Here is a 42192-nt window from a genome sequence, read left to right as displayed (position 1 = left end):
AACGACCCATTGGGTCGTTTTTATCCCGTTGCGATTGTGCGACACCGATACAAATACTTTGTATAGCAATCACTTACGAGAACTGTTAAAAATGCTAAAGGAGAAAAACGAGCGATGCGCCGGTAGAAAAACGACCCAATCGCGCACTATTAAATTGTTATACGGTTTGATTAAGATGGATAAAATCATCCAGTTCGTAAAATTGCTAAAGGCCTACCAAAATAAGCAAATAGGCTTAGAAGAGGTTGTTCCAAAATTTAAGGAGCTGGATAATTTTCATGACTTTTGGCACTACATCTCAGACGATGATATCCGAGCCAAAGATCAAGATTACGCAGCAATGCAAAATAAAGAGCTAGATAAATTCATTGCAGCTATTGAGTCTGGTAATTATGAGCAAGCAAATAAAATTACATTCCTTGGCAGCACCGTATAACAAGGCGTGGTTGTCGCCTTCGGCTGGGACTCGCCACTGCGTGGCTCGCCCCAACACTTGGCGTTAGCCACCAAAAGGGAGTCTAGTGAAAAATTTAGCTATATTGCTCATTGTGTGCTTAATGATGTCCTGTACCTCAATTTATGAAATTAAGGTCAAATCACTTGAAAGAGTAAATGAAACAAGGTTTATCTATCCAATAGCATTTAATGAAATTTCAAAAAAATCAGACATGCTTTTTTCATATAAAGCTCAAAAAGAAAATAAAATAAGGTTGTCTGGTTCAGAAAATACTGAATTACTTTACTCAAAAGTGAAGTACTCTTCAGATGACAGAATTGAAATACAACTGGGTGATGTAGCTCGGAGCTTTTGGGATTCAGACTTTTATAGAGTCAATGGGATACCGGCTCAGACAACGGGTGTTTTTACCGTTAAATTCGAACCAACCGACGGTAATCAAACGCTTGTATCTGTTGAAGTAGATAAATTAGAAGTTATCAACGGTACAGATTGTTGTGGTCCCCATGGGCGTTATTCTAGATATACCAGGGTTGCATCAACGACTATCGAGGAATACGCAATTTTGTTTTATCTCGGTGAACAGCTTGGTGTAAATATGCATAAACCTTACAGGCCCGATGGTGGCTAACAAGTTAAAGCAGCGGAAAACCATTCGCTGCACTCGCGTTTTCCGCTGTTTAAAGCGTTAGGTGCCAATGTGATTGAAGCGTTTAAACACATGCCATTACTTTTGAAACTCATAACAGGGCACGCTGCGATTTGTATTTTATTTCTTCTAAAGGCGACAATTCCTGGTTTTATGGGCGATTTTTCGTACCGAGGGCAAGTGATGGGCTACCAAGAAATTTGGGGAAATGATCTTGGTGTTTGGTTGATTCTCATTGGGGCGTTTTTCCCAATTGCTGGGCTCCTATTAGTTTTACGTTGGAAATATTCTAGGCAATATTATTCCCTCGTGCTGTTATGTGTTTTCATAATCCCAACAACGAGCAAAGGTGACTTCGTTTATTTGCCTTTGGCGTTGTTTGTCCCAAGTTTAATAATTGCTTACCTTTTCAAAAGTAAAAAAGTGCGGGAGTATTATGGCACCTAACAAAGCAACTCAATTCGGACCAAAACTCGCTGTCACATTTTTTGCAAACGGCGCAACAAATGCGCCATTAACTTTTGGTCTTTGGTTACGACGTTATGTCCCATGGAGTGGCGCGTGAACATCTGCCTTACCCTGACCGAAATTAACTGGGCGCTGACCAAAGATGTCTTTTCCATAATAGGCACCGTCGGAGCGCTTATCTTTGCTGGCTTTGGCCTTAGCACTTGGAAACGGCAACTCAGGGGTACAAGCGAGTATGAGCTGGCAAAGAAATCCATACTCCTAACCTATGAAGTGCAACAGTTAATCCAAGGGGTTAGAAACCCTATGCTTTACCTGCGCAAAGAAGAAGTTGAAGCAGGCAGAAAAATAGAAGAAGAGCAAAGAATTTACGACGAACGCATGAAAGCTCTTTATCTAAAATGGGCCGAACTACAAACAGTCCGCCTTGAATCAAAGGTAATTTGGTCAACTAATGCTCACGACTGCTTTAACGATATTCAGAAAATAATCGGAGAGCTCAGAGGCGCTATCTGGCTGCATTTTTGGATGAAGGGTGCATACGCAGGGCCGGGCGCTAAAGTTGACAACAACCCAGACAGAGTAATCGAAAATGGGAAAATAGTTTATTTTGAATCCGATGAAGATGAATTCTCATTGAAAATAAAATCATCTGTCGAAAAAGTCGAAAATTTCTTTAAAGATAAAGTCAGATCAAGATGAAACATAACAATGCGCTTAACACCGTTCGCTTCTCTCACTGGACTCGCAAAAGCTGCGCTTTTGCTCGCCCATTAGCAAAGCGTTAAGTTTCAACAGAGAATTAAGCTATGGAATACGCTTCAGGGCTAATCAAGTTAAAGCCCGGAACAGAAGATAAAGTTGAGGAGTGGCGTAGCACGATAGCTTCTCGTTTAAATGAAGCAGCAGCCACTCTGAGAGATGAAGATGTTCAGGTTGAATCTTGGTTTAAGGTGGAACTAAACGGTGAAAAATATCTTCTCTGGTATCTGCGAGCCAAATCAATCAAACGAGTATTTGAGGTTTCAATGCAACTGAAACACCCCATTGACAAGTTTCACTATGATCTTATGGCCGAGATTACATCCAAAAACGGGAACATTTTGGCGGAACCCCTAATTGATATTCCACGCAATGAAACATAACAAGTTACTGTTGTCGCGCACCCGCTGGGGCGGCCTACGCTGCGCTTCTGACGCCCCATAGCTTTGCGATAGACAACCAAGGGAAGCTTAATGAAAAACGTACTTACGATATTGTTTTTTTATTTCATCTCATCTTCTGTCCACGCAGCCAGTCCGCTTTCTGAGTCAGATTTAAGAAAACTAACTCAGCAGTTTATTGAAGCAAAAAACCAGCGTCAGCAACCTGACTCCAATGAAGAAGACATTGATTACTTTCTTTCGTTTTTAGCTGACGAATTTAAGGATGAACATGTTAAATTTAATGTGACAATAACGAGTAAAGATGAGTTGCGGTATGGAATGATCGCAAAACTAGAAGATAAAATATACTTTAGCAACGTAGAGATTTTAGAAATAATGATTGGTAGTAATGTTGCTTTCGTTAAGTTTAAAGAACACGCAAAGGGTCAACCCAGTCACATGGACAAACCTTTCGAATATACCGCGATCAATATTATGTCATTAGAATTTAATGACCTCGGCAAAATAAAACATATAAGACGCCACCATGGTTTGTAATTGGTCAAAAAATACGCATAAACACTCGCTTCACTCGGTATTTTAGCCTACCTATATTAGCCAATTATACCGACGTTTTTTGTCACGATGAAATTAGCCAATAGAATTCCTTTCTCTATCTTTGTGGGCATTGCTGCTGCGGTCATTGGTCTCATCACATTTCTGATCCACTGGTTTTTCTGGGAGGTTAGAGGTGGTCCACTAGCTGGCTACAACTTACTGTTAGGCCCGGGCAACCTTACGCTTACATATATCTGGCACCCTCTTTTCACAGAGGAGTTATCACTCGCACCTAAAGTTGCGCTTATGCTGTTTGGGCAATTTGCTTTAGTATCCGGTATTGTGGAAATTGGTCATCGATTTATTAATCGAATCTTTAAGTCCCGAGCCATATAACAAACGCAAAAACCACTTGCTTCGCTCATTGCAGACACAAGCGCGCGGGCCAATTAAAATTATAGCCCGCGGTTCGTATCGGTTATCCGGAGTTTAAATTGCAAAGGAATGCAGACAATCTTGGTCATTTTAAGCGCTTCACTTCAATTGTTTTATTTGCTGGCGTTATTCCACATCGGACTCGGTGCATTCAACGCAATGGATTTAGTGGCAAGTGGAGACCCTAAACTGATTGCAGGGACGTTATCAGCAAGTATTGTCAAATCGCTACTTGCCGCAGCGCCATCAGTTTTTGGACTTCTGCTGAGCGCACACTTAACCCGTACCGTAGGTGCGCTGCCAAAGTGGTTTAAGAGTTACAGCCGTTTTATGTCTTACTTGTGGCTATTATTTGTTCCAGTCGGCTCTTTTATTGGTTACTTACAACTTAAGCGGCTACGCAATGCTAGCTAAGCCAATATTGTTCAGCCAACTAGCTCGTATAGAACGTTCGCACAACTCACCCGGTTAAACCCCCACTCACCCCTATTGCCATTCTCAAACTTGCCGGTTTCACCGACACTGGATGTCGATAGCTACAGCGCGAGTCCAGTAGCGGCTCGGCCACAAAAGGATGTTGTTATGAAAACCCTATACCGTGTACTTATCTTAATCGCGCTGCTGGTTGCGGCGATTGCTTCCTACAGTGTTGGCAGCCAAACCGGCATGTTCGCTTTCATCATTCTCGGTTTTTTACTGGAAGGCGCGTTCTGGCTGGGTTTATTCCCCGCGAAAAAACGCTGACCCCACAACATTAGCCACTAATCGCCCATGCCATAGCCTAAATGCCCAAGCTATGGCACACTCCGCAGCGGACACAAAATAAGCATAAAAACGGAGTAACACATGTCTGCGCAATCTACCTGGGTAACCCGCGCGCTCGATAAAGTCGAGAAAGTGGGGAACAAGTTGCCGGATCCGGCAATGATTTTCTTCTTTTCACTGGTCTTGGTTTGGGTACTCTCAGCCATCCTTTCCAATTTCAGCTTTGATGCCATCGACCCGCGCAACGGCGAAGCGGTGGTGGTCAATAACCTGTTAACCGGTGCATCCATGGCGGACTTTTTGTCGCGCATGGTGGTCACTTTCACCAGCTTTGCGCCACTTGGCGTGGTACTGGTGGCCATGTTAGGTGTGGGTGTTGCTGAACACTCGGGCTTTATCAGCGCCGGTTTGAAACGCATTCTGGATTTTACCCCTAAAGCCCTGTTAACCCCGGTAGTGGTGTTAGTCGGCATTATCAGCCATACCGCTACAGACGCGGGTTACGTGTTGGTGATCCCGCTGGCCGGCGTGATTTTCTACGCAATGGGTCGCCATCCCCTGGCAGGTATCGCGGCAGCGTTTGCTGGTGTATCTGGCGGTTTTGCCGCGAACTTTATCCCGTCTGCGATTGATCCGTTACTGCAAAGCTTCACCCAGACTGCGGCACAAATTATTGAGCCGGGTATGCAGGTTAACCCACTGAACAACTGGTTTTTTAACTCTGCATCCAGCCTGTTGATTATCGGTCTGGCCTGGTTCCTGACCGATAAAGTGATTGAGCCACGTTTAAAAGACACCCCTATCGACGGTGATCCAGCCGAAATTCCACGCTTTGATGAGCTGGACGAAAAGCAAACCAAAGCGCTGCGCTGGGCATCCCTGACGCTGCTGGGCGGCATTATCGCGCTGGTTGCTATTTTGATCCCGGAAAGCTCACCGATGCGTGCGCCTGACGGCCAGCTGGCATCGTTTGCCGCACCGGTAATGCGTTCAATTGTACCGCTGATCTTCCTGCTGTTTATCCTGCCGGGTGTGGTGTATGGCTATATGTCCGGTGCGTTTAGCAGCTCCAAAGACATGATCGCCTGCATGACCAAGGCGATGAACGGCATGAGCTATTACATCGTGATGGCATTTTTCTGTGCGCTGTTTATCGATGCATTTGCCAAGTCTAATCTGGGCACCTTGCTGGCAGTAGAGGGCGCCAGTGGCCTGCAGGCGATGAACCTGCCGCCGATGGTGACGATTGTAGGCATTATCCTGCTGACCGCTTTTGTGAACCTGTTTGTGGGCTCATCATCAGCTAAGTGGGCGTTGCTGGGGCCGATTTTTGTGCCAATGCTGATGCAATTGAATATCTCACCGGACCTGACCCAAATGGCCTATCGCGTGGGTGACAGCTCATCGAATATCATTACCCCATTGATGCCGTATTTCCCACTGGTGGTGGTGTATTGCCAGCGTTATGTGAAGAGCACCGGGATCGGTACGCTGCTGTCGCTGATGATTCCGTTTACCTTTACCATCCTGATTGCCTGGACCCTGTTCCTGCTCGGTTACTGGGCACTGGGCTTACCGCTGGGCATTCAGTCCAGTTACGTATACCCTGCAGTAGGGTAACTAATCATAAAGCGCCCATCCGGGCGCTTTTTTGTTTATGCATAATGTGAAATTCGACAGTGCAATTTTAGATATTCTGCTTGCTCACCCGCAGGGGATTAGCGAGTACGAACTCATACGGCTATTGCAACAGCCGCCCTATCAGCTGATCAAGGCTGATGCCCTGGCCGATAATCACGTGATGTTTCAAACCCACTTTATTTTGTTCAACAGCCTTTACCGCTTGCGCCATCGTTTACTCACAGAGCAGCGCGGCAATCTGCTGATCAGTGCCAGCAGCATTAAGCGCTTACCCTTCAGCCCGGGTGAAGATGCGCTGCAGCAAAGCGACAAACTGCAGGCGTATTATCTGGACTGGCGCAACCTGCACGACACCAGTGAAGACGATGTGGATGACATGCTGGAACGATTTTGGCTGCGCATGGCTGGGATATCTGAAGCATTGGATCCGGACACAGTGCAACAGGCTTTTACCACGTTAGAGTTGCACCCCAACGCAACATTACTGGAAGCCAAACAACAATACCGTCGCCTGCTACATCAGGCGCATCCGGATAAAGGGGGCGACAGCGAACGCACTGTTGCACTCAAACAGGCCTTTGATATCGCCAGTGCCCACCTAAAACATCAATAAGGCGTATCAATACTAAATGGCAGGGTTACCGGGCTGCTGGGGCGCTGTGGGTTGCCAATCATTTCATCGTAAGGCGTGTCATGTTGCATACAGGACTCGCGTACCGCAAAACCACTGAATGCTTCGCGAATAGACATCGCATTGAAAAACCGCATCGGGCGATCGTCTTCGGCATACAGAATCCCTTCTTCGCCATTTATGCTGAGTTTGACCAGATACAAGCTCATTTCATGGGCTAGCACCGTAAGCTGGTCAATCGGTTGGGTCGGACTCAGTTGGCTCAGATAGTATTTCATCGGCATTCTCCTGTTGTTGTTTTTTTGTACGCCACTTTGCAATGAGCCGATCTCCTGTTGTGTAAATTTTCCGTAAAAGCTGACCTGGATCGCTATTTTGCATCCGCATTTGCAGTACACTGCCAATAAATTCAATACGTTGGAAACCCTATGCAAACTCAGAAATTTTCCCCACTGGTGATGTTTTTTCACTGGTTTACGTTTTTAGCCTTAATTGGCGTTTATGTGGCGGTTGAAGGCCACGAATGGTTTGAACGCGGTACCGATATGCGTAAATATTTTATGATTGCGCACTTCTGGCTGGGCCTGAGCGTGCTGTTGCTGACTGTGCCGCGCATCATTACCCGTTTCTTCAGCGCTTATCCGCCAATTACCCCGACACCACCGGTATGGCAGGATAAAATCGCCAAACTCACCCTGTTAGCCATGTATGTGTGGATGCTGGCCATGCCTTTACTGGGTTGGGCAATGCAAAGTGCCGAAGGGCGCGAGGTGACGTTCTGGGGTATGCAATTACCGGCCTTGCTGGACCTTAATAAAGAGTTGGGGCATGACCTGGAAGAAGTCCATGAAGCGTTGGGCACATTTGGTTATCTGTTAATAGGCGTTCATATTCTGGCCGCCATCTGGCATCAGCATGTGATGAAAGACGACACTCTGCAGCGTATGCGTCCGGGCAGGTAGCTCCCGGCGGGTAACTCGGGGCGAGTCCGTCTCGGCTAAAACACTGTACGGTTAAATAATGCTCCCCACAGCGGTGCAGCCTGCACCGCTTTAATTCACAACGCATCGCCCCTTCCACACACAAAAACACTAACCCACTGTTTTATATAGATTTTTAAAATTGGCACACACTCTGCTAAATGAAAACGTCTGTTTCGCAAGCCTAAAAAAGACAACAATGACCGTGCGCTTAGTTGATTAACAACACCAGGGATCGCTAAGTCGAAACAGTATGGATTGCGCCCCCACCGTGTCCGGGGGGCGCAAACTTTTCAACCAGGGATGGTTGTTCCTTTATGTTAGCGGAGCGCTAATAATCTTTAACAATTCTGTTCAGCCTTGTTAAAAACGCGTCCACCATGCACTACACACTGTTTTTAGTGCATTCATCCTTACCGTTTAGTCGCTGTCCACAATCAGGTATAACACTGGCTGTTTTCTTGTCAGGCAGCACTATGGCGACCATCAAAATCACCCGTGCCATCGGCTTAAATAAGCAGGATGCAATTCACTATTTTCAGACCCAGGCCAGTACACTGAATCCTGAGTTGGATTTAGATTGGCAATGGCAGGGTAATCAGGCCAAAGTTACCGGCCGCGGGGTGAAAGGGTTATTTACTATCGAAGAGCATCAGGTGGAGATCGAAGTTCGCCTGGGTTTATTGCTGTCTGCTTTTGCCTGCAAAGTGGAACGGGAAATTAACGGCTTTTTGGATCAACTAGCCTGATTAGATTGTTTTGGTCTTCACACAGCAGTTAGGATAATTGCTGTCAAAAACAATGAAATGGAACTTCGATGCGAAACACACTCTGCACAACACTGCTTTGCGGCCTCATTAGTTTTCCTACAAGCGCCAGTGATTCCTTTAATTTTCAAGTTGCCACCGGATTCCCGTTTGTTTCCAGCGTCGAGGCCTCGGTGCCACTGCAAGAACGTAACGGCCGAGCTTATTTGAATGCCCGGCTATCCATCGATGCGGGTGCAGCCCTTGGCTACGAGTACGCGCTCGACCCACAACAGCAACATGCCTTAGGCGCTGTAATTGGCTCGATTGGGATCCGCGGCAGAGACTGCAACCAAGAAGATGGCTTTGAACAAGTCGGCTGTGCGTTGACCAGCCTGTTTCGCTCTCGGGTTGATGGTGTAGGCGTAACCTATAGTTTTAACAATAGCGGTTTGAATCAACGCGGATTTCGTGCGCGTGTAGAGGCTGGTCGTGGTAAGCACCTTTCCAGCGGCACCCAACAATGGGTAGCGAACCTGGTAATAGGCTATCAGTTTTAATCACCAAACAGGTCGCCCTGCTCGGGCGGCGGTTGTGCCGGTTTGTTTTTATTGGCCATCTCCGCACGACGTTTACGCATCGCACAGACTTTAATAACCTGACGCTTCACATCCGGCGTCAGTTGAATCCAATACAATCGTTCATCCCGGCTGCGGTAACACCCCAGACAATAGCCCTTGGGGCCTGACTGGCAGACCCCAATGCACGGGCTGGGAATGTCGAAAAACTCAAGCTGTTCCAATCTGACTTACCGCAATTTACGTCGTTCTGACCAATAAAATACCACCGGAATCACAAACAGCGAAATCAAAGGCGCAAACAACATACCGCCCAGCATCGGCGCTGCAATCCGAGCCATCACTTCATGCCCGGCGCCTTGGCTAAACAACAGCGGCAACAAGCTGGCGATAATGGTCAACACCGTCATTGCCTTAGGGCGAATACGCTGCACAGCGCCCTGCAGCACCGCTGCGCGCAGACCCGCTTCCGACCGTTCCGCACACTGTTGCCATGCCTGATTAAGATACAAATACATAACCACACCAAATTCGGCCGCAACACCGGCCAATGCAATCATGCCGACGGCTACGGCTACCGACAGGTTGAATTCCAGTAGCCACAACAGCCACAGGCTGGCGGCCAATGCCAAAGGCAACGTGAACATCACAGTGATAGCCTGCGACCAACGCTGCAAGCTGGCATACAGCAATACCAAACACAACAGCAATGTCATCGGTACGATTTGCAGCAGGCGTTCACTGACCCGTTGCATCGCTTCGTACTGCCCGGACCAACTCAGGGTATAACGTGCCGGTAATGGCATATCCGCCAGCGCCTGTTTGGCGGCAGCGATATACTCACCCGCTGAATTGGCTTGATGCTCGATAAATACCCAGCCGTTTAATCGGGCATTTTCAGACTTGAGCATGGCCGGACCGTCTTTAATTGACAGCGTTGCCACAGCAGACAACGGGATATACACCCCGTTTGCCCCACTTACCGGCAAGTCGCGTAAGTCCTGTAACGTGTCTCGCCAATGGCGCGGCAGACGCAGGTTAATCGGGTAACGTTCGGTACCGGCTACCAAAGTACTGATTTGCTGCCCACCAATGGCGTAGCGCACCACCTCGTGTAGATCATCCACACTCAGTCCATAGCGCGCCAACGCATTCAAATCGGGTTGAATATCCAGATAACGCCCAGCCGCGGTACGCTCGGCAAAAACACTACGGGTCAGGCTCAGGGCTGATAATCGTTGTTCGATTTGCTGGCCAATTTGCTCGATCACCGCCACATCGTCGCCGGCAATTTTTAGCCCCAGCGGCGTCTTGATCCCTGTTGAAAGCATATCGATACGGGTTTTGATGGGCTGCACCCAGGCGTTGGTTAAGCCCGGCAAACGCACCGTGCTATCCAGCTCTGCGATCACGTCATCTAATGTCTTACCTGACCGCCATTGCTCACGCGGTTTAAGCAGGATGGTGGTTTCCAGCATGGTCAGCGGTGCAGGATCGGTGGCAGTTTCGGCGCGTCCGACTTTACCAAACACCTGCGCGACTTCAGGCACCGTTTTAATCAGGCGGTCAGTTTGCTGCAGAATCTGCGCAGCCTTGCCAGCACTGACTGACGGCAAGGTTGTCGGCATATACAACAAGGTGCCTTCATCAATGGTCGGCATAAATTCACTGCCCAAGCGCATCAGCGGATAGGCACTGCTGGCCGCCAGCAATATCGCCACCAATAGCGTTAATACCGGGACTTTCAGCACCCCACGTAGCAGCGGGCGGTACGCCGCAATTAACACGCGTGAAAGCGGATTGCGTGATTCACTGATTATCTTGCCGCGCACTCCATAGCCCATTAGCACAGGCACCAGCGTAATCGCCAGCAATGCGGCAGCCGCCATGGCCAGTGACTTAGTAAGCGCTAACGGGCCGAACAAACGCCCTTCCTGACCACTGAGAGCAAACACCGGGAAGAAGCTTACCGTGATTAGCATCAATGACCAGAACAGTGCCGGGCCCACTTCCGAGCAACTCTCAATCACCAATTGCCAGCGCTGGCGAGTGTCCGGCTGATGTCCATGCTGCTGCTCAAAGGCCTCCAGATGCTTGTGTTGATTTTCCAGCATAACGATAGCGGCATCCACCAGTGCACCAATAGCTATGGCGATACCGCCCAGGCTCATAATATTGGCGCTGATCTCCAGTGCCCACATCACTACCAGTGCACTGAGGATAGCCAGCGGCAAGACGACAATGGCGACCAGTGCGCTACGCAGGTGCAGTAAAAACAACACCAGCACAATCGCCACAAAGGCCATTTCTTCCAGCAGCTTATCGCTTAGGTTATCAATAGTGCGCTGGATAAAATCACTGCGATCATAGGTGGTGATGATTTCCACACCATCCGGTAAGCCGGTTTGTAATTCTTGCAGCCGCTCACGCACCGCCTGAATTACATTACGGGCGTTTTCGGCGCTGCGCATCACGATAATCCCGCCGGTGACTTCACCCTCGCCGTCCAATTCGGCAATACCACGACGCAATGCCGGGCCGGTGCGGATTGTAGCGACGTCTTTGAGTAACAGCGGAATATGCCCGGCATTGGTGCGCCCCAACGGAATTTGCCGGAAATCATCCAGCGAGGCCAGATAGCCCCGAGCGCGGATCATCAGCTCCATTTCACCCTGCTCCAGCACAGAGCCGCCAGTTTCCGCATTGGCCGCTTGCACCGCGCGACGAATATGACTGATATCCAGCTGATATTGCGCCAATTTGAGCGGATCCAGCACAATCTGATAGGTGCGGGTCATGCCACCCACTGTGGCAACTTCGGATACACCGGTTACCGCCTGCAACTCAGGTTTTAAGTACCAGTCCTGCAGACTTTTAAGATCGGCCAAATCCTGTGTACCGCTGCGATCAACCAGCGCATATTGGTAAACCCAGCCCACACCACTGGCATCGGGCCCCAATGCAGGCTGGACGCCATTGGGCAAATCTTTCTGTGCCTGCGACAGATACTCCAGTACCCGCGAGCGGGCCCAGTACATATCCGTGCCATCGGCAAAAATCACGTAGATGTAAGAATCACCAAAAAACGAATACCCTCTGACTGTGTTGGCTCCCGGCACCGCCATCAACGCGCGGCTTAGCGGGTAGGTAATTTGTTGTTCCACCAATTCCGGAGACTGGCCCGGATAGGCGGTTTTGATAATGACCTGTACATCGGACAGATCCGGAATAGCATCCACGGTGACGTGGCGAATGGCCTGAACACCCGCCACCGCCAATACCAGACTGAGCAGCAGCACCAGAATACGCTGCTGCACCGCCGTTTGAATAATTCGGGCTATCATGCTGCGCTCCTAGTGCTGATGCGCGCCGGCAACACGCGGGAGGCTGCCTGTTAAACTGGCTTCCGAGTCGATGAGAAACTGCCCTGAGGTCACAATTTGCTCACCTTCTGCCAATCCGGACAGAATTTCGACCCGTCCCCGGGTTTGCATGCCGGTTTCAACCTGGCGGATCTCAAAGGTCTCGTGGTCTGTTTTCACGACCACACGATTGACATGCTCAGTGGAGAGCAGCGCCTGGGCTGGAATGTGCAATACATCGCGCTTCGGCCCGCCGTAGATGACTACTTTGGCATTCATACCCGGCTTAACTCGTCCCAGCGGATTTTGCAGGGTAAGCCGTACCTTGAGGCTACGGGTCACGGCATCCAGTTGTGGGTAGATATAATCAATGCTGGCCTCGGCATGATGGACGCCAATCGGATCCAGATGAATTTCAGCCGGTTTACCAATCTTCAGCCAGTCAAATTGCGACTCAAACACATCGGCTATCACCCACAAATGGGTAAGATCGGCGATGGCGACAATTTCCATGTCCGGTTTTACATACATGCCATCACGCACATTAAGTTTGGTTACCACACCGTCACGATCCGCATAAAAAGGCACGCTGTAGGTGCTTTTACCGCGTTTTTCGAGACTCTCAATCACTGCATCGGACATACCAAGCAAGGTCAGGCGACGTCGGGCTTGCTGAAATAGCGGGGAGTTTTTATCCAGTTTAGAACGCAGCACCTGCAGGTAATCGTCCTGGGCAACCACCAAATCCGGTGAATACAGGGTATAGAGTAACTCGCCTTGCTTAACGGTTTGCCCTTCGGTCGCCACATGCAGTTTTTCGATCCAGCCGGAAACCCGCGGGTGTACATGGCTGATATCCGCTTCATCGAACGTGACTACGCCCAATGTCTCGATGTACTTCCACAGGGTACCGCGCGCTACCGGTTCAGAGACCAGATTCATCGCCTGTTGCATGGCACCGGATACGCTGACACTGGGATGCTCGCTGTGAGACTGCACCACGTTGCGCGGCTCTAAATCCATGCCACATATCGGACAGGTACCCGGCTCGTCTCGCACAATATGGCTGTGCATCGGGCAAACATATCGGGTTGCGGTAGTTTGTTGGCGTAACGCCTCTGGCTCCGGTGGCAACGTGGTGTTCAGCTCGGCCTGCATGGCATGAGACGCGTGTTCATGGTGTGGGTCATTGGCCGATTGTTGGGCGACTAGCCAGGGTGAATACACCAGCCAAATCAGGATAAATAACGTTCGAAATTGCATAAAACCTCCGCTCAAAAATGCGGACAAATTAAAGAAAAATTGGATAAATCAGGGCGTAATCAGGCCAGGCTGGGTGGCCGCAGGAGGTCGTGCTGGTTGGCAGGTAATAAGTCAGAACCGGCTTTTAAATAGGGTTGACCAGAAAAGTCATCATGCCATAGCAGGGAGTTGCTAAGTGTTGCGTGGGCAACAGTAGAGCAATCGCAGCAGTCACCTGAACAGCTATGGGTGTCACCATCACAACAATCAGCTGCACTGGTAAGCATGGCCTGACTGGGCTCTGGCTGAGGGTCACAACAATCATGCTTGCTGTGCTGTTGGTCGCTGGTCATATCCATGGCGGGCATAGCATGAGACGTGGGCGAGCTTTCACTATCGCCATGGTGAACACGCATTGCCGCCTGCCCGGGAGTCATCCATCCCAGGGTCATACAAAGCAGGAGCAAGGTCACCAGTTGTTTCATCTACGCTGCCATTTACGATAATTAGGCTTAATAATGGCATGATAAAGCAATACAAAGCCAGTAAAAACAAAGAGCCAGGCGGCAAGCGCAAGGGTTATCAGCAGCGGATTATTAAAATCCTCCCGTTCTTCAAAATCGAGAATATGCAGCATCCAGAAAAAGTCATATACGCGCCATAAATCGCTGCGCACAGACAGCACTTGCCCTGAAATAGGGTTGAGATAAAAACTGGTATGGATGGCATCATTAAAATCCGCGCGATATAACGGCAGCGCCAAGCCCCCTACCTCGCGGGGCACCTCACCTAGTTGGGTTAAGGTTGTACTATCCCCTGCCCCGATATACTGAGATTGCACAATGTGCGAGAGCTCTGTGGAGGTTAGCGGATGTAAACCTCGACCCTGTTGATCAAACCAAATGGTGCGCCCTTGTCGGGTTTGCACTTCGAGAATAGGTTCCTGATCACGCAGCAGCCAGCGCATAGTGATGATATTCAGTTGACTCAGGTTTTGAGGGAGCGCCGGGAGCGTCTCCGGTAACGCCGGACGAGTAATCAAATGTTGTCCACGCACCATGTCGATGGGAATGATGCTCATCACCACGCCACCACTGATCCAAAGCATTACCTGTATGCCGACAAACAGGCCGATCCATTTATGCCACTTACGCCATTTGTTCATATTTTTTGTGCGTATCCGTTCATTTACCGCAAATTCTGCCGTAATCGCAGAGAAAATTGTAAACATTTATCTTTGTGCGGTTGATTCAGTCTGCCAGATGGGGTTTGATGCCAGACTAGCGTCTGCGAACCGCACGGTTCGACCATAACTACAACACAGACACACAGGGGATATTGATGTCTAAGCATTTTGTAAAAACCGCGTTGGCGACAGCGATTCTGCTGGCGACCACTGCCTGTACCGATTCATCCAACGTACAAACTTCAGCCTCAACCGAAGCCGCCGTAGCTGCCGCCCAACCTGAGCTGGGTACCTGGGGTGTGGATTTAACCGCGCAAAAGCCAGCGGTTAAACCCGGTGATAACTTCTTTGAATACATGAATGGTACCTGGCTGGACAACTTTGTGATGCCAGCCGATCGTACTAATTTTGGTGCCTTCACAGTCTTGGCTGAACGCTCGCGCGATCAGGTAAAAACCGTCATCGACGAAGTGTCATCTGGCGATTACCCGCAAGGTTCAGTTGAGCAAAAAATTGGTGACTACTACGCCAGCTATATGGATGTAGAGTCTGTTAACGCCAAAGGGATTAACCCAATTAAGCCACTGTTGGATCAGATCCAATCCATCAGCAATATCGACGAGTTAACCCGTGCCTTTGGTATGGCGGGTAAAGAAAGCATGGTCTCGCCAGTAGTTAGCTGGATTGGTATCGATCGTATTGACCCGGATGCCTACACCGTTAACGTCGCGTTAGGCGGAATGGGCTTACCAGACCGTGACTATTACCTGTCGGATGAAGAGCGCTATGTAAATATTCGCGCCGAATATCAGAAACATATCGCACAAATGCTGGGCTTTGCCGGTATCGACGATGCAGACGCCAAAGCAGCAGCGATTCTCGCGCTGGAAACCAAGCTGGCGGAATACCAGGCTCCACGCGATGAGCGTCGCAACCGCGATAAAACCTACAACCCAACCAGCTATGCTGACCTGAAGGCCAATTACGCTGGCTTTGACTGGGATACCTACTTTGGCGTAGCCGGCATCAACAAAATTGACGAGCTCAACGTTTACCTGCCAGCGCCGCTGCAAGGTGCCATTGAGATGGTCAACACTATCCCACTGGATACCTGGAAAGCCCATTTGGCTTATCACACCATCAGCAATCATGCCGGGATTCTGTCAGAAGAAATCGATCAGGCGAATTTTGCTTTCTTTGGCACCACACTGCGTGGCCAGCAAGAGCAACAAGCCCGTTGGAAACGCGGTGTAGCGCGTGTTGGCGGCCTGGATGCACTGGGTGAAGCGATTGGTCAGGTATACGTAAAACGTCACTTCCCGGCTGAAGCCAAAACTGAAATGAAGCAACTGGTTGAGAACCTGCGCACCGCACTGGGTCAGCGCATCGATCAGCTTAGCTGGATGACTGATGCCACCAAAGAAGAAGCACGCAAGAAGCTGGCGTCTTTCAACCCGAAAATCGGTTATCCGGATGAGTGGAAAGACTTGTCTGGTCTGGAGATCGTGGAAGGCGATTTATATACCAACGCCAAGAATGTGGATTACTACAACTACCAGGATCAGCTTGATCGCCTGACCAAGAAAACTGATCGCAACGAATGGTTTATGACGCCACAAACGGTGAACGCTTACTACAACAGTTCGTTCAACGAAATCGTCTTCCCTGCGGCAATTTTACAGCCTCCGTTCTTTGACCTGCATGCAGATCCTGCGGTGAACTACGGCGGTATCGGTGCGGTTATCGGCCACGAAATGGGCCACGGCTTTGACGATCAGGGTTCTAAATCTGACTGGCAGGGTGTACAGCGTAACTGGTGGACAGACGAAGACCGTGCGGCCTTCGAGAAGCTGACGACTAAGCTGGGCGCGCAATACAACCAGTATGAAGCAGTGCCTGGTGGCTTTGTTGACGGTAACTTCACCATGGGCGAGAACATTGGTGACTTAGGTGGTCTGGCTATGGCTTATCACGCTTACAAACTGTCACTGAATGGCGAAGAAGCGCCAATCATTGATGGCCTGACAGGTGACCAACGCTTCTTTATGGCGTGGGCACAGGTATGGAAACGTAAGTACACCGAAGATGAACTGCGTACCCGTCTGAAAACCGATCCGCATTCACCGTCTGAGTACCGTGTAAACGGTATCGTACGTAACATGGATGAGTGGTACAAAGCTTTCAACATCAGCAAAGATGATGCCTTATATCTGCCACCAGAAGAGCGTGTCGCTATCTGGTAAGACAGACTCGCTAAGATATTAAAAAAGCGCCTTCGGGCGCTTTTTTTTCTGCTTTAAATCGTTAGCTGTTGGTTTGTAATTGCTGTTTTAACGCTTTGGCAGCCAGCGCATATCCACCGGCGGCACCGTCTAAAAAATGCATGTGAGCGGTTTCGTAGTCATCAATCATGCAGGTAATCAAGGCATGTCGGCTGGCATGGAGGCCATAAGCCAGTGTTCCTGCCTGCGCCTCCTCTTCCAGAGCTTGCACCAATTGCTGGCGTTGCTCGGGCGTCACGGCAACGATCATCCGTAAAATGTCGTCATATTTTCGAAAATCGCTGTTCTGCACCAATCGGCCTTTATACAGGCCCCACTTGCCTTCACCCGCGAGCTTCTGACGCCACATTAACCATTTCCCAGCCACAGCCAGCCACAACAATTTCAACCGGTAACCCAGACTGCCATCCTCTGTGCCAAAGGTACGTATAGCGGTTTCGTATCTTAGTTTGCTGGCTTGCAGAGTCAGTGTCAGCGATTCCTCCCGCAGCGGATGATAGTCCTGTTCGTCACCCAAAATCATTTGAATGGCGCTCATCACGCGTTTGTAGGTCGCTTCATGTAACACGTGATCACCTTTAGCCTGCACTAGTAACGCGATGGTTTCACCCTTGGGACTGGGCACTTCATTCCAGCGACATTCAAACCCGCTGAAATCCGCATGAGCGGGTTCGCCCGGCGCAATAAGATAGGGATTGTTGTCGCTGGGTGCTTTGATCAGCGCATCGGCGTAACTGATCCCGCCTCCACTGAACATCGCCTGCTCAAAACCCGCCGATGCAGTAAATTTCGCCACCAATACATCGAAACCCGCCTCACGGATTTTCTCAATCGGCACACTGCCCGCCCGTAAGCCCAAGGCAAAATCAGTCTGTGCAAGTTGCTGACAAGCCAATAATGCGGAAGTTACCTGAGGCAAAACAGCCTCCGGTACACAAAAAGTGGCGCCGTCACCGCCAAAGATAAACGGTATCTTTAACGGCTTAACCGCGTTCAGAACTGCCACGATACACGCGCCACCGAGCGCGTTTACGGCTTTATAGCGGCCAGCTTCGATAGCACGGGTTGAGCCCTGAATATCAGCAACCACCACATGCCAGTGCGCAGGCAACCGGGTGTAATGCTCGGTCGACGCAAACTCGGAGAAATCATCGAATGCAGGTAAACGCTGATAAAAGTCTTTGTTGGCAAAGGCGTATGAGTGAGACAAGACGTATCCTCTGGGTTAACACCCCACCCCAGCACTATGTTTGAGAAGTGGTTTGGCGAGTTATGACATTAACAGCTAGCTGTTTAACTTACCAATTCTCGCTCTGACCACGTCCCGAATAGTCAGCAACTCCTAAACAATCCAGCGGGCCAAAGAAAGCAGACTAGTCAACTGATTAGACGTGGATTTTGTCGCTCCATGAATAGCTCCGGCTGCAAAACACAGCGCCAAGGTATCTGCGCGGCCAGCAATATGCTTGATTCTACCCAGAGTCTGACGGCGGTGCCCGTTGGCATGCAAATCAGCGAGGCGCGCTTCGCGGGCCAGTTCTTCTGAGTCAACCAATGGCTGCCCTAATAACCACATAATCATGATGCCTCCCCTCCGGTTAAACTTGCCCAACTGCGCGAAAAACCGATTTGACTGATCACTCTGCGCATCAGATTCCACAAGCCCAGCAAGATGGCAGCGTTAATCAACATAATGCCGAGCCCGATACTCCACCAGGCCAATCCTGCGTTTAGCAAGGCTGCGCCGATGGAGAGATTCAGTGTTATCCAGATAACGCTGCCAACGATGACCATACCCAACGCGAGGCAAAACCCAACCGCGACAGCACGCAGACTCAATTGCCATTCTTTCCCGAGTAAGTTCACCCGCAGCGCCCATTTACGCTGCTCGGCCTGCAACAACTGCGCAGCAACTGTCACCAGTTGCTGCGCTTCATCGGTCAGTGACGGATTATTTTCCTGCCAGTCTGCCTGTTGCATGATTTAGCCTTTACGACGCAGGAAGCTGGTCAACAGCATGCCTGCTGCAAACGCGATACCAGCGGTCGCCAGCGGATTACGTTTGGCAAACATACGTACTTCAGATTGGCGCCAGGCGGTTTGAATCTGTTGCTGTTTCTCACTCAACGCCTCTGCACCGGCATGCAACGAATCACGCATTTTTTCTTCTGCGCTGCCCGCCTTATCGGCCAAGGTATCCACGCCAGAATGCATGGCATTCTGGGCTTTATCGGTCAGTGGGTGATTATGAGAGTTGCCACGTTTTTTTGCGTCCTGAGCCGCAGTTTGAGCTGATGTCGAAGCCATAAGGTCCTCCTGATAACGACAAGGTAATGTGCATTTGCACGCTTATTTCTCTTGTCGCAAGCCCTGTGCCACACATCAAAAAACCATAACCAATTGATATAAATATAGTTTTTAAAATCTCCCGATTAACCATTCACATCGCGGTACGAAAATTTTGCCAATCGGGGCAAACTTTACCGACAACGCTTAACGGCTGGCTTTGGCATGGCCGACGTAGTGATGCAAACCTGATCCCCGTAATAGTTGTCCCGATAATTACACTGCACGGGCGTCTGGGCAGGTTGGCGGCTGATAAAAAACAATTTGTCGATGAATGCTTGCATGAATATCACTCCTGTTACTTGATAGGAGCAGTATCATGCAGCCAGATAAATCAGAAAATCAGGATTACTTAATCAGTACGTGCAATTTATTTGAATCACAAACGTGGGACACAAAAAAGGCGGTAGTGACCGCCTTTGTTCCGCTATTCGGGTAGTTCACATTTAAGCAGCCGCTGCTTAAACAACTTCATTAATACTTCAATATTACTCACGCCTGCGTAATTGAGCCGGGTTACGAAGGCAATCTTACGGTGCGGCCCTGGCTCATTCAGATGGCGGGCGGTAAGCTCCGAGTTATCTGTCATCAGTTGATCCAGCGCCATTTGCGGAACCAGCGTCGCCCCCATGCGACAGGCGACCATTTGCAGTAGCGTGTATAAGCTGGTACCCGACAGACTGTCTTCCTGATGTGACTGCAACTTGCAGGCATCCAGCGCGTGTTCTTTCAGGCAATGACCATCCTTGAGCAGAAGTAATTTAATATGTTCAAGATTTCGGGCATCCACCTCACGCATCAGTTCTGCTTCGTCCGCTTTGTGCATCACCCAGAAGAAATCTTCCTGCCAGAACTCAAACGCGTGTAACCCGTCAATGGGGTACGGCAAGGCGATAATCGCCGTGTCAATTTCGCCAGATTTCACTTTATCTACCAGCACCTGAGACTGCTCTTCGATAATCGTCAGCTTAAAATCCGGATATTGCTCGCGCACAGCAGGTAACACTTTTGGCAACAGATAGGGCCCGATGGTTGGGATAACACCTACTGACATCGGATAGCTAAGCGGCTTTTTCAGGCTGTTGGATAGCTGATGCAACTCATCCACCTGTACCTGAATCAAACGCGCTTTATCCAGCACCTGCTGGCCGATGGGTGTGACCAATACCCGTTTGTTGTCCCGTTCAAATATTTGTAAGCCCAGTTGGTTTTCCATTTCGGAAATAGCCGAACTTAATGCCGATTGAGATACATTGCAGCTATCGGCGGCATTTTTGAAGTGACGGGTCTTTTCAACCGCCAGTGCATATTGAATTTGTTTAATTGAAATCATTTTCGCTGCTTTACCGACTTTCCTGACTGCGGCCAGTGTCTACCAGAATCAACCTACAGTAAATCTGAACGTATGAATCACTTCATTCGGAAATTTCGATTAACCGTAGCTAATTGTAATTATTAGCTTTTTTGGGTAATTGCAAATAACAAGCAGAACAGAATTGATTTAAGTCAACAAAGAGAGTTAGAATTTTCAGAAATTTCTGAAAATACAAAATTAACTGACTATGCAAAGCAAAAACGATATCGAATCTTTAGTGATGCACTTTGGCGAAATGGGCAGTCGCTGGGGCTTTAATCGCACGGTTGGCCAAATGTTGGCGCTGATCGTGTTAACCGAGCAACCACTGAATGCCGACCAGATTGCTGCCAGCCTGGGCGTGTCCAGAGGCAACGTCAGTATGGGCATTAAGGAATTGCAGAGCTGGCGACTCATCCGCACTCAAAGCCAGCCCGGCGATCGCAAAGACTATTTTGTGCCCAACGGCAGCATTTGGGATCTTGCCATGCAGGTCATGATCGAACGCCGCAAACGGGAAATGGACCCCACACTATCCATGTTACGCAGCCATATCATGCAGGCGGACAGCGACGACCAAAGTTATGCCCTCAGTCAGATGCAACAAATCCATGATTTATTAGAAATGTTTGGTCGGTGGTTTGATGACATGCAAAAGCTCAATCCCAATCAATTACAAAGCCTGCTTAAACTCGGCTCCAGCGTTGGCAAAGTGCTGGACATGAAAGACAGATTATTCGGTTCCAAAGACTAGTGGCGTAAACACGCCGGAGTACACCATGATCGACACCCTGATACTTTCGCGCATTCAGTTTGGCGCGAATATTAGTTTCCATATTTTGTTTCCCACCATCAGCATCGCACTGGCCTGGTTTCTGTTTTATTTCAAAGTACGCTACGACCTCTCCAAACACCCTGTTTGGATGCGGATCTACCGTTTCTGGGTGAAAATTTTTGCGCTGACCTTTGCCCTAGGCGTTGTCAGTGGCATTACCATGTCCTTCCAGTTTGGCACTAACTGGCCGGGCTTTATGGAAAAGGTCGGCAATATTGCTGGCCCCCTGCTCGGTTATGAGGTGCTATCGGCATTTTTCCTCGAGGCCACCTTCCTCGGTGCCATGTTATTTGGCATGAAACGTCTACCCTCCTGGTTTCATACGCTTGCCACCCTGATGGTGGCGCTGGGCACCAGCTTGTCTGCGTTTTGGATTATCGCGTTAAACAGCTGGATGCATACCCCAACCGGCTATGAAATGATTGACGGTGTGGCCCACGCAAAAGATTGGTGGGCGATTATCTTTAATCCATCCATGCCTTATCGTCTGGTGCATATGTTGCTGGCATCCGGGTTAACCGCCAGCTTTTTAATTGCCGGCGTATCCGCCTACCGCTTGTTGCGCGGAGATGAAAAGCGCGCCCCAAGGGTAGCGCTGCGCATCGCCAGTTATGCCGCTGCAATCCTGATCCCGTTACAAATTTTCGTCGGCGATTTGCACGGCCTGAATACCTTTGAACACCAACCGCAAAAAGTCGCGGCCATGGAAGGCGTATGGGAAACCGAACAAGGCGTGCCCTTGTTGTTATTTGCCTGGCCGGATGAACAGCAAAGAACCAATCATTTCGAGGTTGCCATCCCCCACGGTGCCAGTTTAATTCTGACTCATGAGTGGGATGGGGAAATTCGTGGACTGAATGAATTTGAGCATCACCCTCCGGTCAAACCGGTCTTTTTCGGGTTCCGCATTATGGTCGCAGTGGGCATGCTGATGTTACTAGTCAGTTGGGCGGCCGCGCTCCCGCTGTTAAAACGCCGCTATCCGTCACCTTGGTTACTCAAAGTCATGGTGGGCATGACGTTCTCCGGCTGGTTGGCCACGCTGGCCGGCTGGTATGTGACTGAAATTGGCCGCCAACCCTGGTTGGTCACCGGCATACTCAGCACGGAACAGGCCGTCACCACGATTGCCCCGACCAATGTCGGTGTATCGCTGATCATGTACCTGACCATCTACGCCATACTGCTGGTCGCCTATTTACAAACCGTATTTTACATGGCCAGAAAGGCGGTCAAGGTGGAAGAGTTTGACCGTCTGCGCGAAACACCTGCTGAGCACATCAATCAATATAATGAGGTTCTGTCATGAGCGCCTATTTACCTGAAATTTTCCTCGGTCTGATGGGCCTGGCGGTATTGGTTTACGCCATTCTGGATGGCTACGATTTGGGCGTAGGCTTGTTGCTGCCCGCCCACGACAGAAAATGGCGCGACGATATGATTGCTTCCATCGGCCCATTCTGGGATGCCAATGAAACCTGGCTGGTGCTGGCCATCGGCTTGTTACTGATTGCTTTCCCTGCCGCCCATAGTCTGGTGTTGCGCGAGCTTTATTTCCCGGTGGCAATCATGCTGATTGGGTTGATTCTGCGCGGTGTGGCATTCGACTTTCGCGCCAAGGCACTAACTCATTACCAAAACCTGTGGGATGCACTGTTCAAGCTAGGTTCCTTGCTGGCGTCCGCCAGTCAGGGTTTTGGCCTTGGTCTCTATGTCATGGGCTTCGCCCATACACCGGCAGCCTACGGTTTTGCACTGCTAAGTGCAGTGTGTGTTACCGCAGCGTACGCTTATATAGGTGGGGCTTGGCTGGTTTTAAAAACCACTGGCGAGCTGCAAAAATATGCGGCCTATAAGGCGCGTCGTGCGGGTTGGCTAGTCATGCTGGGGGTCGGCGCAATTTCGATCACCAATCCGCTGATAAGCCCGGACGTGGCAGCTCGCTGGTTGACAATGCCGAACGCAATACTGCTCGCCCCCATTCCGGTTCTATGTGTGATTTTGCTACTGATTACCGACCGCTATTTACGCCGGGTGCCGCATCACGATGACTTCGGCTGTTGGATCCCCTTCACAGCGGTAGCCAGCCTGTTTACCCTGTGTTTGATTGGCCTGGCATACAGTTATTTTCCCTATGTGGTTCCAGGCATCCTGACCGCGCAACAGGCCGCCAGCGCAACGGAATCGCTGCAATTTATTGGCTGGGGTGTGTTAGTGGTGTTTCCGGTGATTCTTGGTTACACCGCGCTGTCTTACTGGATTTTTCGCGGCAAAAGTCAGGATTTGCATTACTACTAGTTAATCATTGAACAGCTGTGTGGACGGCTCGTACCACACAGCATTCACGCTTTACCAGTAAACTCAGGTCAAGGTGCGTAAGCCCGATGTTCTGCAACGCGTTGCCCCTATTTGAAAAGGTATAAAGTGCAGATATTTTCGGTCAAATACCTTTGCGTAACGGATGCAGACAGGCACACTGAGTAAAACATTCAGGGATTCCACATGTCACGTCCTATACTCATCAGCTTTTGCAGCCTGTTGCTGGCCGCCTGTAACACCACCCCGACACAACCTGACGAAGCGCCAAAGCGCAGCGTATATACCATGCAATCCGATGGCACAGTGCCAGCACGGCAGCAGAATTTGCAGGTCAAACACGCTGATTTACGTTTTAAAGTCTTCCCACAGAGCAAGTCCATATCAGGCACCAGCACACTAACACTGGTTAGCGATGTGCCAAAAACTGAAATCTCTGTGGATCTGGATGCGCTGTTTACCATCGAAAGCGTTGCGCTTAATGGCGTCAACCTCGCCGCAGACGCCTATCGCAACCCTGAAGGTGAATTGATCATTAACCTTCCACAGGCGCAATCCGGCGAATTTCAAATTGCAGTGAGTTATCACGGTGTGCCCCGTGAGGCAGTTCGCGCCCCCTGGGACGGTGGTTTTGTGTGGAGTAAAACCGCAGATGGACAGGACTGGATCGCCACGGCGGTGCAAGGCGAAGGTTGCGACTTATTCTGGGCCTGTATCGATCGACCACAGGGCGAACCGCAATCGCTGGACATGCATATAAGCGTACCGGCCAACCTGACAGCCGCTGCCAATGGCGTATTCAAAGGCAGCACTGACGAGGGAGATTACAAGGTTTATCACTGGCATTCGGACACCCCACAAAACACCTATGGCGTAGCCCTGAATATCGCACCTTATGCTCTGATAACCGAGACGCACCAAAGTATTTACGGCAATCAGATCCCGGTGCATTACTACCACTTACCGCAAAATGCTGAACCCGCCAAAGCACTGGTGGAGGAAATGCACAGCATGCTCGACTTCTTTGAGCGGGTGTTCGGTCCATACCCATTCGCGGCAGATAAAATGGGCATTGCGGAGACTCCTCACCTGGGTATGGAGCACCAAAGCATCAATGCCTACGGCAATGAATACCGCAAAGATCCCTACGGTTTTGACTGGTTGTTGCAACATGAGTTTGCTCACGAGTGGTTCGCCAACCAGTTAACCAATAAGAATGCCGACGATATGTGGTTGCATGAAGGTTTTGGCGCCTATATGCAACCGCTATATGCGGAGTATCTGCATGGCAATATGGCTTATATGGCGTATCTGTTTAAGCAGCGCAGCACTATCAGCAATCATTCCCCACTGGTATCACACAAACCTATGGCGGTTGAAGAAGTCTACAGCCCGGAAACTGGCCCGGGGGGTGATATTTATGTCAAAGGCTCACTGGTACTGCATAGCTTGCGGCAGCTGATGGGGGATGAAAAGTTCTTCCGCGCGGTACGTGAGTTAACCTATGGCACAGCGACTCCACAACCGGGCAATTTTGCTCCGCTGTTGCGCAGTACTGATGACTTCGTACAGATCGTCAATCGGGTAATGGGCAAGGATTTACGCTGGTTCTTTGATGTGTACGTGTTTAATGCGCCATTGCCACATTTGAATCAGCAGCGTGACAGCTCGGCGCTGACATTAGCCTGGCAGACACAAAATGACCTGCCGTTCCCTATGCCACTCGAGGTGAGTATTAATGGTAAGGTGAGTACCCTGAATCTACCTGCAACGTTGAATGTAACGTTGGCGGATGTGGTGATTATCGACCCATTCAGTAAAGTGCTCAAAGCAGAAAGCCGGGTAGATAACTATCAGACATGGATGCAGGCACAGCAGGCCAAACAGCAAAAGCCTTAATCCCGATGTTCAGCCCGTTGCTCTTTGGCAGCGGGCAAATCATTGCACAAAGCGCAATAAATATTGCGTTTGTAGTTATAGGCGCGGGTCAGGCTAAAGATCACCGTCGATATCACGCCCCAAAACGCGCCAAACTCCAGGCTATATTCCAACGAATGTCCCTTTAAAAACTGAATCAGCGCAAATACCGGGCTAATGATGATTAACATCAACAACGCCTGACGTAACCAGCGCGCCCATGGCGCATCCCTTAACCACATGGTGCTTCTCCATCGAATGAGTCATTGTGCAGTCTACGCTAATTCTCAGACATAAAAAAAGCGTGGTTAAACCACGCTTTTTTCAAACTAATTCAATCAGGCCGCAATGCTGCCTACGATGGCTTCGATGGACTGACTCGCTTGTTGTAAAGCTGTCTCCGCCAATCCCATATTCAGCCCTTCAGCATAAACAAATTCCACATCACGAATACCGATAAAGCCAAACACGTCTTTGAGGTATTTTGATTGGGTATCCATACTGGTTCCCACATATTGGCCTCCGCGCGCCGCGGTAATGACCACTTTTTTACCCTCCAGCAGGCCAGCCGGACCCGTTTCAGTGTAACGGAAGGTCACGCCGGCTCTGGCAATACGGTCGATCCAGGCTTTGAATACCGACGGCACGCCAAAGTTGTACATCGGCATACCAACGACGATGACATCATGGGCTTTAAGCTCCGCAATCAGCTGATCAGATAACCCTGCCAACGCGCGCTGCTCAGCGCTGCGTTCTTCGGCAGGCGTCATCCAGGCTTGCATTTCCTCACTCGCCAGATGTGGCAGGCCCATCGCCACTAAATCACGCTGGGTTACGGTAACGCCAGGATGGGTAGTACGCAGCTTTTCAACAAACTCTGCAGCCAGTTTGGCAGAATTACCCGCCGCGCCATTCAGGGAAGAATTAATCACTAATACGTTTTGCATGACCACACCTCTGTTGTGCAACAAACTTCAATGCACACAGTTTAATTCTAAAAATGCAAAATAAAATACGTAATAAATACACACTACATTCTAAATATTAGAATTATCCAGCAGGCTACATAGCTGTAGCAACGCAGGTTGGCGAGATTGGCATTTAACATCTACCGTTTAACAGCTATCAACCATAAGGAAATCAATATGTTAAAGTTAAAGCGTGTACTCACCTGCCTGGCTATGCTGCTGTTTCTTGGCCAACTGAGCGCCTGTGCCACCGTAAAGGGCATGGGAGAGGATATTGAAACCGCTGGCGAAAAAGTGCAGGAAGCGGCAGATAATTAATTTGGATCGGTTGTCGGCGGGCGCCCGCAGCGCCACCTCACAAAACGCCCAAACTTGTTTTGCTATGCCCTGCGTTAACCCCTACAATCCGCGCAATTAGTAACCACTATTCTTTTTATCTGAGTGACAGGTCGTTGAACAAATCCGAATTTATCCAAATCCGCAAATTTATCGTTAAGCTCGGCAAAATGTTGCACAAATACGGTACGCCCGCATTTCGTCTGGAAGCTTACCTAAGCGAAGTTGCGGCCTTTTTGGGGGTTCGCGCCTCGTTTATTTCCACGCCAACGGCCTTAACATTTGTTATCTGGAGCGACCGTCACGAGGACGAATATAATCACGCAGCGCGTTTATTGCCGGGTGATTTGGATATGAATGCGCTGTCGCTGACCGATGAACTGGCCAGTCAGTTATTGGCTGGTGAAGTGTCGCTGGAAGAAGCGGATGCCCGGTTAGATGAAATTGACCAGATGGGCAGTCCCTACGGGAAGACGGTGACCTGTCTGGCGTTTGGTTTATCTACCGGTGCCTTTGCGATGCTGATGGGGGCGAGTTGGCCGGAAATTTTGTGGTCAGGACTGCTTGGGTTTATCGCCTATATCTGGACCTTGTGGGCGCAATACAGCCGGCGGGTAAACCTGATGCTTGAGCCGGTTACATCGTTCGTCGCCGGTTTCGCCGCATGTGCTATCAGCCACTATCTTGATCCGGGTATTAACATCCCACTTATTGTGCTGTCCTCGGTGATTATATTGGTACCAGGTCTGGCACTTACCATGGGGCTGGCGGAATTATCGTCACGCAATATGGTGTCCGGCACCGCACGGGTGATGGATGCCTTAATGCAGTTATTCAAATTGTACTTTGGCGGCTTTCTCGGCATCTCAGCCGGATTCGCTTTGTTCGGTGCCAACGAATATGTTCCCGCCCAATCTTTGCCGTTTTGGGCAACCTGGTTAGCCGTGGCGCTACTTTGCCTTGGCCTGGTCGCGATCTTCCGAACCCGCGCTAAGCATATCCTGTGGGCGATGTTATCTGCCTTTATCGCCTACGGTACCGCGACCTGGAGCGGCCTGTATATGACCGCTGGATTGGGTGCGTTCGCCGGCGCCTTTGCGCTAGGAGTGTTTGCCAATTTATTCACCCGTATTGCCAATCAGCCTTCCACCATCGTGGCGATGCATGGCTTGATTGTGCTGGTACCCGGCTCAAAAACCTATATTGGCCTCAATTCATTTGTGTCCGGACAGGATTTAGTGCAATCAGACCATTTGGGTCAGGAAGTATTCCTGATTTTCATGTCACTGGTGGCTGGGCTGATATTTGCCAACGTGGTGATGCCAACGAAAAAAGCGCTGTAATTTAATTCACTGTATTACATCGCTTTTTATTGCGTGATTGACTAGGCTACAAATTAAACATAACAGGGATGAAGTGGTTCCCATACGGAGTGGAAATCCAATGAAATTCCAGCATATATTAGCCATTGTTAGCCTACTGTTTACCAATATCTGTAACGCGGAACTTATCCGCGGTTCCGGCCGCGGATCAACAACCAGTACCAGTCCACAGGCTCTTTATTTACTTGATGACACGCTGATAAATTCTGCGGGGCTGGTCAGCGATTTTGCCTCGGCAATAGAATATGAAAGTTATACGACAGGTCTGACTGATGCCAATCCGGCGCCGGAAGGTTGCTATTTTTACTCTCAGGATTGGGACGATGACGCGGAATGGGCGCAATACTACACCCCCTGTTATTACCAATTCACTTTAGGCCAACGCCTCCAGTTCGAAGGCTTTTCTCAAATACACTTTAATCAGGCGCTTAGCAGCGCAACCTGGCGACTCAGCCAGGGGTCGCAATACTGGATTTTTGCAAGCGAGATCATTGATGGGATTGCCACACTTGATGTGCCAATGCCCGCAGATCTGAGGCCCGGGCAATATTCCATATCCCTCAACACCAGTTACAGTGCGGGTGATAATCGCAGTTTTTTCCACGTTTATACTCGCGACGAGATCGAATGTAATGACGAACTCTACGCTGAAGGATTATGCGGTTATCGAGGCAGTGCGAGCCAGTCAATTGGGTTCAGTGGCTACAGTGAGTCAGTGTTAATTTTACCGGTTAATGAAGCACCGGTCGTTTTACTCTTTGCCCTGAGTGGCTGGGTGTTCCGGCGTCAACAGCGTAATCGCCAGTTGCTTCTGGTGCGCTAATTCCCTGTCTAAAAAGGCCATCATATCGGTAATTTCCGGATCACTCAGATAAGGTGCCAGCAACGGATCCATTTTTGTCCACCATTCCCGCCAGCCATGCTTCAGCGCGCTGTTAAGTTCTGTAATCATGGTTGGCTTATCGCCCTGCAACGCGGCGATTCGTGCGGCAGTATAATCAACAAAGCTATCCACCTTACCACTGGTTTTGGCTTCCTTTACTTGTTGCTTACATTGGCTAATGATTTGCGCAGCCTTATTATCTTGCCTCTGCTGAAACGCCCAGGCGATTTCCAGTGCCGGGCTGCACATCGGCATCGCGTATTGTTCGGCATCAGTGAATTGCCCATTAAGTTCAGTTAATAACTGAACCGCACGAGCACGCTCCCCCACTAAACTATGATACCAGGCAGCCTCAAACTGTACCCATGGCTCGCCTGGATTAGCCGCCAAATTAAATTCTTGCTCAGCAATAAAGTCGCGGTATTTGCCTTCTATCAGGAGGTTTGAAGACTGCCAGGACGGCTCATCACTAACTTGCTGAGCAAGCTCTGTCAGACCCAACGAATACAAGATAATCAGGTAATTATCCCTAAACTGCGGATTTTGCGGAGACTGCTGCCAGATTCGCTGACGGTAAACGGCGCTTTGCGCCAAATCTCCGCGCATTAACGCCACATTGGCTAGCCCTTCAATACCCATCGGAGAGTCTGGAAAATCTTTACTTAGCTGTTCAAATTGCCTGGTAGCCTCATCTAGTTGGCCACGCACCATCAACTCCCATCCCAGGTTGTAGCTGGTTGCAATAGAAACAGGATCCAACTCATGGGCCTGTTGCAATGACACTAGTGCATCTGCATAGTGGCCAAGTTGGTTTTGGGCCTGAAATCGCCACATATAGGCATTGGCGAGACTCGGATTTAATTCAATGGCCTTGTTAAGAGCATCAATGGCAGCCAGTGGGTCATTAGACAACAACCACATGGTATGCCCGCGCACGGCGTGCGCTTCGGCTAATTCTGGTGCACGTAGCAGAGCTGCATCCAATTTTTCATTTGCAAGCCGTAAGGCCACGTCAGGCTGTAGCACGCCAAATGTATTAGGTGTGTCCGCCAACATCACCACACTGTCAGCTTCTGCCGCGTAGGCTAATGCGTACTCAGGATCCATTGCAATGGCCTGCCGGAATAAGTCACGTGCAACCTGCATATCTGCGGCGGTTTGTTTACGATATGCTGCCCGGCCCTGTAAATAGAGCAAATACGCATCGGAAGCAGCGGTTTTTTGGGATGCCTGTAAACTCCCTGGCGCCAGATACTGATCTTGCAGCAGATTTAATACACTTCGTGCGATGTCTTCCTGCACCTGAAACACATCATTTAATTGCCGATCAAATGTGTCGCTCCACAACACTTTGCTACTGATTGGATCTAATAACTCGGCATAGACCCTCAGCTTAGACCCCGTCAAGCGAACATTGCCATTGAGTAGTATATCCGCCTGCAAACGATGGGCGATATCAACAGGGAGCAGACTTTGTTGCTGTAGAGCAAACACAGAGGAGCTGGACAATACTTTAAGCGCAGGTTCCTGTCCGAGCATCTGGCTAAGCGTTTCACTCATTCCTTGTGCCAGATAGAGTTGCTCCTGATTTTGACTCACATCCCGGAATGACAGTACCGCAATACTTCTGGCTGTAAGCTGTTTGGATAAACCCTCAGCCTGTTTGTTGATCGACGACTGGAGTGACTGGTAATACTGGAACCCAACAACACCAGACAGGCCAATAATCATCATCAACCACAACCAATGCCGTAATCTCAGTGGCCGAATTGTGCCGTCTGATTCCTCAACCTGACGAATGCCATCCAAACCAAAATCATAATACCAGGATAAATAGGCAACCAGCGGGATGGAAAACAACAGAATCAAGCCAAAGATGGCTGATGCAGTCTGGGAGAAATGCAACATGGGTTGCAACACACTGGCAACTTGCAACAGCAACCAGACAACTCCCAAGTAGGGTAATAAAGTTTGAAATACCCGGCGGCGGCGTAACTCAGACAAAAAGCGCTTTAACATGAGTCTCTTTCCAATCTGACTGATTAAACACGCGGAGCGAAATAATTTATCTGCCTGCGCTATCCATCTGTAACTTGTTGATAATCATAATAGTAGTGCTTTAAATGCAAGGACATTCGAAAATCAAAGTGCGCCTTTTGCACCAATCAAAAATCGCCTATTACATTGCATGCCACGCTAACGCTATTTTGCCCTGTCAAACTTTCTAGCTGAATGCCCCCAAAAACTTTTGTAAGAACTCTTGATGCGAAGGAGAGGAAGTAATCGCCATTTTTTGAACTGACTGGATTTTACTCAGGACTTCGTGACTTTGTTCAATCCCCATATGTCGGACAATCGTTGGCAAATCTTGAGGAAGAGACTCCATGCCATACAATATCGCCGCATAATTTGTGGCACGAAATATCAGGCCAGCATTTAGGAAATCGGAATCAGTAGGCGCTTTGTGCTTCCACAACTGCAATAGCTCATTGAGATCACCTGAACGAGCCATATTAGTTTGTATATCCTGCCAAAATGGCGTGTCATGGCGCTTGGTCAAAACGTAATGCAACACTATAAAGTCAACCGTCTGATCGAATAGGTTGTTCAGTACTGCGTTATATTTGTCCCTCGCGGCATCGCTATCTTCAAGCACCAGATAATCGGTCAGGAATCGCAAACTCATTTCAATAAAATACAAGCCTGTGGACTCAAGTGGTTCGATGAAACCCTGAGCTAAACCGATTGAGACACAATTTCCGACCCAAGCCCGATCCTGACGACCGACACGAGTAGTGAAATGGTTCACTCCTTGTTCGTCACCTAACCCGAATACCTGACGAAATTCAGCTTCGGCTTCCATTTCTGATAAATGTTGACTGGAATAGACGTAACCAAGTCCTTTACGACTTTGCAAATCGATGTCAAACGTCCAGCCAGAACGCCTCGCAGTTGCGGTGGTATAGGGTTTGGGTACGAACTTGTCGCTTTGTGGTACTCGTGCAGTAACAGCCTTGTCGCAGAACAATTTGTCGCTGTAAGAAATAAACGTAGCACCTAGCGCAGATGCCAGAATGGAACGGAATCCGCTGCAATCAATGAACAAATCCCCTTCCACTTGCTGGCCAGATGCTAATCGCACCGAACCTATGATCCCGTCTTGATGATTAACGTCGGTCACGTGGTCACAAATATGCTTTACCCCACGTTTTACGGATACATCACGCAGGAAATGAGCAAACTTAATCGCATCTAAATGATATCCATAAGGAACCGGTGCGCGATATTGGCTATCGTGCATTAACTTGGGTGATTTTTCCGCTGCAGCGAGAATCCCCTGCACCCCCATAAAGCGATCAAACCGTGGAGGTGTGGCAGATTTAAATTTCAGATTCAACCAATGGTTAATTACCCCTTCAGGCGCTATTGGCGCGATGTCTTCAAAGGGGTGAAAATACTGATCCTTGGGATCATCTCCAATCTGCCAGTGTTTAAATAGAATTCCGTGTTTTAGCGTGGCATCAGTTGCCACCATAAATTCACCTTCTGACAAATCGCAGGCTTCCAAGAAACCGCGCAAGGTGTGTACCGTTGCCTCGCCAACCCCAATCGTCGGTACATCTGCTGACTCAATTAACGTGACTTCAAACTGACTGTTGTTACCGAATACATGATTCAGATAACACGCAGTCATCCAGCCAGCGGAACCACCTCCGACTATAACAACGCGGCTTTTTTTCATATAGACTCACCTTCAGATGCCATCAGCTAAGCGCGGGAATGACCTTGAATAAGTTACTGATCAACCCACACTCCAAACCATATATTATTTGGCTCGGAAATAAAGAAGTTCCGTTATTTGTCATTGATGACATTTTTGCCACACCTCTTGAAGTGAGGCATCTGGCGTTTTCAAACTCGTTTCCATCTTCAGTTGCTTACTACCCTGGTCGGCATCAACCACTTAGTCAGGAAGACCCAAGCATCAAGGCGTTTTGCCATTTTATCGCTACGGTATTGACCCGAGCGACCGGAAAGCAAATCAAAACAGAAGCCATTTCAACCGACTTTTCAATCCTGACTACACCGGAAGAGAAGTTGTTAGACAATCAAGGGCAGCCACATATCGATGGCACACCGATGTTGGGGGTGATTTACCTCAACGAACAGGATTTAGGCGGAACCGTTTTTTTTCGCAACCGCGAGACAAACTCTATGACGGTAGTGACCGAGGCACAAAAAGCGCATTATCAAAACCTGAGTGCTCAACGGAAACTAGACACTCCATTGGGTTATGTGACAGACACGAATACCCAATGGGAAAAAGTGGATACCATCGAGGGCAAACTCAACCGTCTGGTAATTTGGCCGGGTAATGTATTCCACTCTATTGATGTAAAAGTTAATCCTGCTAGCGGCCAACTTGACGAGAAGCGATTAACGCAGCGAGTCATTATTAATGCCATAGGTTAATGTCAAAATATTTTACACTGTTATTATGGTTAATTGATAAACCTCTGATTTACAGTACATTTAAAGTTGGCCTGAACTTTGCTAATTGAGACATGTTGTTCATGTAGTTGGAGTTGTAGTTATGACATCAAATAAAACCAAAGTCGCGTTGGGTTTGCTTGCAACCGCAGGGTTATCCTCTAGTGCTCAAGCCGGATTAGTGAGCATTACAAACCAATTAGACAGTTACATGGACAGTAACAACCTCATCGAAGGTGTCTTCGATATCAATCCTTTTCTACAAGAACAGTCTGGATTAGGCGTTGACGTTGACCTGGTGCATGCCACATTCAAGGTGTATGGCTTCTCTTCTGAGTTACAAACCAGCACCTACACCCAGTATGTTTCAGGCAGTTCTTATTACAGTCCTAGTAGCGGCGGATGTTACTACAGCCGTTGGGGTGGCAGCAGTTGTTACTACAGTCCCAGTTACTATTATTCCAATTACACCTACAACGAATTTATTGGCGATGGTGAAGCAGACATTCTGTTAGTAGATTTTGGTGACCAGCAGTTGACTGACACCACCCAAAATGACGATGTGTTTGTGCGTCAGTACACCAACAATAACGTGTATTACTACTCGAGAAATTACCGTACCTACAATCAGTACGACAGAAATGACTTTGGTGACATCTTTGCCAGCACAACACTGAGTGTGGATTCGTTTGCAGATTTGTTGGCTGATGGGTTATTCGGTTACACCGGACAAATTAGCGCTGGACACTTTGATTCATTGACGTTTGAGTTAGAAATCGAATATGAAACTCGTCAGGCTTTATTACGTCCGGCAAATGCTCAAGGGGTGAGCGAGCCAACAGCTCTGTGGTTGCTACCACTTGGATTAATCGGAATCGCTTCAGTAAGACGTAGTAAAAAGGGTTAATTGGGTTTGACCAGTAATATCAAATAATCCGCACCTCTCGCGAATTACCTGATATTAGTTGTCTTGGCATTTACCCGCTTGAATAGTGTGGTTACCTAACCTGGGCATTACCACCAAAAACCTGTTAGCGCGATGCATGCATCGCGCTTTTGTTATTTACTGGCTTTGGCCGCGTTAACCGCCTCCAGATAGCGCTGCACCTCTTTTTTGGCTTTGTATATGGTGTTCAGTTTAACCACCTGTTCGGTGCTCAATATCTGCTTTTTTGCAGCCTCCGGCCACTGATCCAGCGCGACCTGACAGGTCGGCTTGTTGCTGGTTTTGCGCTGAAATACCCAGGCCGGAGCAGTCGCAGTTTTGTTCTTTTCATGAGCAAGATCAGACAGTTTCGCCAGCACTGCATAGTCATACACACCAATGGTTGCTTTATCACATAGCTCAGTCCGACCATTCGCATCAACCCAAAACAGTTCCGCGTACCAACCATTGCCGTCACGATAATCCTGTGGCTCAACACCATCTTTGTAGGTGTAATACAGGTCATATTCCATTAATTGCACATAACCTTGGTCTCGCTCACTCTCATCCCACGCCATAAAAGCAATGAGCAACCCTATTCCACATACTCCCAAAGCTATATAGCCCAACAATGCTGCGAACGTTTTCATAAGACTCTAACCGTTAAAAAAAGAGCGCTATTTTACGAATGGACACTCTCTAAACCCAGTGAATAATTCATATTCTATTCAGCGAGTTAAGTTATAGTTTTGACAAAACAACGGAAGGAGTTGGGTTATGCGTTATTTTTTACTAATCGCCGCGGTAGTTTTAAGTGGCTGTGCCAGTTTTCGTTTTAGTGAACAACAATGGCAAGCCAGTGTTGAACAGAAGGTCAGCGAGTGGAACTTGGAGGATGTGCGACGTATTAACACATTCCGCCTCGACAGTTGGACACCGCTAGGCGAAAAATACCTGATTCTGCGCGCCTCGTTTGCTCGCCCTTATCTGATTGAACTCAGCAGTCGTTGTCCTGATCTGGACTGGTCACATGCTATTGGTACAAAGCAAACGATGAGTTCGTCGTTAGATGCAGGGTTTGATTCAATCGTAAGCGGAGAACAACCTAACATTCCCTGCCGGATAGGTAAGATTTATCCATTGACGCGAGAACAGGACAAAGCTCTGACTAAACTGGAAGAAAATGCCGCCGAGGAAACGCAAGCCGCTAAACAGGCTTGAGCCGTTGCAACTGGCGAATACGCAGATACAACATTCCGCGACTTAAAACACTCGCGCCATTGAGCACCAATAATGGCCATGCCTGCACTATGGGCATGGTCAACCCGAACATCAGGGTACTGATATCCTTGATCAAAATACTTCTGAATAACGAAGCCGATAACGCCCCAACTTCGCCGGTGCGGTTCAATACCCAATATTGATGCAATGTGCCTTGCACCAGTATAACCGTCACCACCAGCATCATCCCGTTGGCGGCCATACTGGCAAGCGCCGGATAAGGCCTAAAACCCATTGAAATCCACCCTGCAACAAAAGCCAGAGAAGCCAATGAGGTTACCCACAGCGTGCGGCTATGGCGTCGCTCTTGCCAAATCCGCCATAAAATCGCCAGCAGTAATATCAATGCCCCACACCGGGTCCACACCAGATAATGATTGAAAGGGTCGATGGCGATGCCAAAAATAAAGTTGGCATAAAAGCCAAAATAACTGGAGGCAAATTGGTTAACGGATAGGCTTTGCGTGGCGGGCAGGTGTTGTCGACGACGCCGTTCGATTTCCCACCACTGTCGTGCCAGTCCATACCAGGTCAGCAGAAATAATAGCGAACTTATTACACCCAGCAGGTGGTACATCCTGAAACACCATCAAACAAGCCTCGCTGATAGTGTAATCGCTTTTAAATCAGAGACCTATCAATCTTCACGGGCAAATTGCGCGACATATTGATCATCGGCACCGGCCATGAGCTGACATTGAACAAAATTGCTGTGACTTTGTAACGCAAGACATACCCGGTGGGGTACGTTATCGCGATGCAACTGATTGTCCACCAGCGTCCAGTTACTGTAGTCACCGGTGAGCAGTTCTTCATCCACCAGTGAATCCTTGATGCCGTTGCCATCGGCATCATGAACAGCGTTGGCGATGCTTTCTGGTTGCAGCCCGTCATATAGCATGATGAAAAAGGTAATCGCCGCATCGATTTGCCGTGCATCATTGGCATACTGCAGCGCCCGACTTTTGGCTGCCTGATCGGCGACACTATTATCTTCCACAACAGACGGTTCACAGCCCACCAACCACAACGAATAAAACATGGCAAAAAGCACGCGATACATTAACAACTCCTGCTATAGGTTTGGCATGTCAATACGACTTCTATGACGACTGGTCAGACATCTTTCTTGCGAGTATGCTGACAATCAGATAACTAAACCGTATCAAAACATAGCGTTAGCGGCGCCATCTGACCACTTTTGCGCCAGCCAAGGAGAACAATAATGACTGACTATACCCGTATCCTACTCACTGCCCGCCCTGACAAACGCGGCATTGGCGATTATCTGTTTACCCGTGAGCGGGTTGCTATTCCGTCTCCAGCTGAAGGCGAGATTTTGGTAAAACAAACGCATATGTCACTGGATCCCGCCATGCTGGGCTGGATGAGCCCGGATACCGAAAGTTATATCCCACCGGTACAACTGGGTGAAGTGATGCGATCCAGCGGTGCCGGTGAAGTCGTCGAATCAAACCATCCCAACTTCAACGTGGGCGATCGGGTAATGGGTATGATGGGCTGGACGGAATATGCCGTCAGTAATGGCAAAGGGCTGAACAAAATTCAGGACAGTATCAGTACGGAAATGGCTCTGTGTATCTTTGCATTACCCGGCCTGACCGCTACCCAGGGCTACCTGAACGTGGGCAAGCCCAAGGCAGGCGAAACCCTGGTGGTAACCGGAGCCGCCGGCTCGGTAGGCTCCATCGTCGGCCAGATGGCGAAAGCCGACGGTTTACGTGTGATTGGCGTCGTGGGTAGCGATGAAAAGGCGAAATGGATTGTGGAAGAGCTTGGGTTCGATGGCGCAATCAATTATAAATCAGATGATTTGGCCGACAAGCTTGCTGCTCTCACCCCGGATAAGATCGATATTTTCTTTGAAAATACTGGCGGCCCAATACAGCAACTGATTTATCAACGCATGAATACCCATGGCCGAATTGTTGTGTGCGGCATGATTGCCGATTATCTGTCGGCTACGCCAGCCCCCGGGCCAAACTGGATCAATATGATCAAAAAACGCCTGACCATCCAGGGCTTTGCGATGCCGGATCACTTTCACGAAGTACCCAAATTACTCGGCCAACTCACGCCCTATGTGATGCAAGGTAAAATCAAATATCGCGCGCATACCATCGAGGGCCTCGACCAGGCCGTTAATGGTTTGCAGATGTTATTCAATGGCGACAACCAGGGTAAAATGCTGGTCAAGTTGTAAGCAGGCTTGGGCTTTCAGGCCAGGTGACCCACCTTGACATAAATCAGCGCGCCATCTTCCCGGGTAAAGGGATGGTGCGCTGACATGTGCGGGCTGCGTATCCAGCTTCCGGCCGGGTATGCACCATGCTCATCATAGAAAGTGCCCTCTAGCACTAAAATTTCTTCACCGCCCCAGTGTTGATGGGGTTTAAATAGTGTGTCGGGAGCCCAGCACACCAGCGCCACATGCTCACCACCAAACTGGTGTAAGCCCAACACAGTTAATCCTTCGACGAGCCCCTGAGCCCAGCTGGCGCTACGGGTATTGATAACACATTGCCGGCTATCCTCTGCACTGAACTGATGCAGTTTGACAAATATCAGGGCGCCCTGTGACCCGACTCGTGGGGTATGGCTGGAGCCAATCGGATTACGAATATAGGTACCGGCCGGATACAGGCCATGTTCATCGCCAAATTCCCCCTCCAGCACCAATATCTCTTCACCGCCTGCATGCTGATGAGCAGGAAATACACTGTTCGGCGCATAGCGCACTAAAGATGTGGCGCGGGCAACTTCATCGCCGATGCGATCTAACATCATGCGCTCGACCCCTGCCACTGGCGAAGGCACCCACTCATAGTCGCTCGGCACTACCACTTCTCGTTTGGCAAAATCTGCTCGTAATCGCATTGTTCCTCCTGCTAGGGCGAGCTATTACGTGAATCAATGGTGAACGGATCGCTGGAATTCGCAAAACTCTTTGGCGTAACCAACACAATTTAGTATCGTGACGCAAAATTCCCGGATTCCGAATAATTATGACACGACACCTGCTCCTACTAGTGCTTGGCCTTCTCACCTTGTCTGGATGCGCCAGCATGAATAAAGATGAATGCCTCAGCGCCGATTGGTATCTGATTGGTTATGAAGATGGAGCGGCCGGCCGCAACCCGCAACAAATTGGCGATTACCGAAAAGACTGCGCGGAATACAGCGTGACACCGGATTTAACCCGTTATCAACAGGGTCATAATGAAGGCTCGCAGAAGTATTGTACCGCGCGAAATGGCTTTGAAGTGGGACGCCAGGGGCAAAACTATCAGGGCAATTGTCCAGCCAATCTGGAACAGACCTTTTTACGTGGCCACCGGGATGGCAAAGATCTTCATACTCTGCAAATTGCCGCCAAACAGGCCGCCAATGAATTCGAACAGCAACAACGGCAACTCGCCCAGCTGACTGATTTGTTGGAAAGCAAAAAAGAACAACTCATTGCCGATGGTTACACCCGAGATGAACGCGCGGCGATCCGTCAGGAAATTGAAGACATCGGCCTGCAATTTGCAGATCTGGCAGAGCAAACCGAAGCCTTGCAGGCACGCATGGAAGAAACAGAACTGAACTATCAGCGTCGCCTGGAGCTGCTCAAAGCCCGCTACTGGTAAGCCCGCTTTACCCTGCCGGGCGTCTGTAGATATACTGCCGCCCGTCCAGTGCGTTTACGGAGCCACAAGATGTTGGACTTGCTTGGTCAACTGACTCAATTTCTCTCTGCTTACTTCAAAGACATGAGCCTGATGCTCACCGCTACGATTTTAGTGGTGTACGGTGACCTGATTAACAGCCATGTGAAGCGGGCCATTTCACCTTATCACTTTATCGTGCGTTGCATTGTATTCGTATTGTTATGCGCATTCGGCTACGGCGCCATGACCCTATACGCCGCACCGTTCGTACTCTACGTAATCAAATATCTGCCATGGCACTATCAGGGTCTGGGGTTTCTGCTCAGCTTTGTGTTAATCGGATTTCTGGCAGAACGTCGCAGATATATGTAACGCCAGTCGCTGCCACACACTTAGTCACTGATTTTTAATTCAAATTTAGCGTCTGCGAAGTAGTCTGGTCTATGCTCAAACATGCCGTGATTATGTTTGATAAGAGCAAGTTCTATGAAGCCAGCTATGTTAATCCGCACCAAAGCCCTGTACCTCGGGGGGGGCCTGCTGCTCACAGCAATTATTGTGATCTACAGTGTCATGCAATTGCTCGCATTGCCCATCATCCAGCATGAGATGGAAATCGAAACCCAGTTACGGGTCAACAGCAGTGCCAATGAATTAAAGGTCGCACTGGCTCGTGGCGAAGCGGTCACCCAAGCACTTGCCGCCTTAGCTGAGCAAGCCTCTTCAAATAAAGCCCTTTTGGTGGAGCAAGCACCAGGCATCATCAACCAATTTGGTAACCAGGATATTGCTGGCGGCGGTTTGTGGCCGGAGCCCGGTGCCCTGAGCCCCTCTGTGCAGCGAGACTCGCTATTTTGGGCACGTGGCAATACGGGCCAATTGGAAATGTTACAGGATTACAACGACCCTGCCGGCAGCGGGTACCATAATGAGCCCTGGTACACGGTTGGCAAACAACTGAAGACGGGTCAGTGTGGTTGGTCGGATGCCTATGAAGACCCCAGCAGTGGCGTTGCGATGGTGACCTGTACCGTACCAATAAAAGCCAATGGCACCTTCTGGGGCGTGGCCACCATCGACTTGAAATTATCAGGCCTGGCAGCACTGTTCGCGCGTCAGAATCAGGAATCTCAGGGCTATAGTTTTGCGCTGGGTGCTAATAATCAAATCATCAGCTTTCCGGCTATTCGTAAAAGCAGACTGGATATGCAGATGCTCAGTGACGCAGTACAACAAGACTCAAGCCTTTCGCCATTAGCCAGCGCCATCAGCAGTGGTGCCCCGCTGAGTTATTTACCCTCTGGCGTGGTAGATGGCGAAGAAAGCCTACTCACCCTGCTCAATTTACCTGACTACGGCATGAAAATGGGCATGGTACTGCCACTGAGTGTAATGCAAAGCCCGGTAAATAAACTCAGCCTGAGTCTATATCTGACCTTGCTGCCGCTGCTGGTCGTATTTGGCGTAATACTGGTGTTGTATAGCCGCAAACTGATGGATTGGATTGACGAAACTACCAGTCAGATTAAACGCCTGATCAGTGGCGGGTCCTCTGCCACACTAACAATCGAACGGTTGGATGAAATTGGCTTACTGAAGCAAGCGGTAAATGACTATGGCGAACATTTGAATGGTATCTTGCGCCAAATCGCATCGGAAGCAAAAGAATCGAAATCCAGCGCAGAGAAACTTAGCCAGCTGGCTAATGTGCTGAAAAAGCGTGCCGAGGGCCAGCTTAATGAAAACAATATGCTTGCCGCAGCGATAAATCAGATGGCCAGCAGCGCCACTGAGGTCGCCAATAACACCCGCAGTACCTCGGGCACGGTGGACGAGTCGCAGCAATTAGTGCAACGGCGTATGGGGGATGTGGAAGCGAATAACGCGGCCAGCCGTGAATTGGCAGGCGTGTTGCAGCAAACCGCCGATATCATCACCCGTTTATCTGAAGACTCGCAGCAGATGGGCGCCATATTAGACGTGATAAAGAGTATTTCCGAACAAACCAACTTACTGGCACTCAATGCAGCTATCGAAGCCGCGCGTGCCGGTGAACAAGGTCGTGGTTTCGCGGTGGTGGCAGATGAAGTACGCACTCTCGCTGGCCGCTCACAATCGTCCGCCAATGAGATTGAAAATATGATCGCGCAACTGCAAAACTCCGCGAAACGTGGTGTGGAAATTATCAATAATTCACAAAACCTTTCCGAGCAATCGCTGGAGCGTTCCGACAAAGTCATTGCCGGATTTCGCGAAATTGTTGCTGCGTTTAGCGGTATTGCCGATCGCACCTCACAAATTGCGGTGGCGGCCAGTGAACAGGCCACGGTGGCCAGTGAGATCCATAAGCTAGCCGAGG

The 42192-nt window shown here is 49.3% G+C and carries 48 protein-coding genes (1 of these 48 only partly in view); 28 read left to right on the top strand and 20 right to left on the bottom strand.

Translation table 11 applies throughout. The features are described from left to right. From TK45_RS16305 to TK45_RS12760, 10 genes are all read left to right on the top strand, one after another. Positions 1 to 436: hypothetical protein (locus TK45_RS16305; RefSeq protein ID WP_217350838.1), on the top strand; the 436-nt coding region annotated here is incomplete at its 5' end. Positions 437 to 521: 85 nt separating this feature from the next. Continuing rightward, positions 522 to 1088: a hypothetical protein gene (locus TK45_RS12795; protein WP_131259220.1), complete on the top strand. Its 567-nt coding sequence runs from the start codon at positions 522 to 524 to the stop codon at positions 1086 to 1088. 69 nt (positions 1089 to 1157) lie between these two features. After that, the gene (locus tag TK45_RS12790) at positions 1158 to 1553 is read left to right on the top strand and encodes a hypothetical protein (protein ID WP_131259219.1); all 396 of its coding nucleotides are present in this window, start codon (positions 1158 to 1160) and stop codon (positions 1551 to 1553) included. A gap of 114 nt (positions 1554 to 1667) precedes the next feature. Further along, complete coding sequence (locus tag TK45_RS12785) at positions 1668 to 2276, top strand: hypothetical protein (protein ID WP_131259218.1); 609 nt, start codon at positions 1668 to 1670, stop codon at positions 2274 to 2276. A 107-nt stretch (positions 2277 to 2383) separates the two neighbouring features. After that, positions 2384 to 2719 (top strand): DUF6176 family protein, encoded by a 336-nt coding sequence (locus TK45_RS12780; RefSeq protein ID WP_131259217.1) that lies wholly within the window; start codon positions 2384 to 2386, stop codon positions 2717 to 2719. A gap of 90 nt (positions 2720 to 2809) precedes the next feature. After that, on the top strand, positions 2810 to 3277 hold the full coding sequence (locus TK45_RS12775) for a nuclear transport factor 2 family protein (protein ID WP_131259216.1): 468 nt from the start codon (positions 2810 to 2812) through the stop codon (positions 3275 to 3277). Positions 3278 to 3793: 516 nt separating this feature from the next. Beyond that, complete coding sequence (locus TK45_RS12770; protein WP_165490784.1) at positions 3794 to 4126, top strand: hypothetical protein; 333 nt, start codon at positions 3794 to 3796, stop codon at positions 4124 to 4126. Positions 4127 to 4294: 168 nt separating this feature from the next. Continuing rightward, entirely contained in the window at positions 4295 to 4456 is a 162-nt protein-coding gene (locus TK45_RS16255; protein WP_165490783.1) for a hypothetical protein, read from the top strand. Positions 4457 to 4558: 102 nt separating this feature from the next. After that, positions 4559 to 6097, top strand: coding sequence for an AbgT family transporter (locus TK45_RS12765; RefSeq protein ID WP_131259214.1), 1539 nt, complete (start codon positions 4559 to 4561; stop codon positions 6095 to 6097). A 37-nt stretch (positions 6098 to 6134) separates the two neighbouring features. Beyond that, positions 6135 to 6731 (top strand): DNA-J related domain-containing protein, encoded by a 597-nt coding sequence (locus tag TK45_RS12760; RefSeq protein WP_131259213.1) that lies wholly within the window; start codon positions 6135 to 6137, stop codon positions 6729 to 6731. Here the strand turns inward: TK45_RS12760 and TK45_RS12755 are convergent. Further along, the gene (locus TK45_RS12755; protein WP_254426611.1) at positions 6725 to 7027 is read right to left on the bottom strand and encodes a DUF6482 family protein; all 303 of its coding nucleotides are present in this window, start codon (positions 7025 to 7027) and stop codon (positions 6725 to 6727) included. The genes TK45_RS12760 and TK45_RS12755 overlap by 7 nt on opposite strands. 150 nt (positions 7028 to 7177) lie before the next feature. On the opposite strand from TK45_RS12755, the gene TK45_RS12750 reads away from it, so the two are divergent. The 3 genes from TK45_RS12750 (at position 7178) to TK45_RS12740 (ending at position 9035) form a co-directional block, all read left to right on the top strand. Continuing rightward, entirely contained in the window at positions 7178 to 7711 is a 534-nt protein-coding gene (locus TK45_RS12750; protein ID WP_131259211.1) for a cytochrome b, read from the top strand. Between the two features lie 494 nt (positions 7712 to 8205). Further along, positions 8206 to 8478: a polyhydroxyalkanoic acid system family protein gene (locus tag TK45_RS12745; RefSeq protein ID WP_165490782.1), complete on the top strand. Its 273-nt coding sequence runs from the start codon at positions 8206 to 8208 to the stop codon at positions 8476 to 8478. Between the two features lie 191 nt (positions 8479 to 8669). After that, positions 8670 to 9035 (top strand): hypothetical protein, encoded by a 366-nt coding sequence (locus TK45_RS12740; protein WP_131259209.1) that lies wholly within the window; start codon positions 8670 to 8672, stop codon positions 9033 to 9035. Here TK45_RS12740 and TK45_RS12735 read toward each other — a convergent pair. Genes TK45_RS12735 through TK45_RS12715 form a run of 5 tightly spaced genes read right to left on the bottom strand, consistent with a single transcriptional unit; the run spans position 9032 to position 14822 of the window. After that, positions 9032 to 9277 (bottom strand): DUF1289 domain-containing protein, encoded by a 246-nt coding sequence (locus TK45_RS12735; RefSeq protein WP_131259208.1) that lies wholly within the window; start codon positions 9275 to 9277, stop codon positions 9032 to 9034. The two genes, TK45_RS12740 and TK45_RS12735, sit on opposite strands and share 4 nt — an antisense overlap. 6 nt (positions 9278 to 9283) lie before the next feature. Further along, positions 9284 to 12397, bottom strand: coding sequence for an efflux RND transporter permease subunit (locus tag TK45_RS12730; RefSeq protein ID WP_131259207.1), 3114 nt, complete (start codon positions 12395 to 12397; stop codon positions 9284 to 9286). Positions 12398 to 12406: 9 nt separating this feature from the next. Continuing rightward, positions 12407 to 13678, bottom strand: coding sequence for an efflux RND transporter periplasmic adaptor subunit (locus TK45_RS12725; protein ID WP_131259206.1), 1272 nt, complete (start codon positions 13676 to 13678; stop codon positions 12407 to 12409). A 59-nt stretch (positions 13679 to 13737) separates the two neighbouring features. Continuing rightward, on the bottom strand, positions 13738 to 14142 hold the full coding sequence (locus TK45_RS12720; RefSeq protein ID WP_131259205.1) for a hypothetical protein: 405 nt from the start codon (positions 14140 to 14142) through the stop codon (positions 13738 to 13740). Continuing rightward, positions 14139 to 14822: a PepSY domain-containing protein gene (locus TK45_RS12715; RefSeq protein WP_165490781.1), complete on the bottom strand. Its 684-nt coding sequence runs from the start codon at positions 14820 to 14822 to the stop codon at positions 14139 to 14141. Before TK45_RS12715 ends, TK45_RS12720 begins: the two co-directional genes overlap by 4 nt. 176 nt (positions 14823 to 14998) lie before the next feature. Here TK45_RS12715 and TK45_RS12710 point away from each other — a divergent pair, with 176 nt between their 5' ends. Next, positions 14999 to 17086, top strand: coding sequence for a M13 family metallopeptidase (locus TK45_RS12710; RefSeq protein ID WP_131259203.1), 2088 nt, complete (start codon positions 14999 to 15001; stop codon positions 17084 to 17086). A 61-nt stretch (positions 17087 to 17147) separates the two neighbouring features. Here the strand turns inward: TK45_RS12710 and TK45_RS12705 are convergent, their stop codons facing one another. The 6 genes from TK45_RS12705 to TK45_RS12685 all read right to left on the bottom strand — a co-directional run bounded on the left by TK45_RS12705 (position 17148) and on the right by TK45_RS12685 (position 20804). Beyond that, the gene (locus TK45_RS12705; RefSeq protein WP_131259202.1) at positions 17148 to 18335 is read right to left on the bottom strand and encodes a DUF3095 domain-containing protein; all 1188 of its coding nucleotides are present in this window, start codon (positions 18333 to 18335) and stop codon (positions 17148 to 17150) included. Between the two features lie 132 nt (positions 18336 to 18467). Next, entirely contained in the window at positions 18468 to 18707 is a 240-nt protein-coding gene (locus tag TK45_RS12700) for a hypothetical protein (RefSeq protein WP_131259201.1), read from the bottom strand. Beyond that, positions 18704 to 19105: a hypothetical protein gene (locus TK45_RS12695; protein ID WP_131259200.1), complete on the bottom strand. Its 402-nt coding sequence runs from the start codon at positions 19103 to 19105 to the stop codon at positions 18704 to 18706. The genes TK45_RS12700 and TK45_RS12695 overlap by 4 nt, the downstream gene beginning before the upstream one ends. 3 nt (positions 19106 to 19108) lie before the next feature. Further along, positions 19109 to 19432 (bottom strand): DUF883 domain-containing protein, encoded by a 324-nt coding sequence (locus TK45_RS12690; protein WP_131259199.1) that lies wholly within the window; start codon positions 19430 to 19432, stop codon positions 19109 to 19111. 173 nt (positions 19433 to 19605) lie between these two features. After that, a complete protein-coding gene (locus TK45_RS16250) occupies positions 19606 to 19755 on the bottom strand; it encodes a hypothetical protein (protein WP_165490780.1) in 150 nt (49 codons plus the stop codon). A 143-nt stretch (positions 19756 to 19898) separates the two neighbouring features. Continuing rightward, positions 19899 to 20804: a hydrogen peroxide-inducible genes activator gene (locus TK45_RS12685; protein WP_131259198.1), complete on the bottom strand. Its 906-nt coding sequence runs from the start codon at positions 20802 to 20804 to the stop codon at positions 19899 to 19901. 229 nt (positions 20805 to 21033) lie between these two features. Here TK45_RS12685 and TK45_RS12680 point away from each other — a divergent pair, with 229 nt between their 5' ends. The 4 genes from TK45_RS12680 (at position 21034) to TK45_RS12665 (ending at position 25875) form a co-directional block, all read left to right on the top strand. Beyond that, a complete protein-coding gene (locus TK45_RS12680) occupies positions 21034 to 21579 on the top strand; it encodes a GbsR/MarR family transcriptional regulator (protein WP_131259197.1) in 546 nt (181 codons plus the stop codon). Positions 21580 to 21604: 25 nt separating this feature from the next. Further along, entirely contained in the window at positions 21605 to 22969 is a 1365-nt protein-coding gene (locus TK45_RS12675; protein ID WP_131259196.1) for a cytochrome ubiquinol oxidase subunit I, read from the top strand. Continuing rightward, entirely contained in the window at positions 22966 to 23958 is a 993-nt protein-coding gene (locus tag TK45_RS12670) for a cytochrome d ubiquinol oxidase subunit II (RefSeq protein ID WP_131259195.1), read from the top strand. Before TK45_RS12675 ends, TK45_RS12670 begins: the two co-directional genes overlap by 4 nt. Before the next feature lie 204 nt (positions 23959 to 24162). Further along, entirely contained in the window at positions 24163 to 25875 is a 1713-nt protein-coding gene (locus tag TK45_RS12665) for a M1 family metallopeptidase (protein WP_131259194.1), read from the top strand. On the opposite strand, the gene TK45_RS12660 is transcribed toward TK45_RS12665, so the two are convergent. After that, positions 25872 to 26135, bottom strand: a complete 264-nt coding sequence (locus TK45_RS12660) for a hypothetical protein (RefSeq protein WP_131259193.1) — start codon at positions 26133 to 26135, stop codon at positions 25872 to 25874. The genes TK45_RS12665 and TK45_RS12660 overlap by 4 nt on opposite strands. 96 nt (positions 26136 to 26231) lie before the next feature. Beyond that, on the bottom strand, positions 26232 to 26840 hold the full coding sequence (locus TK45_RS12655; RefSeq protein WP_131259192.1) for an FMN-dependent NADH-azoreductase: 609 nt from the start codon (positions 26838 to 26840) through the stop codon (positions 26232 to 26234). Positions 26841 to 27038: 198 nt separating this feature from the next. Here TK45_RS12655 and TK45_RS12650 point away from each other — a divergent pair, with 198 nt between their 5' ends. The 3 genes from TK45_RS12650 (at position 27039) to TK45_RS12640 (ending at position 29402) form a co-directional block, all read left to right on the top strand. Continuing rightward, entirely contained in the window at positions 27039 to 27179 is a 141-nt protein-coding gene (locus TK45_RS12650) for an entericidin A/B family lipoprotein (protein ID WP_131259191.1), read from the top strand. A gap of 134 nt (positions 27180 to 27313) precedes the next feature. Then, on the top strand, positions 27314 to 28540 hold the full coding sequence (locus TK45_RS12645; protein ID WP_131259190.1) for a threonine/serine exporter ThrE family protein: 1227 nt from the start codon (positions 27314 to 27316) through the stop codon (positions 28538 to 28540). A 100-nt stretch (positions 28541 to 28640) separates the two neighbouring features. Then, the gene (locus tag TK45_RS12640) at positions 28641 to 29402 is read left to right on the top strand and encodes a hypothetical protein (protein WP_131259189.1); all 762 of its coding nucleotides are present in this window, start codon (positions 28641 to 28643) and stop codon (positions 29400 to 29402) included. Here TK45_RS12640 and TK45_RS12635 read toward each other — a convergent pair. Continuing rightward, positions 29331 to 31481 (bottom strand): tetratricopeptide repeat protein, encoded by a 2151-nt coding sequence (locus TK45_RS12635; RefSeq protein WP_131259188.1) that lies wholly within the window; start codon positions 31479 to 31481, stop codon positions 29331 to 29333. The genes TK45_RS12640 and TK45_RS12635 overlap by 72 nt on opposite strands. A 205-nt stretch (positions 31482 to 31686) precedes the next feature. Further along, on the bottom strand, positions 31687 to 33204 hold the full coding sequence (locus tag TK45_RS12630; protein WP_131259187.1) for a tryptophan halogenase family protein: 1518 nt from the start codon (positions 33202 to 33204) through the stop codon (positions 31687 to 31689). A gap of 44 nt (positions 33205 to 33248) precedes the next feature. Between TK45_RS12630 and TK45_RS12625 the strand changes: the two genes are divergently transcribed. Next, positions 33249 to 33935, top strand: coding sequence for a DUF6445 family protein (locus TK45_RS12625; RefSeq protein ID WP_131259186.1), 687 nt, complete (start codon positions 33249 to 33251; stop codon positions 33933 to 33935). A gap of 121 nt (positions 33936 to 34056) precedes the next feature. Then, positions 34057 to 34860, top strand: coding sequence for a PEP-CTERM sorting domain-containing protein (locus TK45_RS12620; protein WP_131259185.1), 804 nt, complete (start codon positions 34057 to 34059; stop codon positions 34858 to 34860). Positions 34861 to 35012: 152 nt separating this feature from the next. Here the strand turns inward: TK45_RS12620 and TK45_RS12615 are convergent, their stop codons facing one another. Beyond that, positions 35013 to 35528: a hypothetical protein gene (locus TK45_RS12615; protein ID WP_131259184.1), complete on the bottom strand. Its 516-nt coding sequence runs from the start codon at positions 35526 to 35528 to the stop codon at positions 35013 to 35015. Between the two features lie 127 nt (positions 35529 to 35655). Between TK45_RS12615 and TK45_RS12610 the strand changes: the two genes are divergently transcribed. Then, the gene (locus TK45_RS12610; RefSeq protein ID WP_131259183.1) at positions 35656 to 36099 is read left to right on the top strand and encodes a DUF6491 family protein; all 444 of its coding nucleotides are present in this window, start codon (positions 35656 to 35658) and stop codon (positions 36097 to 36099) included. On the opposite strand, the gene TK45_RS12605 is transcribed toward TK45_RS12610, so the two are convergent. Both TK45_RS12605 and TK45_RS12600 read right to left on the bottom strand, forming a co-directional pair. Continuing rightward, complete coding sequence (locus tag TK45_RS12605; protein ID WP_131259182.1) at positions 36086 to 36736, bottom strand: hypothetical protein; 651 nt, start codon at positions 36734 to 36736, stop codon at positions 36086 to 36088. The two genes, TK45_RS12610 and TK45_RS12605, sit on opposite strands and share 14 nt — an antisense overlap. 60 nt (positions 36737 to 36796) lie before the next feature. Further along, positions 36797 to 37222 (bottom strand): hypothetical protein, encoded by a 426-nt coding sequence (locus TK45_RS12600; protein WP_131259181.1) that lies wholly within the window; start codon positions 37220 to 37222, stop codon positions 36797 to 36799. A 162-nt stretch (positions 37223 to 37384) separates the two neighbouring features. Here TK45_RS12600 and TK45_RS12595 point away from each other — a divergent pair, with 162 nt between their 5' ends. Further along, the gene (locus TK45_RS12595) at positions 37385 to 38383 is read left to right on the top strand and encodes an NADP-dependent oxidoreductase (RefSeq protein ID WP_131259180.1); all 999 of its coding nucleotides are present in this window, start codon (positions 37385 to 37387) and stop codon (positions 38381 to 38383) included. Positions 38384 to 38397: 14 nt separating this feature from the next. Here TK45_RS12595 and TK45_RS12590 read toward each other — a convergent pair whose 3' ends face one another. Beyond that, positions 38398 to 39057, bottom strand: a complete 660-nt coding sequence (locus TK45_RS12590; RefSeq protein ID WP_131259179.1) for a cupin domain-containing protein — start codon at positions 39055 to 39057, stop codon at positions 38398 to 38400. Between the two features lie 188 nt (positions 39058 to 39245). Here TK45_RS12590 and TK45_RS12585 point away from each other — a divergent pair, with 188 nt between their 5' ends. The 3 genes from TK45_RS12585 to TK45_RS12575 form a co-directional block, all read left to right on the top strand. Further along, complete coding sequence (locus TK45_RS12585; RefSeq protein WP_165490779.1) at positions 39246 to 39812, top strand: DUF2799 domain-containing protein; 567 nt, start codon at positions 39246 to 39248, stop codon at positions 39810 to 39812. A 69-nt stretch (positions 39813 to 39881) separates the two neighbouring features. Beyond that, positions 39882 to 40205, top strand: coding sequence for a DUF3392 family protein (locus TK45_RS12580; RefSeq protein WP_131259177.1), 324 nt, complete (start codon positions 39882 to 39884; stop codon positions 40203 to 40205). A 114-nt stretch (positions 40206 to 40319) separates the two neighbouring features. Continuing rightward, on the top strand, positions 40320 to 42192 hold the 5' portion of the coding sequence (locus TK45_RS12575) for a methyl-accepting chemotaxis protein (RefSeq protein ID WP_131259176.1). The gene runs 110 nt beyond the window's last position; 1873 of the gene's 1983 nt are visible here — the first part of the coding sequence; the start codon lies at positions 40320 to 40322; its stop codon lies beyond the right edge, outside the window.

This window comes from Bowmanella sp. JS7-9 (assembly GCF_004329715.1).
Taxonomy (GTDB): domain Bacteria; phylum Pseudomonadota; class Gammaproteobacteria; order Enterobacterales; family Alteromonadaceae; genus Pseudobowmanella; species Pseudobowmanella zhangzhouensis.
The sequence above is the reverse complement of the archived record's forward strand: the minus strand, read 5'-3'. Positions and strand labels throughout refer to the sequence as shown.

Excerpts from the sequence above, each read along its gene's own strand:
- TK45_RS12695 (WP_131259200.1), bottom strand. The coding sequence starts at position 19,105 with ATGCAACAGGCAGACTGGCAGGAAAATAATCCGTCACTGACCGATGAA.
- TK45_RS12635 (WP_131259188.1), bottom strand. The coding sequence starts at position 31,481 with ATGTTAAAGCGCTTTTTGTCTGAGTTACGCCGCCGCCGGGTATTTCAA.
- TK45_RS12620 (WP_131259185.1), top strand. The coding sequence starts at position 34,057 with ATGACATCAAATAAAACCAAAGTCGCGTTGGGTTTGCTTGCAACCGCA.
- TK45_RS12755 (WP_254426611.1), bottom strand. The coding sequence starts at position 7,027 with ATGAAATACTATCTGAGCCAACTGAGTCCGACCCAACCGATTGACCAG.
- TK45_RS12665 (WP_131259194.1), top strand. The coding sequence starts at position 24,163 with ATGTCACGTCCTATACTCATCAGCTTTTGCAGCCTGTTGCTGGCCGCC.
- TK45_RS12580 (WP_131259177.1), top strand. The coding sequence starts at position 39,882 with ATGTTGGACTTGCTTGGTCAACTGACTCAATTTCTCTCTGCTTACTTC.
- TK45_RS12725 (WP_131259206.1), bottom strand. The coding sequence starts at position 13,678 with ATGCAATTTCGAACGTTATTTATCCTGATTTGGCTGGTGTATTCACCC.
- TK45_RS16255 (WP_165490783.1), top strand. The coding sequence starts at position 4,295 with ATGAAAACCCTATACCGTGTACTTATCTTAATCGCGCTGCTGGTTGCG.
- TK45_RS12690 (WP_131259199.1), bottom strand. The coding sequence starts at position 19,432 with ATGGCTTCGACATCAGCTCAAACTGCGGCTCAGGACGCAAAAAAACGT.
- TK45_RS12765 (WP_131259214.1), top strand. The coding sequence starts at position 4,559 with ATGTCTGCGCAATCTACCTGGGTAACCCGCGCGCTCGATAAAGTCGAG.
- TK45_RS12720 (WP_131259205.1), bottom strand. The coding sequence starts at position 14,142 with ATGAAACAACTGGTGACCTTGCTCCTGCTTTGTATGACCCTGGGATGG.
- TK45_RS12655 (WP_131259192.1), bottom strand. The coding sequence starts at position 26,840 with ATGCAAAACGTATTAGTGATTAATTCTTCCCTGAATGGCGCGGCGGGT.
- TK45_RS12595 (WP_131259180.1), top strand. The coding sequence starts at position 37,385 with ATGACTGACTATACCCGTATCCTACTCACTGCCCGCCCTGACAAACGC.
- TK45_RS12590 (WP_131259179.1), bottom strand. The coding sequence starts at position 39,057 with ATGCGATTACGAGCAGATTTTGCCAAACGAGAAGTGGTAGTGCCGAGC.
- TK45_RS12685 (WP_131259198.1), bottom strand. The coding sequence starts at position 20,804 with ATGATTTCAATTAAACAAATTCAATATGCACTGGCGGTTGAAAAGACC.
- TK45_RS12600 (WP_131259181.1), bottom strand. The coding sequence starts at position 37,222 with ATGTATCGCGTGCTTTTTGCCATGTTTTATTCGTTGTGGTTGGTGGGC.
- TK45_RS12715 (WP_165490781.1), bottom strand. The coding sequence starts at position 14,822 with ATGAACAAATGGCGTAAGTGGCATAAATGGATCGGCCTGTTTGTCGGC.
- TK45_RS12780 (WP_131259217.1), top strand. The coding sequence starts at position 2,384 with ATGGAATACGCTTCAGGGCTAATCAAGTTAAAGCCCGGAACAGAAGAT.
- TK45_RS12680 (WP_131259197.1), top strand. The coding sequence starts at position 21,034 with ATGCAAAGCAAAAACGATATCGAATCTTTAGTGATGCACTTTGGCGAA.
- TK45_RS12730 (WP_131259207.1), bottom strand. The coding sequence starts at position 12,397 with ATGATAGCCCGAATTATTCAAACGGCGGTGCAGCAGCGTATTCTGGTG.
- TK45_RS16250 (WP_165490780.1), bottom strand. The coding sequence starts at position 19,755 with ATGCAAGCATTCATCGACAAATTGTTTTTTATCAGCCGCCAACCTGCC.
- TK45_RS12585 (WP_165490779.1), top strand. The coding sequence starts at position 39,246 with ATGAATAAAGATGAATGCCTCAGCGCCGATTGGTATCTGATTGGTTAT.
- TK45_RS12760 (WP_131259213.1), top strand. The coding sequence starts at position 6,135 with ATGCATAATGTGAAATTCGACAGTGCAATTTTAGATATTCTGCTTGCT.
- TK45_RS12660 (WP_131259193.1), bottom strand. The coding sequence starts at position 26,135 with ATGTGGTTAAGGGATGCGCCATGGGCGCGCTGGTTACGTCAGGCGTTG.
- TK45_RS12615 (WP_131259184.1), bottom strand. The coding sequence starts at position 35,528 with ATGAAAACGTTCGCAGCATTGTTGGGCTATATAGCTTTGGGAGTATGT.
- TK45_RS12640 (WP_131259189.1), top strand. The coding sequence starts at position 28,641 with ATGAAATTCCAGCATATATTAGCCATTGTTAGCCTACTGTTTACCAAT.
- TK45_RS12700 (WP_131259201.1), bottom strand. The coding sequence starts at position 18,707 with ATGATTATGTGGTTATTAGGGCAGCCATTGGTTGACTCAGAAGAACTG.
- TK45_RS12710 (WP_131259203.1), top strand. The coding sequence starts at position 14,999 with ATGTCTAAGCATTTTGTAAAAACCGCGTTGGCGACAGCGATTCTGCTG.
- TK45_RS12745 (WP_165490782.1), top strand. The coding sequence starts at position 8,206 with ATGGCGACCATCAAAATCACCCGTGCCATCGGCTTAAATAAGCAGGAT.
- TK45_RS12610 (WP_131259183.1), top strand. The coding sequence starts at position 35,656 with ATGCGTTATTTTTTACTAATCGCCGCGGTAGTTTTAAGTGGCTGTGCC.
- TK45_RS12750 (WP_131259211.1), top strand. The coding sequence starts at position 7,178 with ATGCAAACTCAGAAATTTTCCCCACTGGTGATGTTTTTTCACTGGTTT.
- TK45_RS12775 (WP_131259216.1), top strand. The coding sequence starts at position 2,810 with ATGAAAAACGTACTTACGATATTGTTTTTTTATTTCATCTCATCTTCT.
- TK45_RS12630 (WP_131259187.1), bottom strand. The coding sequence starts at position 33,204 with ATGAAAAAAAGCCGCGTTGTTATAGTCGGAGGTGGTTCCGCTGGCTGG.
- TK45_RS12670 (WP_131259195.1), top strand. The coding sequence starts at position 22,966 with ATGAGCGCCTATTTACCTGAAATTTTCCTCGGTCTGATGGGCCTGGCG.
- TK45_RS12650 (WP_131259191.1), top strand. The coding sequence starts at position 27,039 with ATGTTAAAGTTAAAGCGTGTACTCACCTGCCTGGCTATGCTGCTGTTT.
- TK45_RS12675 (WP_131259196.1), top strand. The coding sequence starts at position 21,605 with ATGATCGACACCCTGATACTTTCGCGCATTCAGTTTGGCGCGAATATT.
- TK45_RS12605 (WP_131259182.1), bottom strand. The coding sequence starts at position 36,736 with ATGTACCACCTGCTGGGTGTAATAAGTTCGCTATTATTTCTGCTGACC.